The 57,074-nt window shown below is 67.4% G+C and carries 53 protein-coding genes and 1 tRNA gene (2 of these 54 running past the window's edge); 23 read left to right on the top strand and 31 right to left on the bottom strand.

The annotated features are described in order from the left end of the window. The 6 genes from PGN12_07320 to PGN12_07295 form a co-directional block, all read right to left on the bottom strand. Positions 1–138, bottom strand: the start of a protein-coding gene (locus PGN12_07320) for a hypothetical protein (GenBank protein MEH3103701.1). 402 nt of this gene lie to the left of the window's left edge; only the first 138 of its 540 coding nucleotides appear in the window; it begins with the start codon at positions 136–138; the stop codon falls past the left edge of the window. A gap of 12 nt (positions 139–150) precedes the next feature. Beyond that, the gene (locus PGN12_07315; GenBank protein MEH3103700.1) at positions 151–483 is read right to left on the bottom strand and encodes a hypothetical protein; all 333 of its coding nucleotides are present in this window, start codon (positions 481–483) and stop codon (positions 151–153) included. After that, a complete protein-coding gene (locus PGN12_07310) occupies positions 464–1,636 on the bottom strand; it encodes a hypothetical protein (GenBank protein MEH3103699.1) in 1,173 nt (390 codons plus the stop codon). The genes PGN12_07315 and PGN12_07310 overlap by 20 nt, the downstream gene beginning before the upstream one ends. 476 nt (positions 1,637–2,112) lie before the next feature. Continuing rightward, positions 2,113–2,502, bottom strand: coding sequence for a hypothetical protein (locus PGN12_07305; protein ID MEH3103698.1), 390 nt, complete (start codon positions 2,500–2,502; stop codon positions 2,113–2,115). Positions 2,503–2,514: 12 nt separating this feature from the next. Next, entirely contained in the window at positions 2,515–2,751 is a 237-nt protein-coding gene (locus PGN12_07300) for a hypothetical protein (GenBank protein MEH3103697.1), read from the bottom strand. Between the two features lie 192 nt (positions 2,752–2,943). Next, a tRNA-Thr gene (locus tag PGN12_07295) sits at positions 2,944–3,019 on the bottom strand. Between the two features lie 162 nt (positions 3,020–3,181). Here PGN12_07295 and PGN12_07290 point away from each other — a divergent pair. The 4 genes from PGN12_07290 (at position 3,182) to PGN12_07275 (ending at position 10,965) form a co-directional block, all read left to right on the top strand. Next, a complete protein-coding gene (locus PGN12_07290) occupies positions 3,182–4,414 on the top strand; it encodes a hypothetical protein (protein MEH3103696.1) in 1,233 nt (410 codons plus the stop codon). A gap of 73 nt (positions 4,415–4,487) precedes the next feature. Continuing rightward, positions 4,488–9,116, top strand: a complete 4,629-nt coding sequence (locus tag PGN12_07285; GenBank protein ID MEH3103695.1) for an NAD-glutamate dehydrogenase — start codon at positions 4,488–4,490, stop codon at positions 9,114–9,116. A 189-nt stretch (positions 9,117–9,305) separates the two neighbouring features. Next, positions 9,306–10,160, top strand: a complete 855-nt coding sequence (locus tag PGN12_07280; protein MEH3103694.1) for a manganese catalase family protein — start codon at positions 9,306–9,308, stop codon at positions 10,158–10,160. A gap of 109 nt (positions 10,161–10,269) precedes the next feature. Beyond that, on the top strand, positions 10,270–10,965 hold the full coding sequence (locus tag PGN12_07275) for an FkbM family methyltransferase (protein ID MEH3103693.1): 696 nt from the start codon (positions 10,270–10,272) through the stop codon (positions 10,963–10,965). 300 nt (positions 10,966–11,265) lie between these two features. On the opposite strand, the gene PGN12_07270 is transcribed toward PGN12_07275, so the two are convergent. The 9 genes from PGN12_07270 to cobS form a co-directional block, all read right to left on the bottom strand. Then, a complete protein-coding gene (locus tag PGN12_07270) occupies positions 11,266–11,949 on the bottom strand; it encodes a Fe2+-dependent dioxygenase (GenBank protein MEH3103692.1) in 684 nt (227 codons plus the stop codon). A 128-nt stretch (positions 11,950–12,077) separates the two neighbouring features. After that, the gene (locus tag PGN12_07265; GenBank protein MEH3103691.1) at positions 12,078–14,501 is read right to left on the bottom strand and encodes a TonB-dependent receptor; all 2,424 of its coding nucleotides are present in this window, start codon (positions 14,499–14,501) and stop codon (positions 12,078–12,080) included. A 60-nt stretch (positions 14,502–14,561) separates the two neighbouring features. Beyond that, on the bottom strand, positions 14,562–14,873 hold the full coding sequence (locus PGN12_07260; GenBank protein ID MEH3103690.1) for a ribbon-helix-helix domain-containing protein: 312 nt from the start codon (positions 14,871–14,873) through the stop codon (positions 14,562–14,564). Then, positions 14,870–16,693 (bottom strand): cobaltochelatase subunit CobT, encoded by a 1,824-nt coding sequence (gene cobT, locus PGN12_07255; GenBank protein MEH3103689.1) that lies wholly within the window; start codon positions 16,691–16,693, stop codon positions 14,870–14,872. Before cobT ends, PGN12_07260 begins: the two co-directional genes overlap by 4 nt. Further along, positions 16,693–17,079 (bottom strand): type II toxin-antitoxin system VapC family toxin, encoded by a 387-nt coding sequence (locus tag PGN12_07250; GenBank protein MEH3103688.1) that lies wholly within the window; start codon positions 17,077–17,079, stop codon positions 16,693–16,695. The genes cobT and PGN12_07250 overlap by 1 nt, the downstream gene beginning before the upstream one ends. Continuing rightward, positions 17,079–17,363 carry a type II toxin-antitoxin system prevent-host-death family antitoxin gene (locus tag PGN12_07245; protein MEH3103687.1) on the bottom strand — a complete coding sequence of 95 codons (285 nt, stop codon included), beginning with the start codon at positions 17,361–17,363 and terminating at the stop codon, positions 17,079–17,081. Before PGN12_07245 ends, PGN12_07250 begins: the two co-directional genes overlap by 1 nt. 123 nt (positions 17,364–17,486) lie before the next feature. Next, a complete protein-coding gene (locus tag PGN12_07240) occupies positions 17,487–17,795 on the bottom strand; it encodes a DUF86 domain-containing protein (GenBank protein MEH3103686.1) in 309 nt (102 codons plus the stop codon). Between the two features lie 25 nt (positions 17,796–17,820). Next, the gene (locus tag PGN12_07235; GenBank protein ID MEH3103685.1) at positions 17,821–18,114 is read right to left on the bottom strand and encodes a nucleotidyltransferase domain-containing protein; all 294 of its coding nucleotides are present in this window, start codon (positions 18,112–18,114) and stop codon (positions 17,821–17,823) included. After that, on the bottom strand, positions 18,111–19,115 hold the full coding sequence (cobS, locus tag PGN12_07230) for a cobaltochelatase subunit CobS (GenBank protein MEH3103684.1): 1,005 nt from the start codon (positions 19,113–19,115) through the stop codon (positions 18,111–18,113). The genes PGN12_07235 and cobS overlap by 4 nt, the downstream gene beginning before the upstream one ends. Before the next feature lie 201 nt (positions 19,116–19,316). On the opposite strand from cobS, the gene PGN12_07225 reads away from it, so the two are divergent. The 13 genes from PGN12_07225 to mazG all read left to right on the top strand — a co-directional run bounded on the left by PGN12_07225 (position 19,317) and on the right by mazG (position 32,962). Then, on the top strand, positions 19,317–19,733 hold the full coding sequence (locus PGN12_07225) for a VOC family protein (GenBank protein MEH3103683.1): 417 nt from the start codon (positions 19,317–19,319) through the stop codon (positions 19,731–19,733). Then, a complete protein-coding gene (locus PGN12_07220) occupies positions 19,730–20,506 on the top strand; it encodes a VOC family protein (protein ID MEH3103682.1) in 777 nt (258 codons plus the stop codon). Before PGN12_07225 ends, PGN12_07220 begins: the two co-directional genes overlap by 4 nt. Continuing rightward, the gene (locus PGN12_07215) at positions 20,506–20,976 is read left to right on the top strand and encodes a VOC family protein (GenBank protein MEH3103681.1); all 471 of its coding nucleotides are present in this window, start codon (positions 20,506–20,508) and stop codon (positions 20,974–20,976) included. The genes PGN12_07220 and PGN12_07215 overlap by 1 nt, the downstream gene beginning before the upstream one ends. Positions 20,977–21,115: 139 nt before the next feature. Next, entirely contained in the window at positions 21,116–21,898 is a 783-nt protein-coding gene (locus tag PGN12_07210; protein ID MEH3103680.1) for a succinate dehydrogenase iron-sulfur subunit, read from the top strand. A 291-nt stretch (positions 21,899–22,189) separates the two neighbouring features. After that, complete coding sequence (gene zapE / locus PGN12_07205) at positions 22,190–23,284, top strand: cell division protein ZapE (protein ID MEH3103679.1); 1,095 nt, start codon at positions 22,190–22,192, stop codon at positions 23,282–23,284. A gap of 117 nt (positions 23,285–23,401) precedes the next feature. Next, positions 23,402–24,367 carry a malate dehydrogenase gene (gene mdh, locus PGN12_07200; GenBank protein MEH3103678.1) on the top strand — a complete coding sequence of 322 codons (966 nt, stop codon included), beginning with the start codon at positions 23,402–23,404 and terminating at the stop codon, positions 24,365–24,367. A 54-nt stretch (positions 24,368–24,421) separates the two neighbouring features. After that, positions 24,422–24,718: a GIY-YIG nuclease family protein gene (locus PGN12_07195; protein MEH3103677.1), complete on the top strand. Its 297-nt coding sequence runs from the start codon at positions 24,422–24,424 to the stop codon at positions 24,716–24,718. Between the two features lie 66 nt (positions 24,719–24,784). Beyond that, complete coding sequence (gene sucD / locus PGN12_07190) at positions 24,785–25,675, top strand: succinate--CoA ligase subunit alpha (GenBank protein ID MEH3103676.1); 891 nt, start codon at positions 24,785–24,787, stop codon at positions 25,673–25,675. Between the two features lie 129 nt (positions 25,676–25,804). Beyond that, entirely contained in the window at positions 25,805–28,774 is a 2,970-nt protein-coding gene (locus tag PGN12_07185) for a 2-oxoglutarate dehydrogenase E1 component (protein ID MEH3103675.1), read from the top strand. A 74-nt stretch (positions 28,775–28,848) separates the two neighbouring features. Further along, positions 28,849–30,060 (top strand): 2-oxoglutarate dehydrogenase complex dihydrolipoyllysine-residue succinyltransferase, encoded by a 1,212-nt coding sequence (gene odhB, locus PGN12_07180; protein ID MEH3103674.1) that lies wholly within the window; start codon positions 28,849–28,851, stop codon positions 30,058–30,060. 129 nt (positions 30,061–30,189) lie between these two features. Continuing rightward, positions 30,190–31,590, top strand: coding sequence for a dihydrolipoyl dehydrogenase (gene lpdA, locus PGN12_07175; GenBank protein ID MEH3103673.1), 1,401 nt, complete (start codon positions 30,190–30,192; stop codon positions 31,588–31,590). Between the two features lie 103 nt (positions 31,591–31,693). Next, positions 31,694–32,035, top strand: coding sequence for a GCN5-related N-acetyltransferase (locus PGN12_07170; protein ID MEH3103672.1), 342 nt, complete (start codon positions 31,694–31,696; stop codon positions 32,033–32,035). 120 nt (positions 32,036–32,155) lie between these two features. Beyond that, positions 32,156–32,962 carry a nucleoside triphosphate pyrophosphohydrolase gene (gene mazG / locus PGN12_07165; protein ID MEH3103671.1) on the top strand — a complete coding sequence of 269 codons (807 nt, stop codon included), beginning with the start codon at positions 32,156–32,158 and terminating at the stop codon, positions 32,960–32,962. 228 nt (positions 32,963–33,190) lie between these two features. Here the strand turns inward: mazG and hflX are convergent, their stop codons facing one another. The 7 genes from hflX to dusB all read right to left on the bottom strand — a co-directional run bounded on the left by hflX (position 33,191) and on the right by dusB (position 42,651). Then, positions 33,191–34,483 (bottom strand): GTPase HflX, encoded by a 1,293-nt coding sequence (hflX, locus tag PGN12_07160; protein ID MEH3103670.1) that lies wholly within the window; start codon positions 34,481–34,483, stop codon positions 33,191–33,193. Positions 34,484–34,493: 10 nt separating this feature from the next. Next, positions 34,494–35,003: an RNA chaperone Hfq gene (hfq, locus tag PGN12_07155; protein ID MEH3103669.1), complete on the bottom strand. Its 510-nt coding sequence runs from the start codon at positions 35,001–35,003 to the stop codon at positions 34,494–34,496. Between the two features lie 365 nt (positions 35,004–35,368). Next, the gene (locus PGN12_07150; protein ID MEH3103668.1) at positions 35,369–36,739 is read right to left on the bottom strand and encodes a sigma-54 dependent transcriptional regulator; all 1,371 of its coding nucleotides are present in this window, start codon (positions 36,737–36,739) and stop codon (positions 35,369–35,371) included. A gap of 5 nt (positions 36,740–36,744) precedes the next feature. Further along, entirely contained in the window at positions 36,745–38,982 is a 2,238-nt protein-coding gene (locus PGN12_07145) for an ATP-binding protein (protein ID MEH3103667.1), read from the bottom strand. 212 nt (positions 38,983–39,194) lie between these two features. After that, entirely contained in the window at positions 39,195–40,601 is a 1,407-nt protein-coding gene (gene ntrC / locus PGN12_07140; protein MEH3103666.1) for a nitrogen regulation protein NR(I), read from the bottom strand. Then, the gene (locus PGN12_07135) at positions 40,598–41,659 is read right to left on the bottom strand and encodes an ATP-binding protein (protein ID MEH3103665.1); all 1,062 of its coding nucleotides are present in this window, start codon (positions 41,657–41,659) and stop codon (positions 40,598–40,600) included. Before PGN12_07135 ends, ntrC begins: the two co-directional genes overlap by 4 nt. Continuing rightward, positions 41,659–42,651 (bottom strand): tRNA dihydrouridine synthase DusB, encoded by a 993-nt coding sequence (gene dusB, locus PGN12_07130; GenBank protein ID MEH3103664.1) that lies wholly within the window; start codon positions 42,649–42,651, stop codon positions 41,659–41,661. The genes PGN12_07135 and dusB overlap by 1 nt, the downstream gene beginning before the upstream one ends. Before the next feature lie 271 nt (positions 42,652–42,922). Here dusB and PGN12_07125 point away from each other — a divergent pair, with 271 nt between their 5' ends. Genes PGN12_07125 through PGN12_07115 form a run of 3 tightly spaced genes read left to right on the top strand, consistent with a single transcriptional unit; the run spans position 42,923 to position 45,086 of the window. After that, positions 42,923–44,050, top strand: a complete 1,128-nt coding sequence (locus PGN12_07125) for a bifunctional 2-C-methyl-D-erythritol 4-phosphate cytidylyltransferase/2-C-methyl-D-erythritol 2,4-cyclodiphosphate synthase (protein MEH3103663.1) — start codon at positions 42,923–42,925, stop codon at positions 44,048–44,050. Next, a complete protein-coding gene (locus PGN12_07120; protein MEH3103662.1) occupies positions 44,047–44,577 on the top strand; it encodes a hypothetical protein in 531 nt (176 codons plus the stop codon). Before PGN12_07125 ends, PGN12_07120 begins: the two co-directional genes overlap by 4 nt. Beyond that, a complete protein-coding gene (locus tag PGN12_07115; GenBank protein ID MEH3103661.1) occupies positions 44,574–45,086 on the top strand; it encodes a CinA family protein in 513 nt (170 codons plus the stop codon). Before PGN12_07120 ends, PGN12_07115 begins: the two co-directional genes overlap by 4 nt. Here the strand turns inward: PGN12_07115 and PGN12_07110 are convergent. Together PGN12_07110 and lipA are read right to left on the bottom strand one after the other, a co-directional pair. Continuing rightward, entirely contained in the window at positions 45,038–45,508 is a 471-nt protein-coding gene (locus PGN12_07110; GenBank protein ID MEH3103660.1) for a type II toxin-antitoxin system RatA family toxin, read from the bottom strand. The two genes, PGN12_07115 and PGN12_07110, sit on opposite strands and share 49 nt — an antisense overlap. Positions 45,509–45,514: 6 nt before the next feature. Further along, complete coding sequence (gene lipA / locus PGN12_07105) at positions 45,515–46,444, bottom strand: lipoyl synthase (GenBank protein MEH3103659.1); 930 nt, start codon at positions 46,442–46,444, stop codon at positions 45,515–45,517. Between the two features lie 52 nt (positions 46,445–46,496). Here lipA and PGN12_07100 point away from each other — a divergent pair, with 52 nt between their 5' ends. Further along, positions 46,497–47,126 carry a carbonic anhydrase gene (locus PGN12_07100; protein ID MEH3103658.1) on the top strand — a complete coding sequence of 210 codons (630 nt, stop codon included), beginning with the start codon at positions 46,497–46,499 and terminating at the stop codon, positions 47,124–47,126. Positions 47,127–47,467: 341 nt separating this feature from the next. Here PGN12_07100 and aspS read toward each other — a convergent pair whose 3' ends face one another. Then, positions 47,468–49,285: an aspartate--tRNA ligase gene (gene aspS / locus PGN12_07095; protein MEH3103657.1), complete on the bottom strand. Its 1,818-nt coding sequence runs from the start codon at positions 49,283–49,285 to the stop codon at positions 47,468–47,470. Between the two features lie 123 nt (positions 49,286–49,408). Between aspS and rnd the strand changes: the two genes are divergently transcribed. Together rnd and PGN12_07085 are read left to right on the top strand one after the other, a co-directional pair. After that, complete coding sequence (gene rnd / locus PGN12_07090; protein MEH3103656.1) at positions 49,409–50,584, top strand: ribonuclease D; 1,176 nt, start codon at positions 49,409–49,411, stop codon at positions 50,582–50,584. Continuing rightward, positions 50,581–50,871 carry an I78 family peptidase inhibitor gene (locus PGN12_07085; GenBank protein MEH3103655.1) on the top strand — a complete coding sequence of 97 codons (291 nt, stop codon included), beginning with the start codon at positions 50,581–50,583 and terminating at the stop codon, positions 50,869–50,871. Before rnd ends, PGN12_07085 begins: the two co-directional genes overlap by 4 nt. 144 nt (positions 50,872–51,015) lie before the next feature. Here the strand turns inward: PGN12_07085 and PGN12_07080 are convergent, their stop codons facing one another. The 6 genes from PGN12_07080 to PGN12_07055 form a co-directional block, all read right to left on the bottom strand. Beyond that, entirely contained in the window at positions 51,016–52,695 is a 1,680-nt protein-coding gene (locus tag PGN12_07080) for a hypothetical protein (protein ID MEH3103654.1), read from the bottom strand. A gap of 10 nt (positions 52,696–52,705) precedes the next feature. After that, positions 52,706–53,779 (bottom strand): chemotaxis response regulator protein-glutamate methylesterase, encoded by a 1,074-nt coding sequence (locus PGN12_07075; GenBank protein MEH3103653.1) that lies wholly within the window; start codon positions 53,777–53,779, stop codon positions 52,706–52,708. Between the two features lie 6 nt (positions 53,780–53,785). Continuing rightward, positions 53,786–54,637: a protein-glutamate O-methyltransferase CheR gene (locus tag PGN12_07070; GenBank protein MEH3103652.1), complete on the bottom strand. Its 852-nt coding sequence runs from the start codon at positions 54,635–54,637 to the stop codon at positions 53,786–53,788. A gap of 19 nt (positions 54,638–54,656) precedes the next feature. Further along, on the bottom strand, positions 54,657–55,157 hold the full coding sequence (locus tag PGN12_07065; protein MEH3103651.1) for a chemotaxis protein CheW: 501 nt from the start codon (positions 55,155–55,157) through the stop codon (positions 54,657–54,659). Next, positions 55,154–56,830: a methyl-accepting chemotaxis protein gene (locus PGN12_07060; protein ID MEH3103650.1), complete on the bottom strand. Its 1,677-nt coding sequence runs from the start codon at positions 56,828–56,830 to the stop codon at positions 55,154–55,156. The genes PGN12_07065 and PGN12_07060 overlap by 4 nt, the downstream gene beginning before the upstream one ends. Positions 56,831–57,015: 185 nt before the next feature. Further along, on the bottom strand, positions 57,016–57,074 hold the final stretch of the coding sequence (locus PGN12_07055; GenBank protein MEH3103649.1) for a methyl-accepting chemotaxis protein. Its footprint extends 1,738 nt past the window's final position; 59 of the gene's 1,797 nt are visible here — the last part of the coding sequence; the start codon falls outside the window, past its right edge; its stop codon occupies positions 57,016–57,018.

Raw genomic sequence — 57,074 nt, 5'->3', positions numbered from 1 at the left:
CTCGTCCAGGTGAAAGCTATCGCTTCGTGTCTGGCGAGCAACGTTATCGGTGTGGCGCCTATTGGCTATATTCCACACGATGGTCGTGATTAGCGCAGCGGAGGACAGGCCGAGAGAGATGTAATCCTTCGTCTCCACCGGTAAGACGGCTCAGTTAACGTCGCCAAGATTCCGACTGGTAAGAGCAGCCGAGAGCCCCTGTTCGATCTGCTGAAGCACGATCGCGGGTGCGACAAAATGAAAGTGTCGGCGAAACGACGCTTCGCTTTGACCGAATGTTTGAACGCTACGGCCGAACAATCCCTGAAAAAAGGACGGGGTTAGAGAATACACATAATCTGGGACGCGAACTTCGACAGGTGCATCCTCGTGGTCCAGCGCGTCGACTTGAAACAACTCGCGTGCCGCCAAGCCTCTAAGGCGGCCGCTCAGGTTCTGTACGCGGCCCTCGCCGGTCAGCGCCTCAAGATCGATCGTTGGCATGTTCGTCAATCTCCACGGTCGCGGCGAGATATTCCGGATCCAACGTGAACGCCACTGAAACGAGCGTTCCTGCGAAACGCTCCACGAGATCGCATACAACCGCCCGGTCCGGCGGAGATTCGCTCGTGTTGTCCTTGTTGCACCACTGGAGTCGGGGCTGCTTCTCGCCTCTCCTAGCTCCGGGTATATAATCGCTCGTGAGCGCGATGCACGTCTTTCCTGAGACAATGGTCACTCGCGAGTCGGCTGATGCTGGACCATCTCCGGCCAAAGCATGGACGAACGTGAGCACGTCCTGAAGCCCGGTGCCGCCCGACCGCGCTTCACGAGCAGCCGGATCGCACGTAATAGTATCCTGAAGCGCATATACCGTCGCAAGCGAGGCTGGCGACAGGCCGCAACCCGCATGACGGTCGACATATTCCTTCAGCGATTCTCGTACGTCCGAGGCCGCGTCCTCAAGACTGTCAGCGAAGGACCTTCCGACGCTGAGAAAGGCGATGTAGCATTTCAGGACAGCCTTCCCGTCGATCGTCCTACGGACCATAAATGCCGTGGTAGACCAATCCCCGTCGTTCGAACCGGGCTGACTGTGGCGTTCCGCGTTATCCAGCAACTCGCCGATAATGCTGGCAAGCCATCCCTTCCCCTCAAACGTCAGCTGCTGGTCAATCTCGGGCACACCAAGCCAATCGTCCACTGCATCGCAGAACCGGCCGCAGGCGATCTCTCGTGCCTGCGGGTCGAGATGCACCGTTGCTGATCTCGACGATAAGGCCGGACGACGGCGCTGGAGCGGGAATGGCCACACGTCGGCAACTTTCTCTCCTTGCTCCTTCCCATCCCCAGGCACTCCCCGCATGCGCATGCGGTTGTTGCGGCTGACGCCTGTGGCGCTGAGCACGCGCTGAATAGACCGCGCCATGTGTCCGCCAACAAATACCGGAGCCATTCGGGGCCACACCTCCGCTAGAACGAGGAATGATCCCGCGTCGAGGCAGTGTGGGTCACGAAAGTTGATAACAGCTCGGAGTTCTCGTGATTCGAACTCACCAATTTTTTTTAGTGCTGCCAATGTCTCGTTGGGGTGGGTTAGAAAGGAAAAATTATGCACTTCTATCGAGTTCGGATGCAACAATTGGTCGCGGCGCATGATGTCTACCCATCGCTGACGACGCTGAGGAACTAAAGCATCTAGTATCGGAGATGGACGATAGCGTGAGATGAGGACATCCTTCTCAAGCTGTCGCGGCCGCTCCTTGCGGAGTCCGCGGAGGGCGGCTCGAGACTTGGCCCGGGCGAAGCGGTCAGCCGCGATCCGGTTACCGCTAGCGGCACGACGCAACCTAACCCGCATTTGACGAGCGTATTCTCGAACCCAACGTTCCAACGTCGGCTCTGACGATCCATCTGTATAATCGTCGACTATGTTAGCCGTGAGAAGGGAGCGCAGGTATGGCGGCAGCTTGGGCGACACACGGCATCTGTATGATCCAATGCGACTTCCTGTCCATCCATGCCGCTACAGTTTCGTCAGGTTTTGCGCGTGGGCCAATCGGCTCTATAACGAAATGCAATCTGGTGCTTACCCGCTGATCGCTGGCATAACCGCGTTGCTGAAACGAAGCCTCACTTTTCGGTCGCTCCGGCTAAAGCCATGACGCTCGCCACAGTTATCCGCACGCCGCCGTCGATTGCCACCCGCTCCAAACGCCCTTGGTTCATCAGCTCGTTGACCTTCGTCCGGCCGAAACCCAACGCTGCCTCAACCTGCTTCACCGTGGCCAGGAACGCCCCATCTGGGATGGCGCTTGGATCGGGTCGACGCTTCGGCGTTGTGAAAGGTTGTGGTACATCAACATGCTCAACGGTCGCGACGGGCGCCTTCTTGGCCGCGGGCTTGGGAGCGCCTCCCTGCTGGTGCTCTATCAGCCGTTGCAGATCCTTGTCGTTGAACCCAATACCCGTGATAGAAACGGCCGGCTTGCCCCCGATCAGATCGGCACCGGTCAGCCGCACGGTACCACCGATTCATGCTGCATCCTCGACACCATCGCTAACGATCCGCTGCCATAGCCCCGCTGGTACTGCGCCGCCTCGTACGCACGTCCTGCGGCCAGCCGGCTCGATCGTCTCCAGCACCAGCGCGTAGGACTTCACCAACCCGGCTGCGGTGAAGTCGCGGATGAGCTGCGCGGCGTTCGGGACGCCGGCCGCTTCGACAAGCTGGATCGCTTTTGCTGGCGGAACGGGGTGGAAGGCGGTCAACGTCGGTCTCCTGGCTACCCAGACCGACTGCATCAGGAAGCGTGAGAAAGACCTATACAGCGAGTCGCGTAAGCCGCCACTGTTCGCACCTGTTCGGAACAAGCCGCACGGGAATGTGGGAACGCCTGAGGGGAAGCGCATGAGTCGCCTGCCGCTACAGCACTGTAATCTCACGAAATTAGTGAAAGTATGTGGTGCCGCTTACAGGACTCGAACCTGTGACCCCCGCATTACGAATGCGATGCTCTACCAGCTGAGCTAAAGCGGCCCGTGCGTTCCGCGTCGGAACGTCGTGGAGGCGGCGCTTAGCAGCGGCCGGCGGCGTTGACAAGCGCTTCGCGGCTTTACCGGGCCTTTACCATCCACCGGGCACAAGCATGTCCGCGAATCCGGCCGAATGACAGGCCGCTCGCCGGAACGGACGATGAGCATGGACAGCGCGCACGGCTACGACGATCTTCGCCAGGACGACGACCCTACCGAGGGCGGCGTGGGTGAATCGCCGGCGCCGATCGGCCCCGACGAGCGCCGGATGCATGTGCGCGCCTACAATCACTGGGTGTCGCTGCTGCGCGGGCGGTCCTATCCCGCGATCGAGGATCTCGATCCCGACAGCATCGCCGATTTCGGCGCGCACAGCGTGCTGCTCGATTTCTCGCAGGGCGTCGAGGATCCGGCGATCCAGTTCATCGGCCGCGCGCTGCGCGAGGAATGCGCCGTCGACCTGTCGATCGCGCGCATCTCCGACGTGCCGTCGCGCTCGCTCCTGTCGCGGCTGACCGACCATTATCTGCAGATCATCGCCAATCGCGCGCCGATCGGGTTCGAGGCCGAATTCACCGGCATACGCGGGCACAACACGATGTACCGCGGCATCCTGATGCCCTTCTCGTCCGATGCGCAGTCGATCGACTATGTCTACGGCGTCATCAACTGGAAGGAACTGGTCGCGGCCGACGATCAGGCCGGGCTGGACGCCGAACTGGCGGCCGCGATCCGCGCGCCGCGCCACGATCCGCTGCCCGGCGGCGTATGGGCGGACGGTCCGTGCGCCGCCGCGCCGGCGCCGGAACCCGCGGTCGCCGCCACCACGCTCGACGATCTGCTCGCCGCCGCACGCGACAGCGCCGCGGTGGCGCGCGCGGCGCGGCTGCGCAGCCATGCCGCGCTCTATCGCGCGCTCGGCCGCGCGCATGACGTCGCGCTCGCCGCCGCCGCCGATCCGGCGCGGCTGGAGGAATTGCTTGCCGCGGCCGATATCCGCGTCCAGGCGCGCGCACCGATGACCGCGATCGCCAAGCTCGTCTTCGGCGCGGACCACGACAAGACGCGACTGACCGAGGCCGCCACCGTCCTCGCCTGGGCGCAGCGCAGCGGCGTTGCCGCGGGCGCACTCGCACACGCGCTGGAGCGCGCGGAGGGCGGCATCAAAGGTATCGTCGCAAGCGAACGCGCCCAGCGGCAGCCCGACGAAGATCACGCCGCCCCGACACTGCCGCTCGCCGCGCGAGCGCCACTCGCCGAACTCGCCATCGACAGCGGGCTCGACGAAGGTGCGCCGGTCGTGCTGCTCGGCCGCGCCACCGCAACGGGGATCGTCGTCGTCGGCACCGTCGGCGACGATGCGAAGCTTGCGGCACAGGTGCTGCGCCGCCTGCGTTGACGCAATCCGACGCTGCACCAATGCAGTACGGCAACGCTTGAGCTAGACGCATCCGGGGCGCATAGCTTCGCCCATGCCGGAAAAGTCTCTTCAGATACTGTCTGCTGCGCTGGCGGCGCGGCTCACCTATCGCGCGCTGCCGGGCGAGCTTGCCGGCTTCGGCGAGGACAAGCAGGCGGAGGCCGCAGCGTTCCTCGCGCAGACCGCCGCGGTGCGCGCGCCCGGCACGCCGGTGCTGGCGCTGGAACAACTGCCCGGCGATGGCGCGCGGCGGCGGATGCGGCTGGCGATCGTCAACGACGACATGCCGTTCCTGGTCGATTCGGTCGCGGCGGCGATCGGCGACCGCGACATTGCGGTCGATCGCGTCATCCACCCGGTGATCCGCGTCTCGCGCGATGCCGAGGGGCGGCTGACCGATATCGAGGATGCCGACGGTCGGCCCGAATCGATGATCTATATCGAGCTGGAACGCGTCGACGCGCGTGACCGGCGCGCGCTGACCGACGAGATCGAGCGGCTGCTAGCCGACGTCCGCGTCGCGGTGCGCGACTGGCGCGCGATGCAGGGCACGCTGGCGGCGGATGCCGGGGTGATCGACGACGTGGGCGGCGATCCGGAAGGCGCGGCGCTGCTGCGCTGGTTCCTCGACCGGCATTTCACGCTGCTGGGGCATGAGCGCTGGCACGCCGACGGCACGGTCGACGCCGCCGCCCCGCTCGGCATCGTCGTCAACGACCATGCGGTGCCGATCCTCGCCGACCGCTCGCGGCGGCTGGCGGTCGACTATTTCGTCGCCGGCAATGCGGCGCCGCTGCTGCTCAAGTCGAGCCTGATCTCGCCGGTCCACCGCCGCGTCCCGCTCGACCTGCTGGTGGTGCCGCTCCACACCGGCGGGCGCGTCACCGGTCTGTCGATCCACGCCGGGCTGTGGACCTCGGCGGCGCTCAACGCCCCGCCGCGCAGCGTGCCGGTGCTCCGCCAGCGCCTCGCGGCGAGCGAGGCGAAGTTCGGCTTCGACCCCGCCGGTCACACCGGCAAGGCGCTGACCCACGCGATCGCGACGCTGCCGCACGACCTGATGACCGCGATCAGCGCGGCATCGATGGAGGAGCTGGCGCTCACCGCGATGAGCCTCGCCGACCGTCCGCGTCCGAAGCTGGTGCTGGTCCCCTCCCCGCTCGGCCGGCACCTCTATGCGTTCGTATGGCTGCCGCGCGACGAGATGACCACCGCGCGCCGCGTCGCGATCGGCGAGATGCTCGCCGAGGCCGCCAACGGACAGGTGCTCAACTGGTCGACCAGCGTCGAGGACGGGCGCGTCGCGTTGCTCCGCTACACGATCGACCTGCGCGGCGCGGGCGTGCTCCCCGATGCGCTGACGCTCGATGCGCAGCTCGAGAAGATGGTGCGCGGCTGGGCGCCGTCGATCGAAGCCGCGCTGGCGGACGAGGTCGGCCCGGCGCGCGCCGCCCGGCTTGCGCTGCGCCACGCCGCAGCCTTCCCGGTCCGCTATCGCACCGGCGCGACCGCCGACGAGGCGGCGCGCGACATCGTGTCGATTGCCAATCTCGTCGGCGACGCCGATCGCGAGGTGCGCTTCACCGCCGGCGGCGACGGGATGCTCCACCTCAAGGTCTATCGGCAGGGCGGCCCGCTCGCGCTGTCGGACGCGGTGCCGGCGCTCGAACATTTCGGCTTCCGCGTGATCGAGGAAATGCCGACCGCGCTGACCGACGAGGAACGCAGCTCGATCCACGATTTCACGCTCGAGACCAAGGCCGACATCCCCGCGGTGCTCGCCAGCGCCGAAACCTTGCAGGAAGCGCTGGCGCAGGTGCTCGAAGGCCGCGCCGAGGATGACGGTTTCAACCGGCTGATGCTGGAGGCCGGGCTGTCGCCGTCCGAGGTGGTGCTGTTCCGCGCCTGGTATCGCTATTTGCGGCAGGCCGGGATGAGCTACGGCCCCGCCAATGTCGTCGACACGCTGACCCGCGTGAAGGACGTGACCAAGGCACTGGTCGCGCGCTTCGTCGCGGTCCACGATCCCGCCGCGACCGCCGACGCCGACGCGGCGCAAAGCGTGATCGACGCCGGGCTCGACGCGGTCACCGGGATCGACGACGACCGCATCCTGCGCGCCTTCCGCGCGGTGATCGACGCGACGCTGCGCACCAACGCCTTCACCGAAGCCGCGAACGAGGCGCTCGCCTTCAAGCTCGACAGCGCCAAGATTCCCGGCCTCCCCGCTCCGCTGCCGTGGCGCGAAGTGTGGGTCTACAGCCCTCGCGTCGAGGGCATCCATCTGCGCGCCGGCCCGGTCGCACGCGGCGGGCTGCGCTGGTCCGACCGTCGCGACGATTTCCGCACCGAGATCCTCGGGCTGATGAAGGCACAGCGCGTCAAGAACGCGGTGATCGTGCCGACCGGCGCGAAGGGCGGCTTCTACGCCAAGCAACTCCCCGCCCCCTCCAACCGCGACGCCTGGCTCGCGGAGGGGACCGAGGCGTATCGCATCTTCATCCGCACGCTTTTGTCGATCACCGACAACATCGAGAACGGCACGGTCGTTCACCCGCAGGGCGTGACGATCCTCGACGGCGAGGACCCCTATTTCGTCGTCGCCGCCGACAAGGGCACCGCGACGTTCAGCGACGTCGCGAACAAGATTGCGCTCGACCGCGACTTCTGGCTCGGCGACGCCTTCGCCAGCGGCGGGTCGCAGGGTTATGACCACAAGGCGATGGGCATCACCGCCAAGGGCGCGTGGGTGTCGGTCCAGCGCCATTTCGCCGAGCGCGGCGTCGACGTGCAGACGCAGCCGATCCGCGTTGTCGGCTGCGGCGACATGTCGGGCGACGTGTTCGGCAACGGAATGCTGCTGTCGAAGGCGATCAAGCTGGTCGCCGCCTTCGACCACCGCCACATCTTCCTCGACCCCGATCCCGATCCGGCGGCAAGCTGGGACGAACGCGCCCGCATGTTCGCGCTCCCCCGATCGAGCTGGGCCGATTACGATCCGGCGCTGATCTCCGCGGGCGGCGGCGTGTTCGCGCGCGACATGAAGTCGATCCCCCTGACGCCACAGGTGCAGGCCGCACTCGGCATCACCGCCGACCGGATGGAGCCGACCGCGCTGATCTCGGCGATCCTCAAGAGCCCGGCCGATCTGATCTGGTTCGGCGGCATCGGCACCTATGTGAAGGCCGCGGCCGAGAACAACGCCACCGTCGGCGATCCCGCCAACGACCGGCTGCGCGTCGATGCCGAGGAACTCCGCGCGATCGCGATCGGCGAGGGCGCGAACCTCGGCGTCACGCAGGCGGCGCGGATCGCCTTCGCCAGCCACGGCGGGCGGATCAACACCGACTTCATCGACAATTCGGCCGGCGTCGATTGCTCGGATAACGAGGTCAACATCAAGATCGCGCTCAACCGCGAGATGATCGCGGGCCGGCTGTCGTTCGAGGACCGCAACGTCCTGCTCGGCAGCATGACCGACGATGTCGCGCGGCTGGTGCTGGAGGACAACCGCCTCCAGACGCTCGGCCTGTCGATCGCCGAGCGCGGCGGCGCGCAGGCGCTGCCCAGCTACGTCCGGCTGATCGAGGTGTTCGAGGAATCGGGCCGGCTCGACCGGCAGGTCGAGGGGCTGGCGAGCAACACCGACCTGCTGCGCCGCACCGGCGAGGGTCGCGGGCTGACCCGCCCCGAGCTGGCGGTGCTGCTGGCGACCGCCAAACTGTCGTTGCAGGACGCGATCGAACATTCGTCGCTCGGCGAGGACGCGGCGCTGCTCCCCGACCTACACGCCGCCTTCCCGCGCGCGATGCAGGAGCGGTTCGCGGAGGCGATCGACGCGCACCGCCTGCGCGACGAAATCGTCGCGACCAAGCTCGCCAATCGCATCGTCAACCGCATCGGCATCCTCCACCCGTTCGAGCTGGCCGAAGAGGAAGGCGCGACGCTCGCCGACATCGCCGCGATGTTCGTCGTCGCCGAGCGGCAATTCGGGCTCGCCACGCTGTGGCAGGCGATCGAAACCACGCCGATGCCCGAGGCCGGGCGGCTGGCGCTGTTCGACGAGGTCGCGGTCGCGGTCCGCTCGCAGATCGCCGACCTGCTCCGCGCCACCGCGCCCGGCACCGCCCCCTCCGCCGTGCTCGCGCGGCTGTCGGGCGGGATCGACCGGCTCGCGGCCGCCACCGACGACCTGCTGCTCGACGAGGCGCGCGCGCATTCGCGGCGCATCGCTGACACGCTCGAGGCGGCGGGCGCGCCGCACGATCTGGCGCTCAGCGTCGTGCGGCTGTTCGAGCTGGACGGCGCGGTCGGGCTCGCCGACCTCGGCGAGCGCGCCGCGATCGACGAGACGCAGCTCGCGCGCGCCTTCACCCGGCTCGGCGAAGGGCTCGGGCTCGACTGGGCACAGGGCACCGCGACGCGCATCAACCCCAGCGACCCGTGGGAGCGGCTGTTGATCGCCGGTCTCGCGCGCGACTTCCAGCAATTGCGGCTCGATTTCCTCGGTCGCGGCGGCACGGGCGATCCGGTCGCTTTGGTCGACGCCTGGCTGGCGAAGAACGCCGCGCGCGTCGGGCAATTCCGCGCGGTGATCGACCGCGCCCGCAACGCACAGGCCCCGAATGCCGCGATGCTCGCGCAGATCGCCGGACAGGCGCGCGTCCTGCTCGGGCGCTGACCGCTTGAAGCCCCTCCCCCTTCGGGGGAGGGGAAGGCCGGCGCTCGTCTCACCGGCACCGACTTTCCTCCTGACATGGAACAATATTTGATCTAGGTCATTGAGAAACAAGCGCTTTCATATCGCGCGCCGAACGACTAATCGCGCCCCCATGCATTGCCGCTCCGTACCCACAAGCGGAGAAGCAGCATGTATTATCACGACAGGCGCCTTCAGTACCCCGTCACGGTCGACAAGCCCGATCCCGCCTTCGCGCGGATGCTGCAACAGGCGATCGGCGGCGTGGAGGGCGAGATCCGCGTCTGCATGCAATATTTCTTCCAGGCCTGGGGCAATCGCGCGCCGACTCCAAAGTACCGCGACATGCTGCTCCACACCGCCACCGAGGAGATCGGCCATATCGAGATGCTCGCCACCGCGGTGGCGCTCAATCTCGACAAGGCCCCGGCCTCTTTGCAGGAGGAAGGCGCCGCGGACGGGATCGTCGGCGCGGTGATGGGCGGTGGCAACGGCCGGCAGGAGATCGAAGGGCTGATCCACAAGAACCTGCTGTCCGGCGGGCTCGCGGCGATGCCGATCGATTCCGACGGCGTGCCGTTCAACATGAGCCACATCTATGCGAGCGGCAACGTCGCCGCCGACATGTATTGCAACGTCGCCGCCGAGAGCACCGGGCGCGTGCTGGCCGTCCGGCTGTTCAACGCCGCACATGACGAGGGCATGAAGAAGATGCTCCATTACATGATCGCGCGCGACACGATGCACCAGCAGCAATGGTTGGCGGTGATCGAGGAACTCGGTGGCGCGGCGGCCAATCTCCCGATCCCGAACAGCTTCCTGCAGGAGCAGGAGGATCAGGAGAACAACTACAATTTCTACGCCACCGCGGCGGACGGCAGCTACCCCGAAGGTCGCTGGACCAGCGGCCCGTCGATCGACGGTCGCGGCGAATTTACCGTCTTCCCCAACAAGCCGCTCGGCGAGGAGCCGATCCTCGGCCCGGCGCGCCCCGACAGCGGCGCGCAGGACAAGCAGATCGGCTGACCCGCGGCATCGCCGGACGGCCGAAAGGGCGTCCGGCGCTCGTCAGGGAAATTCGGCTGGCATCGCCGCACCGGGTCTGACATCATCCTCGGACGACCGGGGGGTGGTGATGCTGAACGTGGTGGCCAAGAAGGTCCTGAATCATTTCGGTGTTGAGGCGGTGCGCGCCGCGACCTTCAAGAATTTCATCGCCACCCGCCCGATCGATCTGGTCGTCGACGTCGGCGGCAACCTCGGCCAGTTCGCCGGGCAGGTGCGTGAGTGCGGTTATGCCGGGCGCATCCATTCGTTCGAGCCGGTGTCGAACGTCTTCGCCGCGCTGGAACAGCGTGCCGCGCGCGATCCGAACTGGCAGGTGTCGCGCGCCGCCCTCGGCGCAGCGCCCGGCGAGGTGCAGATCAACCTGTACGACAATCACACGCTCAACTCGCTCCACGCGCTCGACCACGGCGTTGCGCAGCGGCTGGCGGTGGACCCGCGCGTGATCGGGACCGAGACGGTGCCGATTGCAACCCTCGACGACATGCTTGCCGATGATCCGGCGAGGTCGATCTTTCTCAAGATCGACACGCAGGGGCACGAGCGCGCGGTGCTGGACGGTGCATCGGCGACGCTCGCGCGGGCGACCGCGCTGTTGCTCGAGCTGCCGGTCGTCGCGCTCTATGAGGGGCTCTGGTCGTTCAGCGAGGCGCTGGCGCATATCGACGCGCTTGGCTTCGTCCCTGCGCAGTTCCGCACCGTCAACACGATGGTGGACGATCCCGCCTCGGCGGTCGAATTCGACTGCCTGTTCCGCCGCAAATAGCCGATCTGGGGCGTGCCGGCTCTTTGTCTTCCTCTGCCCTGGACAGGAGAGATTCATGCTTGCCTTCCCTGCCCTCGCCCCTCGCAGAGGGGAGAGGGTTGCGCAGACTTAGGCTTTGCGCAGCAAAGTCTTAGTCGAAGCTGGGTGAGGGGTGGCGCTCGCGAAAGCGAGCGCACGAGCCTTCGGCTCGCTCAACCCCTCACCCAAGCTGCGCTAGCCAGCAAGCTGGCAAGCTCCGCTATCCCTCTCCCCTGTCCAGGGGCGAGGGCAGCAGGACACCAATAAGAACGTCACTCCGCGCTACACCTCCGCCCAGCGGCGCAGCAGGTTGTGGTACACCCCCGTCAGTTGCACCGTCGCCGCCGCGCCCTGCCCCTGCGCTGCGGCCACCGACTGCACGCCGCGATCCAGCTCGAACAGGATGCGCCGCGCGCCATCGTCGCGCACCATCGACTGGATCCAGAAGAAGCTCGCCAGCCGCACCCCGCGCGTCACCGGCGCGACGCGGTGCAGGCTGGACGCCGGGTAGAGCACCATATGGCCGGCCGGCAGCTTGACCGCCTGCGTGCCGAACTGCTCCTCGATCACCAGCTCGCCGCCGTCGTAACTGTCCGGATCGGCAAGGAAGAGCGTCGCGGACAGGTCGCTGCGGATGCGGAAGTCGCTGCCACGCTTCATCCGGATCGCATTGTCGACATGGACGCCGAAATCCTGCCCGCCCTCATATCGGTTGAACAACGGCGGGAAGACCTTGGCCGGCAATGCCGCCGCGACGAACAGCGGCGTCCGGCCAAGCGCGTCGAGGATCACGCCCCCCGCCGCGCGCGCCGCCGCGCCGTCCTCGGGCAACTGCCGGTTGCGCTTGGCGAGCGCCGCCTGCGGCCCGGACGTTTCGTTGCCGTCGACCCAGTCCGCCCCATCGATCGTCGCGCGCACCTGCGCCAGCGTCACGGCGTCGAGCACATCGGGGATCGCGATCAGCATGGTGGCCCTCCTTCCGTCACTTCAATGCACGTCCGTTCGCCCTGAGCTTGTCGAAGGGCGTGTTTCGGGCACGCGCTTCGACAGGCTCAGCACGAACGGTCGGGAGAGCTACCCAAATAGCCATCAATCTAGAAGCTGTAGAACACACTCAGCGTCGCCTGCCGCCGCTCGCCCGGCATCGCCCAGCCGCCGGTGACCACGCCGGTCGTCGCATTGACGTTGTTGCGCACGTTGGTCAGATACTTCTCGTCGGTGACGTTCTGCACGTTGAGCTGCATCGTCAGCCCGTCGCGGAAGCTGTACGCCAGATAGGCCCGGTGGATCAGATAATCGTCGGTCCGCAGCAGCGCAGCATTGGCGAGCGTCGGCACATAGGTGGTGAACGCCCCCTGATAGGTCAGGCCATAGCCGACCTCGAGCCCGAACGGCAGCCTGTAGGTGGTGAACAGGCTCCCCGAATGCGGCGGCGTCTGCACCAGTTCGAAGCCTTTTTGCGGATCGGGCACGGCAACCGAATTGCCGCAACCCGACGCACCGGCATGTCTGAGGCAATAATCCGATACCGACTGAAGGACCTTACTGTCGAGATAGGTGTAATTGGCGAAGATCGTCCAGTCGCGGGTGATGTTGCCAGACGCGCCCAGCGCGATCCCGTCGACCCGGCTGCGCCCGTCGAGCACCTGCACCGTCGGCAGCGCCGGATCGTTCGAGGGGATGCGATAGTTCGTCCGCTCGTTGCGGAACGCCGCCGCGGTCAGCTCCAGTCGACGGCCGAACAGCCCGGCCTTGACGCCGACCTCGTAATTGCGCGCGGTCTCCGGCGCGACGCCGCAGGTGTTGGTGACCACCGCGTTCGAGACGCTGACGCAACCGAGCCGCACCGTCGCCGATGACGGCGTCTTGGCGTTGCCGTAGCTGGCGTAGAGGCTGACGTCCTGAACCGGGTGATAGACCAGCCCCGCGCGATACGAGAACAGCCGTTCGCGGTTCAGCTGGCGCGCTTGTGCCGCGACCGGCTGCGTCACCCCCGGTGCTGCGCCGACCGGCAATTGATCGAACTCGGCATGTTGCTGCTCCCAGCGGACCCCGGCGTTCACTTCGACGTGCCGCCCAAGCTCCAGCGTGTCGAACGCATAGACCGCCACGTTGCGCGTCGAGGATTTGGAATGCGCGGTGGAGACATAGTTGATCGGACCGCGATAATGGGTGTCGGGGTTGCTGATCGCCAGCAGCGGCAATGGCGCGGTCGCCGAGCCATCGGCGTTGCGCAGCAGCGAGCCGGTGACGATCCGGTAATCCTCGACCATCCACGACACGCCGACGTTCGCGACGTTGCGGATGCCACCCTTGTCGCCATGTTCCAGCCGGATATCGGTCTGGTTGGCGAAGAGCTGGTTGACCTGATCGCGCACCAGCCCGCGTGGCCCGGACGGCAGCCATTGGCCTGCGGGAATGGTGATGGTCGCGCCGTTGACCGTGGTGGTGCACGCCGCGCCGGTCCTGCCGCCCGTCACCTGCACCGGCTGCGTGCCGCTCGACAGGCAGAACGTCCCCTGCGGCGCGCTGGTCACGCTATACTGCCCGACGCGCTGCCAGCGGGTCAGATTGCGCACCGACAGATGATCGTCGACCTGATGGCGCAATGTCGCGGTCAGCCGGTCGACGTCCACGTCCTGCCGGTCGAGATTGCGATAGCCGTAATAGTCGCTGCGATCCGCCCCCGGAATTAGGCCGCCGACCAGATCGTTGTTGAAGTACGGAATGCCGTACAGCGGCGTGTTGCGGTCCTGCTGGTGGACATAGGCGAGCGTCAGGCTGGTCGGCCCGTCCATCCCGATCGTCACCGCCGGCGCGACGCCCCAGCGCTCGTATTTCTCGACGTCACGCCCCGGCACGTCGTTGTGGTGATAGGCCGCGTTCAGGCGAACCCCGACCAGCTCGTTCACCCGCTCGTTGGCGTCGATCGCAGCGCGATAGTAATCGTCGGTGCCGATCGCCGCCTGCGCGATCGTCAGGTCCTCCGGGCGCGGCTCCTTGCTGACGAGGTTGATCGTCCCGCCCACCGATCCCGATCCGTTGAAGACCGAATTGGCGCCGTTATAGACTTCGATCTGCTGCAGGTTGAACGGATCGGTGCGGCTGTATTGCGCGCTGTCGCGGATCCCGTCGATCGTGATGTCGTTGTTCGCCGAATAGCCGCGCAGGTTGATGCTGTCGCCATAGCCGCCGCCGCCTTCGCCCGCGCCGAAGGTGATGCCCGGCAGCGTCTGGAGCGCGTCGCGCAGCGTCAGCAAATTCTGCTTGCGCAGCACCTGATCGGAAATGACCGTCACCGTCTGCGGCGTGTCGAGCAGCGCGGCGGTCGCCTTCGGGCTTTCGAGCTGGTCGGGTGCGCGCTCGCGCGCGCCGGTCACGACCACGTCGTCACGGTCGATGCGCGTGCGGCCGTCCTGTTCCGATGCGGGCTGCCGCGCAGGATCGGCAGTGGCCGGCGCCGAAGCGATGAAGCCGATGCACGACAGCGCCAGAAACGAAGCCGAGGACGAAGACATTTTGAAGAACCCCCATTGTTATGGAGGCCCGACTATTGCGAGTGACTTTCAGTGTCAATGCTAATGAGATTGGATCGCATCATTGTCGCTGAACGTGGCCAATCGGCTGACCAGCCAGGATCGCAACGCGCTGGCGAGGTTGGGCGGATCGTCCTGCGCGATGCGCAATGCATCGATGCGCGCGACCAGCGCCGACAGCGGGAGGGCGTGCGCCGATGCCGCCTGTTCCAGCGCGGTCCAGAACACCGGCTCGAGACTGACCGAGGTCGCGTGGCCGGCAATCGTCACCGAGCGCTTGACCGGTCCGACGAAGCCGCCCGGCGGTGGCGCGATCACGATCGTGTCACGCGCCGGTCCGGCAACCGACGTCACTCCGCATCGAACAACGCCGCGAGCTGCTCGATGATCGTGCCGCCCAGCTGCTCGGCATCCATGATCGTCACCGCGCGGCTGTAATAGCGCGTCACGTCATGCCCGATCCCGATCGCGACCAGCTCGACCGGCGAACGCTTCTCGATCCACGCGATCACCTGCCGCAGATGCCGCTCCAGATATGACCCCGAATTGACGCTCAGCGTCGAATCGTCGACCGGCGCGCCGTCCGAAATCACCATCAGGATGCGCCGCTCTTCCGGCCGCGCCATCATCCGCGCATGCGCCCACAACAGCGCCTCGCCGTCGATATTCTCCTTGAGCAGCCCCTCGCGCATCATCAGTCCCAGCGCGGGACGCGCGCGCCGCCACGGCTCGTCGGCGCGCTTGTAGACGATGTGGCGGACGTCGTTGAGCCGCCCCGGCTGCGGCGGGCGTCCGGCGGCCAGCCACGTCTCGCGGCTCTGCCCGCCCTTCCACGCGCGCGTCGTGAAGCCGAGGATCTCGGTCTTCACCCCGCACCGCTCCAGCGTCCGCGCAAGGATATCGGCGCTGATCGCCGCGATCGAGATCGGCCGACCGCGCATCGATCCCGAATTGTCGATCAGCAGCGTCACCACCGTGTCGCGGAAGTCGGTATCGCGCTCGATCTTGTAGCTCAGCGACTGCGTCGGATTGACCACCACCCGCGCCAGCCGCGCCGCGTCGAGCAATCCCTCTTCCTGATCGAAGTCCCACGACCGCGATTGCTGCGCCATCAACCGCCGCTGGAGGCGATTGGCGAGCTTCGACACCGCCGATTGCAGATGGACGAGCTGTTGGTCGAGATAGCCGCGCAGCCGCGCCAGTTCCTCGGCGTCGCACAATTCGGTCGCCGCGACGACCTCGTCGAACCGCTCGGTCCAGACCTTATAGTCGAACTGCGCGGACAGGTCGGCGGGCGGGCGGTTGGGGCGCACCGGCTGCATCCCCTCCTCGCCATCGTCGCCCGGCTCGCCCTCGGCGTCGTCGATATCGTCGCCTTCGAGCTGTTCGCTCTCGCCTTCCTGCGACTGATCGTCACGCTGCTGGCCGCGCGCCTCGACCTCGGACTCGCCCTCCGACCCTTCCGCCTCGCCCTCGTCGGCCTCGTCGGTGTCCTGCCCGTCCTCGCCTTCCTCGTCCTCGCCGCCCTCGTCGCTGTCCTGCGGCTCCTGCTCGCCCTCGACGAGTTCGAGCTGTTCGAGCAACTTGCGCGTCAGCCCTTGAAAGGCGCGCTGGTCGTCGAGCGCCAGCGCGAGCGCGGACAGGTCGACCTTCCCGTCGATCCACTCGCGCACCAACGCCAGCCCCGGCTCGGCTTCGACCGGCGGCAGCCGCCCGGTCAGCGCCTCGCGCACCATCAGCCCCAGCGCCGAGGCGAGCGGCACCTCGCTCTTGGTCCGCGCGCGCGTGATCGGGTCGCTCCGCAACCGCACGTCGAGCGCGCGGGCGAGATTGTCGGCGATCCCGTCATAGCCGCGGCTGCCCAGCGCCTCGACGCGCGCCGTCTCGATCGCATCATAGACCGAGCGCGCATTCGCCTCCGCCGGCGCGCCGCGTGCGTGGAGCGCGTCGTCGTGGTGCCGCAACCGCAGTGCGAAGCCATCGGCGAACCCGCGCGCCTCCGCCACCTGCTCGGCCGGCAAGGTCCGCGCCGGCATCGGCACGCGCAGATGCTTGCCGGACTGCACCGGCGCATCGGCGGTATAGGCGAGTTCCACCTCCGCTTCGTCGGACAGCGCACGCGCCGTTCCGCCGAGCACGGCCTTGAACAGATCGAGGGGGGTGTCGGTGGTCATTACCAGAACGTCTCACAGCCGAAATTCGCCATAACCTTATCGCACGTCATCAGCGTCAGGTTCTCCATCAGGGCCTGAGCGGCCAACATGCGGTCGAAAGGGTCTTTATGAGCGCCCGGCAGCGCACCGCTGCGCACGCCATGCGCCATCGTGATCGACAACGCGCGAAACCCGTCATCGGCCAGATAGCGTTCGAAATTCGCCATGTGGTCGGCGAGCCCGAGCAAATGCCCCTTGCGCATCTTGGTCGCGATCTCCCAGCCCGACGCAGCACTGACGTAGACTTCATTGGCGCGATCGCCGATGGCCGCCCCTGCCCGTTCCGGCAGCATCGCGTCGTCGAACCACCACCAAAGCAGCGCATGGGTATCCAGCAACAGCCGCATCAATCCTCCGGTGGGAAGAGGCTGCGGTTCTCGATCTCGTCCAGTTCCGCGTCGGTGAAGCAGGAGGCGACCGCCTCTTCCGGCGACATGTCCATCAACCCTCGGAACCGTCCCGGCACCCGCCGCGCTGGCACCGGCGGATCGATAGGCACCAGCTTGGCATAAGGAACGCCCGCCTTGGCCAGCACGATCTCCTCGCCCGCATGGGCGCGCTCGATCAGCCGCGACAATTGCGTCTTCGCCTCGTGAACGTTGAAGGTCTTCTGCGGATCGGCCTCGGCCATCGCTCGTCTCCTCCGGTGGACTAACTACCTTAGCCCACCCCTGACATCAACCCTTTGCCACCACGCGACCGGGTAGATCCTTGCCGAACACACGCTGGCAAGCAAACGAGGAGGTATCGGTGCTCATCGGCGCTCCAGTGCCCGTTCGGCGGCCGCACGGATCAGGGGCACCTCGACGCGGGCCAGGTCGAAGATTACGTCGCGGGCGATCTCGCGATATTCGTGACGCAGGCGATTGCCGAAGCCCCTCATCTTCGCGACGGGAATATCGGGGCCGAGCTGCGCCGCTTCCGCAGGAGCGATCTGCACGGCCGCTTCGGTGATCCGTTGAAGCAACCGCTCGACCGCGAAGACCGTGCGTTCGTCGGCGACGAACATCGCAAGGGTCAGTCCGTCCACGAAATGCAGGATGCGATCGGCATCGTCGATCATGTCGCGCAATCGTGATCGCGTGCGGTCAGAAAGCGTCGATGCGGTCACGGTCGATCTCGGCTTGCAGTCGGGGCCGCGAAACGGGCTCGGTAACGATATCGACCGGCACGCCCAGCAGCGCGGCGACGCGTTCGTCGAGCGTGAAGAAATCCCACCCCAATCGCATGTCGTCCCGAAGTCGCACTGCCAGGTCCAGGTCCGACTGCGCACCGGCGCTACCGCGCGCCGTCGACCCAAAGATCGCGACATGCTCGATCCCCATCGCTCGCAGATCGTCGCGATGCGCACGGAGCCGTTGCAATGCCTCGGCGCGGGTCATCCGCGAGCCACCACGCTCTCGGGTAAATCCTTCCCGAACACGCGCTGATAATATTCCGCCACCAGCGCGCGCTCCGCCTCGTCGCACTTGTTGAGGAACGACAGCCGGAACGCGAACCCGACGTCACCGAAGATCAACGCATTCTGCGCCCAGGTAATGACGGTACGCGGGCTCATCACCGTCGAGATATCGCCGTTGACGAAGCCCTTGCGCGTCAGGTCGGCGACGCGGACCATGTTCTCGACCAGCTTCTTGCCCTCGGGCTTGTCATACTCGCCCGACTTGGCCAGCACGATCCGCGCCTCGGTCACCGCCGGCAGATAGTTGAGCGTGACGACCACGTTCCAACGGTCCATCTGCCCCTGGTTGATCTGCTGCGTGCCGTGATACAGCCCGCTGGTGTCGCCCAGCCCGACCGTATTCGCGGTCGCGAACAGCCGGAAATACGGATTGGGGCGGATCACGCGATTCTGGTCGAGCAGCGTCAGCTTGCCCTCGGTTTCCAGCACGCGCTGGATCACGAACATCACGTCGGGTCGCCCCGCGTCATACTCGTCGAACACCAAAGCGGTCGGGGTCTGGAGCGCCCACGGCAACAACCCCTCGCGGAACTCCGTCACCTGCTGTCCGTCGCGCAGCACGATCGCGTCGCGCCCGACCAGATCGATGCGGCTGATATGCGCGTCGAGGTTGATGCGGATGCACGGCCATTTCAGCCGCGCCGCCACCTGCTCGATATGGCTCGACTTGCCGGTGCCGTGATAGCCCTGCACCATCACGCGGCGGTTGTGCGCGAAGCCGGCGACGATCGCCAGCGTGGTGTCGGGATCGAAGACATAGGCGGGGTCGAGATCGGGGACGCGCTCGTCCGCCTCGGAGAAGGCCGGCACCTCCATGTCCGAATCGATCCCGAACAGGTCGCGCACGCGCACCATCTTGTCGGGCGCGTCGAGGATCGTGGTGTCGCGGCTGTCGGGCTGCGTGTTCGGGATATCGGTCATGCGTTAACGCCGTTTCGCTGGAGTTTTCCGACCACTGCGAAGCCGGCGCGCCCGCGTCAACCCGCCGCACGCCTCGCCCGGCCGGGTCGGGGCTGGGGAATGCGGGGTGAACGCGCGCGTTTGACACCGGTTTCCCGCCACTTGCCGCGCGCAGGCGTTCGCGCATGATGGCGCGACAACGATTCGGAGAGGACGAGCGCGATGCGGATGATCTTCATCAACCTGCCGGTCGGCGACGTGGCGCGTGCCACCGCCTTTTACGAGGCGATCGGTTTCGAAAAGAACCCGGACTTCTCGAACGACGTCGCCGCCGCGATGCGCTGGTCGGACGCGATCAGCGTCATGCTGCTCGATCACGGCTTCTACGCGACCTTCACCGACAAGCCGATCGCCGACACGCATCAGGTCAGCGCGGCCTTGTTGTGCCTGTCGTTCGACGATCGCGCGGCGGTCGATGCGATCCATGCCGCCGCGCGCGACGCAGGTGGAAAGGAAACCCGCCCGATCGTCGACCAGCAGTTCATGTACGGCGGCGCGTTCGAGGATCCCGATGGTCACACATGGGAAACCGTCCACATGGACATGGGCGACTCCGCCCCGACCGGAGACGCAGCATGAGGAATCCGCACGGCACCCCGATCTGGTACGAATATCACGCCGTCGACGCCGACCGCGCACAGGCGTTCTACGAACATGTGTTCGGCTGGCAGGTCGCGCCATCGGGCGACGTGGCGGGCATGGACTATCGGATCGTCAGCACGGCGGGCGGCGAAGGCGTCGCGGGGCTGATGCCGCGTCCGCAGCCCGACGCGACACCGGGCTGGCTGTTCTACGTCGGTGTCGACGACGTCGATGCCGCGATCGCGACCGCGCAGGAGGCTGGCGGCACGTTGCTGATGCCGCCGGTCGATATGGACGGAGTCGGACGCATGGCGCTGCTCGCCGATGCGGAAGGACATCCCTTCTACGTGATGCGCGGCGCGATGGACGAACCGTCGCGCGCGTTCGCGGTCCCGCCGGAGACGGCGCCCGGGCAGATGGTGTGGAACGAGCTGACCACCGCCGATCAGGACCGCGCGCTGGCATTCTACGCCCGACTGTTCGGCTGGAGCCAGGAACGGGGCATGTCGATGGGGCCGCTCGGCGACTATCGCTTCCTCGACGCCGGGCCGGCGTGCGTCGGCGCGACGATGCCGATGGTGCCGAACGGCGCACCCGGCTGGCTCTTCTATGCCGAGGTCGAGGATATCGATGCCGCGATCGCGCGGGTCACTGCGATGGGTGGCATTGTGTTGCAAGGCCCGGATCCGATCCCCGGTGACGCCTTCTCGGTCGTCGCCGCCGATCCGGACGGCGCGCGGATCGGCTTCGTCGGGCCGCGGAGGGCGTGATGGACAAGGTCACGACGTGGATCTGGTGCAACGGCACCGCCGAGGAACAGGCGCGCTTCTATACCGCGCTGATCCCGAACAGCGCGATCGACCGGGTCATGCGCGCACCGCTCGATTATCCCGGCGGTTCGGCCGGCAAGGTGCTGACGGTCGAGTTCACGCTCGCCGGCCGCCACTTCGCGCTGCTCGACGGCGGCCCGGGTCCACAGCATAGCGAGGCGATGTCGCTGTCGGTCGACTGCGCCGATCAGGCGGAGGTCGACCGTTACTGGGATGCCTTCCTCGCCGATGGCGGCACGGAGATGCAATGCGGCTGGCTCAGGGATCGCTGGGGCGTGGCGTGGCAGATCGTGCCGCGTCGCCTGACCGAGTTGATGAACGACCCGCAGCACGCGGCCAAGGCGATGGCGGCGATGATGGAGATGGTGCGGATCGACGTCGCGGCGCTGGACCGTGCGATCGCCTCTTGAGCCGCGGGGCATAATGGCTAACTAGGCGGGCGACGGGCATGTTTGCGGCCAGCCTCGCGATCGTGTACCCGCCGCCCGAGTAACGGCGCCGGTGCGCCCCCTGTGCGCCGACGATCCCTGACGAAGACGAGACGCGCGCATGGCCGAGTTCACGCTCCCGAAGAACAGCAAGATCAAGGGCGGGCAGAAGCATCCCTCGCCGCAACCGGGCGGCACGATGCGCAACTTCAAAGTGTATCGCTACGATCCCGACTCGGGCGAGAACCCGCGCTACGACACGTTCGAGGTCAATCTCGACGAATGCGGTCCGATGGTGCTGGACGCTCTCATCAAGATCAAGTCGGAGCAGGATCCGTCGCTGACCTTCCGCCGCTCGTGCCGTGAGGGCATTTGCGGGTCGTGCTCGATGAACATCGACGGGCGCAACGGCCTCGCCTGCACCACCGCGATCGAGGACGTGAAGGGCGAGATCAAGATCACGCCGCTGCCCGCGATGGACGTCATCAAGGATCTGGTCCCCGATTTCACGCGCTTCTACGCGCAATATGCGTCGATCACGCCGTGGCTGCAGACCGTCACCCCGCCGCCCGCCGGCAAGGAACGGCTCCAGTCGCCGGAGGAGCGCGCCAAGCTCGACGGGCTGTACGAATGCATCCTGTGCGCGTGCTGCTCGACGTCGTGCCCCAGCTATTGGTGGAACAGCGACAAGTTCCTCGGCCCGGCGATCCTGCTCCAGGCGTATCGCTGGCTCGCCGACAGCCGCGACGAGATGACCGGCGAGCGGCTCGATGCGCTGGAGGATCCGTTCCGTCTCTATCGCTGCCACACGATCATGAATTGCGCGAACACCTGCCCCAAGGGGCTGTCGCCCGCCAAGGCGATCGCGGAGATCAAGAAGATGGAAGTCGAGCGGCTGGTCTGACGCCGGGCGCTCGCCGCCGTCATCGCGAGCGACGCAACACGAACCAGCGCCCCGTCCGGGGCGCTGGTTTTTTTGTGTTCCCGTTTGCGACCGGGCTTGTCGATCGCCGCCCCGATCGCGCGGATCGCGCCACCGTTCGCGGCCGAAGGGGGGTATTTTCGGGCACGTTCCGGCACCCGCCGCGACGAAGGCGTCACCACGCGTCACCGCACCCCGACTTGATCCGCCGCGCCGGCTCGCCCAAAGCAGCCCTTTATTGTGCACAGCAACATCGACGCTGGAAGGAACGACATGGGCAAGGTGCTCGCCGCCTATGAAACGCTGATCGCCGCCGACGAACTGCGTCCCGACGCCGAGCAAGCCGCCGGCGCCGCCCGCCTCGATGCGCTGGCCGCCGAGCTGGAGAAGCCGCGCACCGCCGGCCTGTTCCGGCGCCGCTCGATCCCTGCGCGCGGTATCTACATGTGGGGCGGCGTTGGTCGCGGCAAGTCCATGTTAATGGACCTCTTTTTTCATCACGTCGACATTGCCAAGAAGCGCCGCGTCCACTTCGCCGAGTTCATGCTTGAGGTCCACGCCCGCATCGCCGCCGAGCGCCGCAAGGAACAGGGCGACCCGATCCTCCCCGTCGCCGAGGCGCTCGCCGACGAAGCACGGCTGCTCGCCTTCGACGAGATGATGGTGACGAACTCGCCCGACGCCATGATCCTGTCGCGACTCTTCACCGCGCTGATCGAAGCCGGGGTCACGGTGGTGACGACCAGCAACCGCGCACCGGCCGACCTCTACAAGAACGGCCTGAATCGCGAGCATTTCCTTGGATTTATCGCCTTGGTCGAGGAGCGGCTGGACGTGATCGCCCTCAACGGTCCGGTCGATTACCGTCGCGACCGGCTCGGCGCGCAGAAGACATGGTGCGTCCCCAACGGCGAGCAGGCGACCGCCGACCTCTCCGCCGCCTTCTTCCGCCTCACCGACTACCCGCCCGAGGATCGCCAGCACGTGCCCTCCGAGGAGTTGCTCGTGCAGGGTCGCACGTTGCGCATACCCAAGACATTGAAAGGCGTGGCGGTTTTCGCGTTCAAGAAATTGTGCGGCGAAGCGCGCGGCGCCGCCGACTATCTCGCGATCGCACGCCGTTTTCACACCGTGATCCTCGTCGGCATCCCGGTGCTCGGGCCGGACAACCGCAACGAGGCCGCACGCTTCGTCCAGCTCATCGACGCGCTCTACGAGCACAAGGTCAAGTTGCTGGCCTCCGCCGACGCCGAACCCGACCAGCTCTACCCACGCGGTGACGGCGCGTTCGAGTTCCAGCGGACGGTCAGCCGGCTGGAGGAAATGCGCTCCGAAAGCTATCTTGCCGAAGGGCATGGCACAGCTTAATGCTCCTGCGAACCATTTGCGATTAAACTTTTTCGAAGCGCGCTTTACGGGTTGCCCCCTGCCCCCGAAGGGCGTAGGCGGCATGACCATTCACACGTCAACGACGGAAGGGATGGGATGGCCCGCAAGAAGATCGCGCTGATCGGCGCCGGCAATATCGGCGGCACGCTCGCGCACCTCGCAGCACTCAAGGGGCTGGGCGACATCGTCCTGTTCGACGTCGTCGAAGGCGTGCCGCAGGGCAAGGCGCTCGACCTGTCGCAGTGCGGCCCGGTCGAAGGCTTTGACGCCTCGATCAAGGGCTCGAACGATTACGCCGACATCGCGGGCGCGGACGTCATCATCGTCACCGCCGGTGTCGCGCGCAAGCCCGGCATGAGCCGCGACGACCTGCTCGGCATCAACCTGAAGGTGATGAAGGCGGTCGGCGAAGGCATCCGCGACAACGCCCCCGACGCGTTCGTGATCTGCATCACCAACCCGCTCGACGCGATGGTCTGGGCGCTGCGCGAATTCTCGGGCCTGCCGCACAACAAGGTCGTCGGGATGGCGGGCGTGCTCGATTCGGCGCGCTTCTCGCACTTCCTCGCCGAGGAATTCGGCGTGTCGGTCAAGGACGTGAACACCTTCGTGCTCGGCGGCCATGGCGACACGATGGTCCCGGTGCTCGAATATTCGACCGTCAGCGGCATCCCGGTCGCCGACCTGATCGAGATGGGCTTCTCCACCAAGGAGAAGGTCGACGAGATCATCAAGCGCACGCGTGGTGGCGGCGGCGAGATCGTCGCGCTGCTCAAGACCGGCTCGGCCTATTATGCGCCCGCCACCAGCGGCATCGCGATGGCCGAAGCGTATCTCTATGACCAGAAGCGCATCCTCCCCGCCGCGGCGCACTTGACCGGTCAATACGGCATCGACGACCTGTACGTCGGCGTGCCGGTGGTGATCGGCGCGGGCGGCGTCGAGAAGGTCGTCGAGGTCAAGCTGTCGGACGAGGCGAAGGGTAACCTCCAGGTCTCGGTCGACGCGGTCAAGGAACTGCTGGTCGCCTGCAAGGGGATCGACGGTTCGTTGGAGAAGTAAGACTTTCCTTCGTGCCCCGGCGGAGGCCGGGGCCCAGTTGGGAGAAGCCCTGAAGTGGAAAAGGCCGGGTTCGTCTATATCATGGCGAGCAGACGCAACGGCACGATCTACCTTGGCGTGACCAGCGACCTTCCCAAGCGAGTATGGGAACATCGCAACGGCGTCATCGGTGGCTTCACACGGCAGTACGGCTGTCATCTTCTCGTTTGGTACGAGGCGTATGACAGCATTGACGCGGCACGGCAGCGCGAGCTGCAGATGAAGGAGTGGAAGCGAGCCTGGAAGGTGCGCGAGATCGAAGGGTTCAATCCCGATTGGGAAGACCTGTACGATCGCATCGCCCTGCCATGACCGCCTTCCCGACTGGACCCCGGCCTTCGCCGGGGCACAATCCTTCCCGAATTTAGGGAGACGACATTGAGCATCCTCGTCGACAAGAACACCAAGGTCATCACGCAAGGGATGACCGGCAAGACCGGCACCTTCCACACCAAGGCGGCGCTGGATTACGGCACGCAGATGGTCGGCGGCGTCACGCCGGGCAAGGGCGGCACCACCCATGAGGAACTGGGGCTGCCGAACTTCGACACCGTCGCGGAGGCGGTCGCCAAGACCGGCGCGAACGCCAGCGTCATCTATGTGCCGCCGCCCTTCGCCGCGGATTCGATCCTCGAGGCGATCGATGCCGAGGTGCCGCTGATCGTCGCGATCACCGAGGGTATTCCGGTGCTCGACATGGTCCGCGTCAAGCGCGCGCTGTCGGGCAGCAAGTCGCGGCTGATCGGCCCGAACTGCCCGGGCGTGCTGACCCCGGGCGAGTGCAAGATCGGCATCATGCCGGGCAACATCTTCAAGAAGGGCTCGGTCGGCGTCGTGTCGCGCTCGGGCACGCTCACCTATGAGGCGGTGTTCCAGACCTCGAACGCCGGGCTCGGCCAGACCACCGCGGTCGGGATCGGCGGCGATCCGGTCAACGGCACCAACTTCATCGACGTGCTCGAGCTGTTCCTCGCCGACGAGGAAACGCAGTCGATCATCATGATCGGCGAGATCGGCGGCGACGCCGAGGAGCAGGCGGCGCAGTTCCTGATCGACGAGGCCAAGCGTGGCCGCAAGAAGCCGATGGCTGGCTTCATCGCGGGCCGCACCGCGCCTCCGGGGCGTCGCATGGGCCATGCCGGCGCGATCGTGTCGGGCGGCAAGGGCGATGCCGAGAGCAAGATCGCGGCGATGGAAGACGCCGGGATCAAGGTCGCGGCGAGCCCTTCGGAGCTCGGCTCGACGCTGCTGAGCGTGCTCAACAAGTAAGACGACCCGACGTCATCCCGGCGCACAGGCCGGGATCCAGAGCGGCAGGCGGGCCGCTCGCGGCTCTGGACCCCGGCCTTCGCCGGGGTGACGCACAGGAGAGAAGCCGAGCGGCCGGGGAAGCGTGACATGGGCTACGAAGGCCAGGATTTCAGCGACATCGCCGGAGGCGTCAGCCCCCAGTTCATCGACGCGCTCTATGCGCGCTTCAAGGAATCGCCCGATTCGGTCGACACCGGCTGGCGCAATTTCTTCGAAGGGCTCGAAGGCTCGATGAGCGCGCCGTCCTGGACCAACAAGCGCTGGCCACTGACCACCACCGACGACCTGACCGCCGGGCTCGACCCGACGCAGATGGAGCCGGCGCCCAAGCCCGCAAAAGGCGGGAAGCCCGCCGCAGCCCCGGCCGCCGCAGCGCCGTCGCAGGACGCGATCGTCAAGGCGGCGGCGGACTCGATCCGCGCGCAGCTGCTGATCCGCACCTATCGCGTCCGCGGGCATCTCGCCGCCAACCTCGACCCGCTCGGCCTGTCGGGCCTGCGCGAGCTGCCGGCCGATCTGACCACCGAATATCACGGCTTCTCCGACAGCGACATCGACCGCCCGGTCTATCTCGGCGGCTCGCTGGGGCTGCAATGGGCGACGATCCGCGAACTGGTCGACACGCTGCGCGCCAATTACTGCGGCAACGTCGGGCTCGAGTTCATGCACATCGCCGATGTCGAGGAGCGCAAGTTCCTCCAGGAGCGCATGGAGGGCAAGGACAAGCAGGTCGAGTTCACCGCGCAAGGCAAGAAGGCGATCCTCAACAAGGTGATCGAGGCCGAGCAGTGGGAGAAGTTCCTCGGCCGCAAATATGTCGGCACGAAGCGCTTCGGGCTCGACGGCGGCGAGAGCATGATCCCCGCGCTGGAAAGCGTCATCAAGTACGGCGGCGCGGCGGGCGTCAACGAGATCGTGTTCGGCATGGCGCACCGCGGCCGCCTGAACGTGCTCGCCAACGTCATGGGCAAGCCGCTGCGCGTGATCTTCCATGAGTTCGCCGGCGGCTCGGCCAACCCCGACGACATCGGCGGCTCGGGCGACGTGAAGTATCACCTCGGCACCTCCACTGACCGCGAGTTCGACGGGCACAAGGTCCATATGTCGCTGGTCGCCAACCCGTCGCACCTCGAGGCGGCCGATCCGGTCGTGCTCGGCAAGACGCGCGCGATCCAGCAGATCGCGGGCGATCTGGAGACGCATTCGCGCTCGCTGCCGGTGCTGATCCACGGCGACGCGGCCTTCGCGGGCCAGGGCATCGTCTGGGAGTGCCTCGGCTTCTCGGGCATTCGCGGCTACAACACCGGCGGCTGCGTCCACTTCGTCATCAACAACCAGATCGGCTTCACGACCAGCCCGCAGTTCGCGCGCTCGTCGCCCTACCCGTCCGACGTCGCGAAGGGCGTGCAGGCACCGATCTTCCACGTCAACGGCGACGATCCCGAGGCGGTCACGTTCGCGACCAAGATGGCGATCGAATATCGCCAGAAGTTCCACCGCGACGTCGTGATCGACATGTGGTGCTATCGCCGCTTCGGCCACAACGAGGGCGACGAACCGGGCTTCACCCAGCCATTGATGTACAAGGCGATCCGCGAGCATCCGCCGGTCAGCGACATCTACAGCAAGCGGCTGGTCGCCGAGGGCGTGGTGGATCAGGCGTGGGTCGACGACAACGTCAAGCAGTACGTGACCTTGCTCGAGGGCGAATTCGAGGCTGGGGCGAGCTACAAGCCGAACAAGGCCGACTGGTTCGCGGGCCGCTGGTCGGGGCTCCACGCGCCTGCCGACGCCGAAAGCGCGCGGCGCAGCGTCGAGACCGGGATCGAGCAAAAGCTGTTCGACTCGATCGGTCGCACGCTGACCACGGTCCCGGAGACGATCGCGATCCACAAGACGCTGTCGCGCGTGCTCGACGCCAAGCGGCAGATGTTCGAAACCGGCAGCAACTTCGACTGGGCGACCGGCGAGGCGCTGGCGTTCGGCTCGCTGCTTCACGAGGGTTACGGCGTCCGCCTGTCCGGTCAGGATTCGGGCCGCGGCACCTTCTCGCAGCGTCATGCGGTGTGGGTCGATCAGACCGACGAGCACAAGTTCGTGCCGCTGTGGACGATCCCGCACGGCAGCTTTGAGGTGCTCGACAGCCCGCTGTCCGAATATGGCGTGCTCGGGTTCGAGTACGGCTATGCGCTCGCAGACCCGAAGACTCTGGTGATGTGGGAGGCGCAGTTCGGGGACTTCGTCAACGGCGCGCAGATCATGATCGACCAGTTCATCGCGTCGGGCGAAGCCAAGTGGCTGCGCGCCAACGGGCTGGTGATGCTGTTGCCGCACGGCTACGAAGGTCAGGGTCCGGAGCATAGCTCGGCGCGCCCGGAGCGTTTCCTGCAGCTGTGCGCCGGCGACAATATTCAGGTCGCGAATTGCACCACGCCGGCGAACTACTTCCACCTGCTGCGCCGGCAGATGCACCGCAACTTCCGCAAGCCTTTGGTGGTGTTCACGCCCAAGTCGCTGCTGCGTCACAAGCTGGCGGTGAGCAGCGCGGCGGACTTCCTCGGCGACTCGCACTTCCGCCGCATCCTCTCCGACCCGTCGGCACCGGCGGATACCGAGACGAAGCGGCTGGTGCTGTGCACCGGCAAGGTCTCCTACGACCTGATGGAAGCGCGCGACGCAGCGGGCGACAAGAACACGCAGATCGTCCGCGTCGAGCAGCTCTATCCGTTCCCGACCGAGGCGCTCGCCGCGCGGATCGCGCGGATGCCTAACCTCGAGGAGGTGATCTGGGCGCAGGAAGAGCCGCGCAACAACGGTTACTGGTTCTTCGTCGAGCCGTTCATCGAGGAGGCGCTGGGCATCGCCAAGGCGCGCGTCGCCCGGCCGCGCTATGCCGGCCGCACCGCGGCGGCCTCGCCCGCCACCGGCCTGATGAAGCGTCACCAGGCGGAACAGGGCGCGCTGATCGCCGACGCTTTGGGGCATAACGTGCGCGACGAAATCCGCCGCACGCGCGAGGCCGAGACGACGAAGAAGGCAGCGGCGCCAACCGCCTGACGATCACGGTCCCGGCATGCGCCGGGATCTGCTAACGACACTTAACGGCCACGGCCGCGACGACGAGGTTTGAGATGGCAACCGAAGTTCTGGTCCCCACGCTGGGCGAATCGATCACCGAAGCGACGGTCGGCGAATGGCTGAAGCAGCCCGGCGATGCGGTCGCCGCCGACGAGCCCATTGCGAGCCTCGAGACCGACAAGGTCTCGGTCGAAGTCCCCTCACCCGTTGCAGGCGTAATGGGGCAGCATGCGGTCAAGGTCGGCGACACGGTCGAGGTCGGCGCACTGATCGCCACGATCGAGAGCGGTGATGGCGCGCCGGCGAAGAGCGCCGCGCCGCAGCCGGCGGTGACCGAAAGCCCGACCCCGGCCGCCTCGTCCGCGCCCTCGGGTGATGCCGCGGCGGCGCTGTCGCCGTCGGTGCGTCGCGCGGTGCTCGAACACGGCGTCGATCCCTCGACGGTCAAGGGCACCGGCAAGGACGGTCGCCTGACCAAGGAAGATGTCGCCGCCGCGGCGTCGACCAAGCCGACGAGCGCGCCGGAAGCGCAGGCCGCACCGGCTGCGGCACCGACGTCGGGTGGCCGCAAGGAGGAGCGCGTCAAGATGACGCGCCTGCGCCAGACGATCGCCAAGCGCCTGAAGGAAGCGCAGAACACCGCCGCGATGCTGACGACGTTCAACGACGTCGACATGACCGCGGTGATCGAGGCGCGCGCCAAGTACAAGGATCTGTTCGAGAAGAAGCACGGCGTCCGGCTGGGCTTCATGGGCTTCTTCGTGAAGGCCGCGACGATGGCGCTGAAGGACATCCCGTCGGTCAACGCCTCGGTCGAGGGCGACGAGATCGTCTACCACGATTATGCCGACATCTCGGTCGCGGTCAGCGCGCCGAACGGCCTGGTCGTGCCGGTGATCCGCGACGCGCAGGACCTGTCGGTCGCGGGCATCGAGAGGACGATCGGCGACTTCGGCAAGCGCGCCAAGGACGGCACGCTCAAGATGGACGAGATGAAGGGCGGCACCTTCACAATCTCGAACGGCGGCGTGTTCGGCTCGCTGATGTCGACCCCGATCATCAACCCGCCGCAGTCGGCGGTGCTCGGCCTGCACCGCATCGAGGAGCGTCCGGTGGTGCGTGACGGTCAGGTCGTGGTGCGGCCGATGATGTATCTGGCGCTCAGCTACGACCACCGCCTGATCGACGGCCGCGAGGCGGTGACCTTCCTCGTCGCGCTGAAGAACGCGATCGAGGATCCGACGCGCATCCTGATCGACCTGTAAGACCTAGCCCAACGCACCACCCCGGCGAACGCCGGGGTCCAGTTGGGAAAGCAGATGTAACCGGGCGCGGCGGTCCCTATCTCCGGCCCGTAACTGGCCCCCGGCGTGCGCCGGGGTGGAGACATGGAAATGGCTGACGAACAGCAGTACGACTATGACGTCCTCGTGATCGGTGCCGGCCCCGGCGGCTATGTCGCGGCGATCCGCGCTGCGCAGCTCGGGCTCAAGACCGCGTGCGCCGAGAGCCGCGAGACGCTGGGCGGCACCTGCCTGAACGTCGGCTGCATTCCGTCGAAGGCGCTGCTCCACGCGTCGGAGCTGTACGACCATGCCGCCAATGGCGCGATGGCGAAGCTGGGGATCAAGACGACGGTCGAACTCGATCTCGACACGATGCACGGCCAGCGCCGCGACGCGGTGAAGCAGCTGACCGGCGGCATCGAATATCTGTTCAAGAAGAACAAGGTGACGTGGCTGAAGGGCCGCGCCGCGTTCAAGGACGCGCATAGCGTCGATGTCGCCGGGCAGACCGTGACCGCGAAGAACATCGTGATCGCGACCGGCTCCAGCGTCACGCCGCTGCCGGGCGTCGAGATCGACCAGAAGATTATCGTGGATTCGACCGGCGCGCTCGACCTGCCGACCGTTCCGGAGCATCTGGTCGTGATCGGCGGCGGGGTGATCGGGCTTGAGCTGGGCAGCGTGTGGCGCCGCCTCGGCGCAAAGGTGACGTGCGTCGAATATCTCGACCAGATCCTGCCAGGGTTCGACGGCGACATCCGTAAGGAATCGAACAAGATCTTCAAGAAGCAGGGCATCGACTTCCAGCTGTCGACCAAGGTCACCGCGATCAAGGTCGAGGGCGACAAGGCGATCCTGACCGTCGAGCCCGCCGCGGGTGGCGACGCGACGACGATCGAGGCGAGCCATGTGCTGGTGTCGATCGGGCGTCGTCCGAATACCGACGGGCTCAACCTTGAGGCCGCCGGCCTGTCGACCAACCAGCGCGGCCAGATCGAGATCGACCACGATTTCCGCACCAAGGCGGACGGCGTGTGGGCGATCGGCGACGTCGTCCCCGGCCCGATGCTCGCGCACAAGGCCGAGGACGAAGGCATTGCGGTGGCGGAGAACATCGCCGGTCAGCACGGCATCGTGAACCATGCGATCATCCCGTCGGTCGTCTATACCTGGCCCGAGATCGCTGGCGTCGGGCTGACCGAGGAAGCCGCGCGCGAGCAGGGCCAGATCAAGGTCGGCAAGTTCCCGATGATGGCGAACAGCCGCGCCAAGACCAACCACGAGCCGGACGGGCTGGTGAAGGTGATTGCCGACGCCAAGACCGACCGCGTGCTGGGCGTGTGGTGCATCGCGAGCGTCGCGGGCACGATGATCGCGCAGGCGGCGCAGGCGATGGAGTTCGGCGCGACCAGCGAGGACATCGCCTACACCTGCCACGCGCACCCGACGCATTCGGAAGCCGTCAAGGAAGCCGCGATGGCGGTACAGGGCAAGCCGATCCACATCTGACGCGGGCGCCGTGGTGCTTCGCTGACGCCTGATCCGCGACGAAGCGGGGGCTGCCGATGGCAACCCCCGCTTTTTGTTCGCCTGTACGCAAGCGCCGGCGCGGATGCGGCGTTATACGGCGATGGCGGACCTTCCTCACTTCCGCGCCGGGCGTGACGCGCGCGAACGGCGCTGGCTCACCCTGACGCGCGAGACGCTGCCGCACCTCGCGCGCTCGCGCGACTGGCCGGTGCTCGCGGATCATTGCTTCCAGCGGATCCTGCTTGACCATGCCTGTGGCGGGCGCTGGTACGATCACATTTCCCGCCGCCCCGCCTATGCGCACGCACCGGACGCGGTGCTGGACGCCGCGATCGCGCTGGGAGAGGCGGTGGCGAATGATGCGGTCGATCTCCATGCGCTCAACGCCCGGTCCTTGCGGTGGCGCGGAAAGACCCCGCGCTAGCGTCATTCTCGGGGAGAGGTCCCACGATGCCGTGACGACAGTTGCGTGATCGCGCCGCGCGCGCCACCAGCGTGCACAGGTGGCGCGCGGATCGCGCGCCCGTCGACGAGGAAAGCGGAGATGATCGAACGGCTGATCGCCATCATGGCGCGGCTTCGTGGGCCGGACGGTTGCGAATGGGACCGCGCACAGACCTTCGCGACGATCGCGCCCTATACGATCGAAGAAGCCTATGAGGTCGCCGACGCGATTGAGCGCGGTGATCTGGCCGAGTTGAAGGAGGAATTGGGTGACCTGCTGCTGCAGGTCGTGTTCCACAGCCGCATCGCCGAAGAGGCGGGCGCATTCGCGTTCGACGACGTGGCGGCGGCGATCAGCGACAAGATGGAGCGCCGGCACCCGCATATCTTCCGCGGCGAGGCCGAGGGCGGGCATCATCGCTGGGAAGAGGTCAAGGCCGCCGAGCGCGCCGCCAAGGGCGCGGCAAGCCCGCTGGACGGCGTGGCGCGAGGGTTGCCGGCGCTGCTGCGCGCCGAGAAGATCCAGAACCGTGCGGCGCGGATCGGATTCGACTGGCCGGATACCGAGGGCCCGCGGGCCAAGATCGACGAGGAGCTGGCCGAGGTCGCGGCGGCGACGACGCCGGCCGAGGTGGCGGACGAAGTCGGCGACGTGCTGTTCGCGGTGGTGAACTGGGCGCGGCATCTGGGCGTCGAACCGGAGGCGGCGTTGCGTGCGGCGACGGGGAAGTTCGAGCGACGCTTCCGGGCGATGGAGGCGGCGGCCGGGGCAGCGTTCGCCGGGATGCCGCTGGCTGAGAAAGAGGCGCTGTGGGTGAGGGTCAAGGCAGAGGCGGAGGCGGAAGCAGGGGCGACGACCTCAGAGGCGTTCGTCGTCCCCGCGCGGGCGGGGATCCAGAACCTCTGACGTCCCGAATCTCACGGACACCGGCACGTCTGAATCCCCGCATGCGCGAGACCTCTGCGAAGGTCCGGAAATCGTCCCCGGTACTCCGTCACCCCGGACTTGTTTCGGGGTCCACTGTTCCTCGACATCATTGGCTGGCGGGTTCGCGGATCGGTGGATGCCGGAACAAGTCCGGCATGACGGATGACGTTCGCAGAAGTCTCGCCTGCGCGGGGATGACGGGAAGGATCACTCCCCGCGCGTGAGGAAGCGTTCATGGTCGGCTGGCGACATGCGGACCTCGTAGACCATGCGCTCGTCCTCGACATAACTGTCGAGCACCTCGCCGTGCGCGTGGAGCCACGCCGCCCCTGCCCCGTCCGCCGCATCCAGCGCCAGCGTGTAGCGGACGTGCCCCTGCGTCAGCAGGTCGCCGATGTGACGGACCAGCGCGTCGACACCCTCGCCGGTTAGCGCGGAGAGCGGCACCACGTCGTCGCGCCGCGCCGCTTCAGCGAGCAGATCATCGCGTGCGTCGCCATCCAGCAGGTCGAGCTTGTTCCACGCCTCGATCACCGGAGTCGTCTCGGTCACCCCGACCTCGGCGAGCACGCTCTCGACATCGGCCTTTTGCGCCGCGCTGTCCGGGTGGGCGACGTCGCGGACGTGGACGAGCAGGTCGGCGGACACGACCTCCTCCAGCGTCGCCTTGAACGCCGCGACCAATTGCGTCGGCAGTTCCGAGACGAACCCCACCGTATCGGACAGGATCGCCTTGTCGATGCCGGGCAGCGACACCTGCCGCAACGTCGGGTCGAGCGTCGCGAACAGCAGGTCCTCCGCCATGACGTGCGCGCCGGTCAGGCGGTTGAAGAGCGTCGACTTGCCGGCGTTGGTGTAGCCGACCAGCGCGATCACCGGCCATGGCGCGCGCTGCCGGCGCTCGCGGTGAAGTCCGCGGGTGCGGGTGACCTGATCCAGCTCGCGCCGCAGCCGCGCCATGCGGTCGCGGATCAGCCGGCGGTCGGCCTCGATTTGCGTTTCGCCCGGACCGCCGAGGAAGCCGAAGCCGCCGCGCTGGCGTTCGAGATGGGTCCAGCTGCGCACCAGCCGACCCGATTGATAATCGAGGTGCGCCAGCTCGACCTGCAACCGCCCCTCGGCGGTCGCGGCGCGCTCGCCGAAGATTTCGAGGATCAGCCCGGTGCGGTCGATCACCTTCGCTTCGAGCGCGGTTTCGAGGTTGCGCTGCTGGATCGGGGTCAAGCTGCCGTCGACGACGATCAGCCCGGCCTCCTCCATCCGCGCGCGCGCGGCGAGTTCCTCGATCTGCCCAGACCCGAGCAGGGTCGCGGCGCGCGGGGTGCGGATGCGGAGTGCGACCCGGTCGACGACGAGCACGCCGATCGCCTCGGCGAGCCCGGCGGTTTCCTCAAGCCGCGCCTCGGCGTCGCGGCTCGATCCGCCGAGGTCGGGGTAGACGACGATCGCGCGGGCGCCGCGGGTGAATTCGTCGCGGTCGCGCTCAAAGCCGGAAGTCACGGACAGTGGATCAATCCTCCGCGTCGTCGTCGGAATCGTCGTCATCCTCGCCGGTGTCGGAGAGGTTGAGCGGGCGCGACGGCTGGATGGTCGACACCGCATGCTTGTAGACGAGCTGCGCCATGCCGTCGCGCTGGAGCAACATGCAGAACAGGTCGAAGCCGGCGATCGCGCCCTGCAGCATCACGCCATTGACGAGGAACATCGTCACCGGGTCCTCGGACTTGCGGACCGCGTTGAGGAAGATGTCCTGGAGCAGCGGCTGCTTGCGCGGATTGTCATTCATCTGGCCGACGATCCCGGCGACGTCGACCGGGCCGGCGGGCATGATCGTCGAGATCGCGTGCTTGTAGATCAGCTGCGACTGGCCATCGCGGCGCAGCAACACCGAGAAATTGTCGAACCAGGTGACGATGCCCTGAAGCTTGACCCCCTTGACGAGGAACATGGTGACGGGCGTCTTGGACTTGCGCAGCGCGTTGAGGAACAGGTCCTGAAGCGACGTCGGCTTGTCGGCCATGAAGAGAATGTCCTTGTTCTTGGCGGGAGGTTCCCCGCGAGATGCGCCGTTGCCGGCGTCGGTGGCATCGCATCGGAATACGACAGGCGTAAGTTAGGGTTCCGGTCGGCGAACGTCCAGATGCGGGCGGCGCGCGCGGCGGAAGTTTGCGAAGGTGGCGCCAAACGGGGTTGGCGCGCGGTTTCGGTGGCGGGCGAGCGGCGGGACCGCGTCGATCGTAGCGGATGTTGGACGGTGTAGGACAGCTCTTACGTCACCCCGGCGAAGGCCGGGGTCCAGCTGCAGAACGATTGTGACGACGCGCAGCGCTTCCTTACGACGGCCTTCCCAACTGGACCCCGGCCTTCGCCGGGGTGACGGCGGGATCAGTCTTCGCGTGTCTCGGTGATGCCGAGCAGCTTGAGCTTCCGATGGAGTGCCGAGCGTTCCATGCCGATGAAGCTGGCAGTGCGCGAGATGTTGCCCGAGAAGCGGCGGATCTGGACACGAAGGTATTCGCGCTCGAACGTCTCGCGCGCCTCGCGCAAGGGTGCGCCCATGATCGCGCTCGCGCCGGTGCCGGCGTCCTGCGTGCCGAGCACCTCGGCGGGGAGCAGGTCGAGGTCGATGCGGCCGATGCGGTCGCCGGGCGCGAGGATGATCGTCCGCTCGACGACGTTGCGCAGCTCGCGGACGTTGCCCGGCCACTCGTAGGATTGCAGCGCGACCAGCGCGTCGGTGGCGATCTCCGGCGGGGGCACGCGGCGGTCGGCGGCGTAATGCGCGGCGAAATGCTCGACCAGCGCGGGAATGTCCTCGCGGCGCTCGGCGAGCGGCGGGATCGTCACCGGCACGACGTTGAGCCGGTAATAGAGGTCCTCGCGGAACCGGCCCTCGGCGATCTCGACGCTCAGGTCGCGCGCGGTGGCGGAGACGACGCGGACGTCGACCTTGACGACGCGCGTCCCCCCGACGCGGGTGAAGCTTTGGTCGGTCAGCACACGCAGGATGCGCGCCTGCGTCGCGGCGGGCATGTCGGCGATCTCGTCAAGGAACAAGGTCCCGCCATGCGCCTGTTCGAGCAGCCCGGTGCGAACGAGGTCGCCGCTCTCCTCGACCCCGAACAACTCTTCCTCGATCCGCTCCGGATTCATCCCCGCGGTGCTGGCGATCACGAAATTGGCGTGCGCGCGCTGGCTCCAGCCGTGGAGCAGACGGGCCGCGACTTCCTTGCCGACGCCGGCCGGGCCCATGATGAGCACGCGGCTGCCGGTCGCCGCCACGCGCTTGAGGGTCGCGCGGACCGCGTTGATAGCGGTAGAGCTGCCGGTCAGATCGGTGCCGCGCCCCGTCGCGGCACGCAGCGACGCGACTTCGGCGCGCAGCCGCTCGGTCTCGGTCGCGCGCTCGACCATCAGCAGGAGGCGTTCGGCCTGGAACGGCTTCTCGATGAAATCGGCGGCTCCTTTACGGATCGCGGCGACCGCGGTGTCGAGCGTGCCGTGCCCCGAGATCACCAGCACCGGAATCGATGGATCGCGGCGCTTGATCTCCTCGAGAAGGTCGAGCCCGTCGAGCCGCGAGCCCTGCAGCCACACGTCGAGCAGCACGAGACTGGGGCGGCGCGTCGCGATCGCCTCCAGCGCGGCGTCGCTATCGCCGGCCATGCGCGTGTCATAGCCTTCGTCCTCGAGCACGCCGGCTACGAGTTCGCGAATGTCGAGTTCGTCGTCGACGACGAGGATGTCGATCGCCATGGGGCTCAGATCCGATTTCTGGTCAACGCCGCGATCGTGCGATCGTCGTCGTGGGAAGGAAGATGCTCGTCGCTGGCCAGCGCGGCGAGCGGGGCGGTGTCGAAGGACAAAGTGACGATCGTCCCGCCGCCGGGGCGATCCGCGAAGCTGATCGTCCCGAAATGTTCCTCGACGATCTTCTTGACGATCGCGAGGCCCAGCCCGGTGCCGCGCGCGCGGGTGGTCATATAGGGCTCGACGATTCGGTCGCGCTCCAGCGGCAGGCCGACCCCGGTATCGGCGACCGCGATCGTTACGCGGCCGTCCGCTTCGGCCAGCGTCATGGTGATGCTCGCCTCGCTCGCGTCGGCCTCCTCGACCGCCTCGACCGCATTCTTGACGATATTGGTCAGTGCCTGTCCGAGCTGGCGGCGGTCGCAGACCAATGACGGCGCGGGGTCGGCGTGGTCGAGCACGAAGCGGATGCCGGGGTGCGCGACTTCGTGGAGGAACATCGTCTGGCGCGCGATATCCACCAGCGACTCGTCGCGAAACATCGGCTTGGGCATCCGCGCGAACGACGAGAATTCGTCGACCATCCGCCGAAGGTCGCCGACCTGTCGCACGATCGTGTCCGTAAGGCGCGCGAAGGTGGTGTCAGCGGGATCGATCTTGCCGCCATAACGACGCTGGAGCCGTTCGGCGGCAAGCTGGATCGGAGTGAGCGGGTTCTTGATCTCATGCGCGATACGGCGTGCAACGTCCGCCCAGGCAGCGCGGCGCTGATCGGTAAGTTGCTGCGTGATGTCGTCGAAGGTGATGATCGGGCCGCTGCCGTCGCGCGCGATCCGCGCCGCGAAGGTGCGCATCTCGCCCGCGACGTTGAGCTGCACCGCCGCCTCGCGCCCCGGCTGGTCGAGCAGCGCGTCGAGTTCTGGTGCAACGTCAAACAGCTTGCGCCCGACCGGCGGCTCGGCGAGCCCCATCAACGTCTGCGCCGAGCTGTTGATGAGCCGGATCGTGCGATCGCGCGCGTCGATCGAGATCACCCCCGCCGACACGCCCGACATCACCGCCTCGATCAGCGCGCGGCGGCTGTCGAGCTGTGCGTTGGCGGTGACGAGCGCGGTGTTCTGCGCGACCAGCCGCGCGGTCATGCTGTTGAAGGCATTGGACAGCGTGCCGATCTCGTCGCGTTCCAGCGTCTCGGGGACGCGCGCCGACAGATCGCCGCCCTCGACGCGGCGCGCGGCGTCGACCAATTCGCCGACCGGGCGGACGAGCCGGTCGGCGACGGTGAGCGCGATCCACACCGCCACGCCGACGATCAGCAGCGAGACGATCAGTAGCGCGGCGTTGAACTGCAGTTGCAGCGAACGCGCGCGGGCGATGAGCTGCCGGTAATCGGCGAGCACTGCCGCGCCGCGGTTGGTCTGCGTCTCGAACTGCTTTTCGAGAACGCGGGCCGTGTAAAGGTAGGTGTTCGGCTGATATTCGAGCTTGGTCAGCGCCCCGACGCGATCGGCCCGCCGGACGACAACGCTGCTGGCGCCGCCCTCAAGCTGCCGGATCATGTCCGGTTTGACGACACCTTCCAGCCCGCCTTTGTAGGGAGTGGCAAAGGCGAGCGTCCGGATCTCGCCATCGTCGCCGCGCTGGACGACGAGCGCCTCGGACAGGTTGCGCAAATAGAGCTGGTAGAACAATCCTTCCTGGAAGCGCTTGCTGTCGATCGGCATTTCGCGGAGGTAATTGGCAAGGTCGCCCGCCATCGTGCCACCTTCGCGCGACACCCGCTCGATCTCCCGGCTATAGCTGTCCTGCGCGATCGAGGCGGCGTTCTCGAACATGCCGCGCGCGCGATCCGAATACCAGAATTGCACGCCGTACTGGAACAGCAGCGAGGCGAAGATCGTCACCAGCAGCGCCGGCACTGCCGCGACCAGCGAAAAGAGCAGCACCAGCCGGACGTGCAGCCGGCCGCCCGCGCCGACCGGCGACCGCTCTGCGCGGCGCAGCGCGACGCGCCGGCCGAACAGCATCATCAGCGCGATTCCGCAGACGAGATTGGCGACGAGCAGCGAGGCGACCAAAGGCGGCGCGAGCAACCGGCCGGGATCGCCCTCCCCGCGTAGTGCGAAATAGCTGACGAGCGCCACCGCCACCGCGGCGGCGAGCACCATCAGCTCGATCGCCGGTGTCACGCCTACACGGCGCAGCGCGCCGGGCGGGGAAGCGGAGGAGGATGTCACTCCTGCGAACATTCCCCCCTCGCTACAGCATCAGTGTTGCATGGAAAACACATAATTGCCGATGAGTGATGCAGATCAGGAAGCGGGTGGAGCCGGTATGCCCATCCCTCGTCACCCCGGACGTGATCCGGGGCCCCGCGTTCAAGCGTTACGGGCGTGGCCAGGAAGCGGGACCCCGGATCACGTCCGGGGGGACGGAGAATCGGGACGATCCCAGACCAACCTCAAACGTCGATGCCGAGCATGTCCAGTCGCTTGCGCAGCGTGTTGCGGTTGAGGCCGATCGCGCGGGCGGCGCGGAGCTGGTTGCCGCCGTGGCGCGCCAGCATCGCCTCGATCAACGGGCGTTCGACCTCGCCGATGATCCGCGCATAGAGCGAGCCGTCGTCGAGCGCGCGCGGTTCCTGCCGCGCCAGCCGCTCGATCATCGCGCGCACCGCCGCCTCGATCCCCGGATCGGCCGCGGCCTCGACCGGCGCACCGCCGCCGATCGTCGCGCCCAGCTCGGTTGCACCGATCCGGTCGTCACGCGACAAGGCCGCGAGCCGGCGCATCAGATTTTCCAGTTCGCGGACGTTGCCGGGCCAGTCATGCGCCTCCAGCACCGCGACGGCGGCCTCGTCCAGCGTCTTGCGGGGCAGCCCCTCGGCGGCAGCGCGATCGAGGAAATGCCGGGCAAGCTCCGCAACGTCGCCGCGGCGTTCACGCAAGGGCGGGAGCGCGACGGGCACGACGTTGAGGCGATAATAGAGATCTTCGCGGAACTGCCCGCTCGCCACCGCCTGTTGCAGGTCGCGGTTGGTGGCGGCGACGATGCGGACGTCGGCGCGGATCGTGCGCGCGCCGCCGACGGTGGTGAACTCGCCCGATTGCAGCACGCGCAGCAGCCGGGTCTGCGCCTCGATCGGCATGTCGCCGATCTCGTCGAGGAACAGGGTGCCGCCCGCCGCCTGCTCGAAGCGGCCGGCGTTGCGCTGCGCCGCGCCGGTGAACGCGCCGCGTTCGTGGCCGAACAATTCCGCCTCGATGAGCTCGCGCGGGATCGCGGCCATGTTGATCGGCACGAACGGCGCAGCGCGGCGCGCGCCGAGATCGTGGATCGCGCGCGCGACCAGCTCCTTGCCGGTGCCCGATTCGCCGGACACCAGCACGGTGAGGTCGTTCGAGACGACGCGCGCGATCACGCGGTACACGTCCTGCATCGCCGGCGAGCGCCCGATCAGCGGCAATGAGGGATCGTCGTCGCTCGCCAGCGTCTCGCCGCTGCGCCCGCCGCGCGCGAGCGCCGCGGCGACGGTGCGGGTCAGCGTGTCGAGGTCAAAGGGCTTGGGGAGATAGTCATAAGCGCCGGCCTCGGTAGCGCGGACCGCGGTGGTCAGCGTGTTGCGCGCCGACAGCACGATCACCGGCAGATCGGGGCGCGCCGCCAGCACCTGCGCGACATGGTCGATCCCGTCGCCGTCGGGCAGCACGACGTCGCTGAGCAGTACGTCGGGCGGATGGCCGGCCAGCTCGCGCTCCAGCTCGGCAAGCGTCGCTGCGGTGCGCACCTCGTGCCCGGCACGACGCAGCGCGTGCGCGACGACGGTGCGGATCGCGTCGTCGTCGTCGACCAGCAGAACGCGCGTCATGCGCTCGCCCTCGGAAGCAGGATGCGGAACACGGTCTGATGCGGCGTGCCCTCGCGCGAATATTGCACGATCCCGCCCATGTCGCGGACCAGCTTGTCGACCAAAGCGAGCCCCAGCCCCTTGCCCTCCGGCCGGCCCGACACGAAGGGGTCGAATAAATGATCCGCGATGTCGGGGGGCGCGCCCGGCCCGCTGTCGATCACGCAGATCTCGATCGGCAGCGGCGTGCGGCCGCGTCCCTTCCCCGCCGCGACCGTGACGCCGTGGCGATACGCGGTGGCGAGCGTGATGCGGCGCTCGCCACGCTCGCCAAGCGCGGCGGCGGCGTTCTTGAGCAGGTTGAGGATCACCTGCAGCAGCGAGTCGCTGTTGCCCATCGCCGGCGGCAAAGAGGGATCGTAGCGTTCCTCGATCGCCACGCCGCGCGCGAAGCCGGCCAGCGCGACGCCGCGTGCGTGCGCGAGCAGCGGATAGATGTTCATCGACGACACCTCGCGCGGGCGGGTGTCGGTAAAGTCCTCCATATGGTCGATCAGCGCGGTGATCCGGTCGACCTCGGCGATCATCAATTGCGTCAGCTCGGCGGTGTCGACGCCGTCCGCGATCAGCTGTGCCGCGCCGCGGATGCTCGACAGCGGGTTCTTGATCTCGTGCGCGAGCATCGCCGCCGCGCCGACCGCCGAGCGCGCAGCCGCAGCGCGATCGGTCGAGACGCCGAGCCGCCGCGACGCGCCGGCATGGTGGAGCGTGATCGTGCGCCAGCCGGGATGATCGACCACCGCCGCCTCGATCAGGTCGACGCGCAGCCGAAGCCCGCGGGCCGTCTCCACATCGGCGTCGAAGATCGCGAAGGCGTGCGCGTCGCGGCGCGCCTCGGCATCGGGAAAGGACAGGATCGCGGCCAGCGGCTGGCCGATCATCGCGCGTTCCGACAGGTTCAACAGCGTCTCGCACTCGGCATTGACGCGCGCGATCCGGTCCGCGGCGTCGACCACCAGCACCGCGACCGGCAGCGCGGCGAGCAGCTCCGCCGCCTCCGGCCCGCGCGTCTCGAGCATCACGCCGCAGCGCTCAGCCGATAGGGCGCGTAGAAGTCGGCAAGCATCGCCTTGACGCGATCGGCGTCGGGCTCCTGGTTGACGCGGTTGCGGAACTCCGCCGAGCCGTTCAGCCCCTTGGTGTACCAGCCGATGTGCTTACGCGCCATGTTGACGCCCGTGAAGGTGCCGTAATGCTCCAGCATCGCGTCATAATGTTCGGCAATGACTCGATATTGCTCGTCAAGCGACGGGTCGGGCAGCCGCTCGCCGGTGCGCAGCCAGTGCATGACCTGCGCGAGCAGCCACGGACGACCATAGGCGCCGCGCCCGATCATGATCCCGTCGGCACCCGATTGCTCCAGCGCCGCGCCCGCATCCTCGATCGAGCAGATGTCGCCATTGGCGATCACCGGGATCGCCACCGCATCCTTGACCGAACGGATGAAGCGCCAGTCGGCGCTGCCCTTGTACATCTGGTTGCGGGTGCGGCCGTGGACGGTGACCATCTGCACGCCGAGATCCTCGGCGATCCGCGCGAGTTCGGGAGCGTTGAGGCTGTCGTGGCACCAGCCCATCCGCATCTTGAGCGTCACCGGCGCGTCGACCGCCGCGACGATCGCCGCGATCAGCTGCGTCGCGAGCTTCAGGTCGCGCATCAGCGCCGAGCCGGCGTCGCCGTTGGTCACCTTGCGGACCGGGCAGCCCATGTTGATGTCGATGATCGCCGCGCCCTTGTCGCGCGCCAGCTTGGCGGCCTCGGCCATCTCATAGGGGGTGCAGCCGACGAGCTGCATCGACACCGGTTCCTCGGACAGGTGCCACGCCGCCTTCTGGATCGACTGGCGCGTCTCGCGAATCGCGGCCTGGCTGGCGATCATCTCGGTGACGTTGAGCCCCGAGCCGTAGCGGCGGACGAGCGTGCGGAACGGCTGATCGGTCACGCCGGTCATCGGCGCGAGGACGACGGGTTCGTCGATGCGGACGTCGCCGATCTGAATGGGTCGGAGCATAGGATTTCGGAAGCTGCCTGAAAAATGGGCAGATAGGCGATTCCGGCGATTCGGGCAAGGTTGGGAGCGAGGCCTCGCACGGGGCGGCTACCCCCCTCCCCGTTCGTGCTGAGCCTGTCGAAGCACGTGCGTCCGGGGCACGCCCTTCGACAAGCTCAGGGCGAACGGGGAGGGGGCCCGGCTTCCCTCCGCAAACTCTACATGCCAGCAGCGTCACAGACAGGAGGGAGGGCCATTCCCTCGCGCTCGATCCTCCTTTAGGGGCGCGCACATGACCACGGTCGCCCTTATCGTCGCCGCCGGCACCGGCTCCCGCAGCGGCAGCACGCTTCCCAAGCAATTCGCGCCCATCGCGGGTCGCGCGATGCTGGCGTGGAGTTACGACGCGCTCGCCGCGCACCCTGCGATCGAGCGCGTGCTGGTCGTCGTCTCGCCCGGACAGGAGCCGCTGCTGCGCGCCGCGCTGCCCGATGCCGCGTGGGTGACGGGCGGTGCGGAGCGGCGCGACAGCGTCGCCGCCGGCCTTGCCGCGCTGGGCGACGCAACGCGCGTACTGGTCCATGACGCGGCGCGGCCGTTCGTGCCCGCGGCGGTAATCGACCGGCTGCTCGCCGCGCTCGATCAGGCGGAGGGCGCGATCCCGGTGCTGCCGGTCGCCGACACGCTGGTGTCGACCGACAACGCGACCATCGCGCGCGAGACGCTGCGCCGCGTCCAGACCCCGCAGGCGTTCCGCGTTGACACACTCGCCGCCGCGCATGCCGCATGGGACGGACCGGTTGCCACTGACGATGCGCAGATGGTGCGCGCGCTGGGCAAAAGCGTTACGATGGTCGAAGGCGACACGATGCTGGACAAGATTACCTATCCCGCCGATTTCGCGGTCGCCGAGGCGCGCGTCGCGACCGAGACGCGCTCGGCGAGCGGCTTCGACGTCCACCGGCTGGAGGATGGCGAGGAATTGTGGCTCGGCGGCGTGCTGATCCCGCATCATCAGGGCCTGTCGGGGCATAGCGACGCCGATGTCGCGCTCCACGCGATCACCGACGCGGTGCTCGGCACGATCGCGGCGGGCGATATCGGCACGCACTTCCCGCCGAGCGATCCGCAATGGCGTGGTGCCGAATCGGGGCAGTTCCTCTCGCACGCGCGCTCGCTGGTCGAGGGGCGCGGCGGCCGGATCACGTTCGTCGACCTGACGCTGATGTGCGAGGCGCCCAAGATCGGACCGCATCGCGCGGCGATGCAGGCGCGGATCGCGGAACTTCTGGGCCTCTCGACCGATCGGGTCAGCGTGAAGGCGACCACCACCGAGCGACTAGGGTTCACGGGCCGTGGCGAGGGCATCGCGGCACAGGCCGTCGCGACCATCGAGCTGCCGCGTGGGAGTCGGGCATGAAGCGCGTCGCGGGGTTGTGCGCACTGGTCGCGATGCTGGCGGCACCGGCCGCCGCAGCGCAGACGCCGTGCCTGAGCACCACCGACGCCGAGTCGATCGCGCTGGTGGCGATGCCCGAGATCATCCGCGATGCCGGGCGGGTCTGCGCGGCGCTGCCCGCGACCAGCCTGCTCAAGCGACAGAGCGGCGAGTTCCTCGCCAAATACGACCGCGAGGCCGATCGCGCCTGGCCGGCGGCGCGCACCGCGATCGCGAAGCTCAGCGATCCGGCGGTGGAACTGCTGCTGCTCAGCGACTATGCGCGCCCGATGCTCACCTCGCTTTTCGCGCCGCAGATTACCGGGCGCATCCAGGCCGGCGATTGCCCGACGCTCGACCGGCTGGTCACGCTGCTCGAGCCGCTGCCGGCGCGCAACACCGCCGGAATCGTGGTCGCGACGCTGCAATATCTGAAGTCCGAGAAGAACAAGGGGAAGCGTACCGACATCCCCGATCTGCCGGTGTGCCCGGCGGGGGCCGCACGATGAACGACATCACCTTGCCACAGGAATTGGTCGACGCCGCGCGCCGCGTGGTCGAGGCGAACCGCGCCGCCGGACGCCGTGTCGCGGTCGCCGAAAGCTGCACCGGCGGCTTGGTCGCGGCGGCGCTGACCGAAATCCCCGGCTCGTCCGACGTGGTCGAGGCCGGGTTCGTGACCTATTCCAACTCCGCCAAGCAGAAGCTGCTCAACGTCAGCGGCGACGTGCTCGACACGTTCGGCGCGGTGTCGATCGCGGTGGCGTGGAGCATGGCGCAGGGCGCGCTCGCCAAGTCGGACGCCGATGTCGCGGTCGCGATCACCGGCGTCGCCGGGCCGGGCGGCGGCAGCGAGAAGAAGCCGGTTGGCACCGTGGTGTTCGCGCGCGCCGAGCGCGGCGGCGATCCCGCGGACGTGATCGCCGACAAGCGCTTCTTCGGCGATCTCGGCCGCGGCGGGGTGCGGCTTCAGGCGGCGCTGTGCGCGCTGGAGCTGCTGCTGCCCGACGCGCCGTAGAGCTTCGCCGCGCGTTCCTCGAACGCGCCGATCATCCGGCGCAGCGCGACGCCGAACACCTGCCCGGCGAGCATCTCGAACATCCGGTTCTTGAACGCGAAATCGACCGAGAAATCGACGAGGCACCCGCCCTCTCCGTCCGCGCGAAATCGCCAGTCGTTGTTCAGGTACTTGAGCGGCCCCTCGATATATTCGACGCGGATCGTCTCGGGGTGCTGCTTCGTCACCTTCGAGGTGAAGGTCTCGCGCAGCCCCTTGAAGCCGACGATCATGTCGGCGAGCGTTTCCTCAGGCGTGTCCTTGCGGACGCGCATCGCGCTGACCCACGGCAGGAATTCCGGGTAGCGCCGCACATCCGCGACCAGGTCGAACATCTGCTCCGGCGTGTAGGGCAGCCGCCGCGTCTCGCTATGCTTGGGCATTCCGGATCAGGCGGAGACGCGCGCGGCCAGCTTCGCGTCGCGCGCTGCCTTCATCTTCGCGAAATCGTCACCGGCGTGATAGCTCGACCGCGTCAGCGGCGACGAGGCGACCAGCAGGAAACCCTTGGCGCGCCCGATCGCGGCATAAGCGTCGAACGCCGCCGGGGTGACGAAAGCGGCGACCTTGGCGTGGCGCGGCGTCGGCTGGAGATACTGACCCATCGTCAGGAAATCGATGTCGGCGGAGCGCATGTCGTCCATCACCTGATGAACTTCCAGCCGTTCCTCGCCCAGACCGAGCATGATCCCGGACTTGGTGAAGATCGATGGATCAAGTTTCTTGACGCTTTCAAGCAATCGCAGCGATGCATAATAACGCGCACCGGGCCGGATGGTCGGATACAGCCGGGGCACGGTTTCCAGATTGTGATTATATACGTCCGGACGTGCGGCAACGATTGCCTCGACCGCCGCCTCATGCTTGTTGCGGAAATCGGGGGTCAGAATTTCGATCGTGGTATTTGGATTGGTGCGACGGATGGCCTCGATGACCCTCACGAACTGCTTCGCACCGCCATCGGGCAGATCGTCGCGATCCACCGAGGTCACGACGATATGCGCCAACCCCATCTGCGCCGCCGCATCGGCGACGTTCTGCGGTTCCATCGGATCGACCGCGCGCGGCATCCCCGTCTTCACGTTGCAGAAGGCGCAGGCGCGCGTACACGTGTCGCCGAGGATCATGACGGTGGCATGCTTCTTGGTCCAGCACTCCCCGATGTTCGGGCAGGCGGCCTCTTCACACACCGTCGTCAGGCTCTTCGAGCGCATCAGCGCGCGAGTTGCGGCGAAGCCCTCGCTGGTCGGGGCTTTTACCCGAATCCAGTCGGGCTTGCGTTGCCGCTGGGGAGCCGGGAGCGGGGTCATGTCGTTCATGGGCAGCAGATAGCGTTTACTTCCACCCGAAACAACGAAGGGCTTTTACCGCATGAGAAAGTTCCACGACCTGATCGAGGGCTATTACCGCTTCCGCGGCAACGAATGGATCGAGGAGCGCGAGAGCTGGAGCAAGCTGGCCGAGGGTCAGGCGCCCAAGGTGATGGTGATCGCCTGCTCCGACAGCCGCGTCGATCCGGCGACGATCTTCGGCACGGTGCCGGGCGAGGTGTTCGTGGTGCGCAACGTCGCCAACCTCGTGCCGCCGTTCGATCCGTCGGGCGGTCTGCATGGCGTCTCGGCGGCGGTCGAGTTCGCGGTGACGGTGCTGAAGGTCGACGAGATCCTGGTGCTGGGCCACGGCCAGTGCGGTGGCGTCAAGGCGTCGCTCTCGGGCGCGCTGCGCGACGCCAAGCCGGGTGAAGGCGGGTTCGTCGCCGAATGGATCAAGCTGCTCGACGAAGCGCGCGAGAAGGTGATCGCCGAACATGGCGACGGCCCCGAGGGGCAGACCGCACTGGAGCGCGAGGGCGTGAAGGTGTCGATCAAGAACCTCAAGACCTTCCCGTTCGTCCAGCAGCGGCTGGAGGACGGCTCGCTGAAGATCCACGGCGCGGTGTTCGCGATCAAGGACGGCAAGCTGAACGTGCTGCAGGAAGACGGGCATTACGAAGCCGCGTAAGCGCGTGTGATGTGAAGGCGGCCGCCTCGTTCCCTTGCGGGAGCGGGGCGGCCGTTTGTTTGTGGGGTTGGCCTTGCCGCAAAAGCCGTCGCCCCTGCGCAGGCAGGGGCCTATGGCTGTGGATTGGAAGTGTGCGGGCGCGGACACACGGGCCGGACATGCGTCCACACGGTTCCGCGCCACGCGACAGACATGGGCCCCTGCCTGCGCAGGGGCGACGGCGAGACACCGTCATTCCCGCGAAGGCGGGAATCCAGAACCGCTGACGACAGCGGCTCCAACGATGACCTGCGCGTCTGGATTCCCGCCTTCGCGGGAATGACGGGACTGGCCACTAAAGCTCACCCCGCGTGCGGACTGACCGTCGCGGCGGCGTCCTTCTTCAGCGCGTCTGCCGTGACACGGACACTCAGTTCGCGGAGCTGCTTCGTCGAGGCGGGCGACGGTGCGCCCATCAGCAGGTCCTCGGCGCGCTGGTTCATCGGGAACAGCGACACCTCGCGCAGGTTCTGCGCGTCGCACACCAGCATGACGATGCGGTCGACGCCCGCTGCCATCCCGCCGTGTGGCGGCGCGCCGTACTGGAAGGCGCGATAGAGGCCGCCGAACCGCTCCTCGACATCCGCCTTGGACAGCCCGACCAGCTCGAACGCCTTGACCATCAGCTCGGGCGACTGATTGCGGATCGAGCCCGAGGCGATCTCGTAACCGTTGCAGACCAGATCGTACTGATACGCCTTGATCGTCAGCGGGTCCTGCCCGTTGAGCGCGTCCATCCCGCCCTGCGGCATCGAGAAGGGGTTGTGCGCGAACTCGACCTTCTTCTCGTCCTCGTCATATTCGTAGAAGGGGAAGTCGACGATCCAGCACAGCCGGAACGCGCCCTGCTCGATCAGCCCGAGCTGGTCGGCGACGCGGGTGCGCGCCAGACCCGCCAGCTTCGCGGCCTGTTCCGGCTTGCCCGCGGCGAAGAACAATCCGTCGTCGGGACCAAGACCGAGCGCGGAATAGAGCGCCTCCATGCCCTCGGTGCCATGATTCTTGGCGATCGGCCCCCCGAACTCGCCGTTTTTGCGGGTGACGTAACCAAGCCCGGCGTGGCCCTCGCTGCGCGCCCAGTCGTTCATCTCGTCGAAGAACTTGCGGCTCTTCTCGGCGGTGCCCGGCGCCGGGATCGCGCGGACGACGCCGCCCGAGCCGACGATCTTCTCGAACAGCCCGAAACCCGAGGTCGTGAAATGCGACGACACGTCGGTAATCAGCAGCGGGTTACGCAGATCGGGCTTGTCGCTGCCGTATTTCAGCATCGCCTCGTCATAGGGGATGCGCGGGAATTCGCCGATCGGGGTGACGGTGCGGCCGTCGGCGAATTTCTCGAAGATGCCGCCGATCACCGGCTCCATCGTCTCCCACACCTCTTCCTGCGTGACGAAGCTCATCTCGAGATCGAGCTGGTAGAATTCGCCCGGCAGCCGGTCGGCGCGCGGGTCTTCGTCGCGGAAGCACGGCGCGATCTGGAAATAGCGGTCGAAGCCCGCGACCATCAGCAATTGCTTGTATTGCTGCGGCGCCTGCGGAAGCGCGTAGAATTTGCCCGGATGAATGCGGCTCGGCACCAGGAAGTCGCGCGCGCCCTCCGGCGACGAGGCGGTGAGGATCGGGGTCGAATATTCGGTGAAGCCGGCATCCTCCATGCGGCGGCGCATGTCGGAGATCACCTTGGTCCGACGCACGATATTGGCGTGGAGCGTCTCGCGGCGCAGGTCGAGGAACCGATAGCGGAGGCGGATGTCCTCGGGATAGTCCTGCTCGCCCGCGACCGGCATCGGCAGTTCCTCGGCCGCCGACAGCACGGTCGCGGCGCGCGCATAGACCTCGATCTCGCCGGTGGCGAGGTTCGGGTTCACGGTGCCTTCGGAGCGGCGCTTCACATTGCCGTCGATCGTCACCACCGACTCGACGCGCACCGCATCGAGGATCGCCAGCGCCGGCGAGTCGCTGTCGGCGACGATCTGCGTGATGCCGTAATGGTCGCGCAGGTCGACGAACAGCACGCCGCCGTGGTCGCGCTTGCGATGCACCCAGCCGGAGAGGCGGACGGTGTCGCCGGCCTGATCGGCGGACAGCGCGGCGCAATGGTGGGTGCGATAGGCGTGCATGGATGATCTCTGACTGATGTCGCCGCGCCCAGCGCGACGATGAAGCGTTTTTGACAGCCCCCGCCCTCCCCCGTCGCAACCCACTTTGTCAAGGCGCGTGCACGGGTCTATGGACGAGCGTCTATGCACGTCCATCCGCTCATCACCGACAGCGCAACGCTCGCCAATCTCTGTGCCCGCCTTGCCGATGCCCCGTTCGTCACCGTCGACACCGAGTTCATGCGCGAGAGCACCTATTATCCGGAGCTCTGCCTGATCCAGATCGCCGATACCGAGGAGGCCGCCGCGATCGACCCGATGGCCCCGGGGCTCGACCTGGGGCCGCTGCTCGACCTGCTGGTCGACAATGAGGGCGTGCTCAAGGTCTTCCACGCCGGCGGGCAGGATATCGAGATCATCTACAATCTCACCGGGCGCACCCCGCACCCGCTGTTCGACACGCAGATCGCGGCGATGGCGCTGGGTCAGGGCGAGCAGATCGGTTACTCGAACCTCGTCGACAGCTGGCTGGGCGTGCAGATCGACAAGGGCGCGCGCTTCACCGACTGGGCGCGCCGCCCGCTCGACGCGCGGCAGATCGAATATGCGATCGGCGACGTGACGCATCTGTCGAAGATCTTCCCCAAGATGCTGGAACGACTGCGCAAGACCGGGCGCGGCGCATGGCTGGATCAGGAAATGGAGCGGCTGGCCGATCCGGCCAATTACGCCAACGACCCCGATGTCGCGTGGAAGCGCGTGCGCGTGTCGAGCCGCAAGCCCGAGGTGCTCGGCCGGCTGAAGGCGATCGCCAAGTGGCGCGAGCTGGAGGCGCAGGCCAAGGACCTGCCGCGCGGTCGGATCGTCAAGGACGAGACGATCGCCGATCTCGCCGGCCATGCGCCGCGCAAGCAGGCCGATCTCGCCAAGGTGCGTGGGCTGTCGCAGACCTGGGCGGGCAACGACATCGGTGCGCGGCTGATGGCGGCGATCGAGGGCGCACAGCCGCTGCCCGACGACGAGATGCCGCCCCGCGAGGATCGCAAGCCGGGGCTGGGCAAGGAAGGTGCGCTGGTCGCCGATCTGCTCAAGCTGCTGCTCAAGATCCGCGCCCGCGACATCGACGTCGCGCCGCGGCTGCTCGCGCGCGGCGACGAGCTGGAATTGCTCGCGGCGGGGCAGCGGCAGGGTTTGCAGATCCTGCAGGGCTGGCGGTTCGACCAGTTCGGGCAGGATGCGCTCGATCTGGTCGAGGGACGGCTGGGGTTTGCGGTGCAGGACGGGCGGCTGAAGATGACGCGGACGGAGGCGGCGGCATGATGCGGGCGGTCGGGGTGGTCGCGGCGCTGGCGCTGGGCGCGTGTGCGAAGCCGGCGGTCCCGGTCGCGGACGCCGCCGCGCCGGGCGTGCAGTGCGACGCCAATGCGGTGCAGGCGCTGGTCGGGCGTGCGGCGGCGGAGGCGACCGCCGAGGCCCAGCGGCTGAGCGGGGCGCGATCGGTGCGCAGCTATCGCAGCGGCGACATGATAACGGAGGACTTCCGCCCCGACCGGCTGAACGTCGAGCGCGATCCGGCGGGCAAGGTGGTGAAGTTCAGCTGCGGGTGAGTGCCGCTGCGTCGCGACCGATCTGACGCCATGCACCAGAACCGCCATTCGCCCTGAGCCTGTCGAAGGGCGTGCCCGGCACCCCGTACTTCGACAAGCTCAGCACGAACGGATGGGAGAAGTCACTGATCCCGCCTGCATGCGTCAGAACAGTCCGTCGTCATCCTCGTCGAACGCCGCCGCAGGTGCGGCGGCGGGTTCCATGCCGGGCAGCAGGAACGCCGCGTGGATCGCGCGTTCCGAAGCCATGGTGTAGAGCGCGCCCGCCCATGGCAGCAGCCTCTGCAACGCCGCCTCGTCGGCGGGGGTCAGCGCGGTTTCGATCGCCTGCCGGTTGAGCACCACCGCACCGACATCGAGCTGGTCGGCGAACGCCTGTTCGTGCTGCAACGCGCCGACATCTTCCTGCAGCGTGGCGATGATCCGCCGCGCCTCGTCGCCGCCATTCGCCATGGCGTGGTCGGAGGTTTCACAGGCACTACGCACCACTGCCAACGCGTCGTCGAGCGCGCCGGTCGAGCCGCCCGCGCCATTGCTGCCGTCGGGATGCAGGTCGAGCAGTCCCAGCGACTGCACGACGCGCTCGATATCGCTGCTCAGCCGCGTCAGGCGGGTCGCGCACGGGTTCACCTCGGTCGCGATCACCGCCACCGCACGCCCGATGATACCATGCCGGCGACACAGCAGCCGGGTGTTGGTGGAGATATCCTGCACGTCCATCGCGATCCGCTGGATCCGCCCCAGCCCACGCGACAGGTCGGCGATCGTGTTCGCGACATAAGCGGTCAGCCCTTCGAGCTGGCGATCCGCCTCGCTCAGCCGGCCGGTGACATGGCCGAGTCCGGCGATTCCGCTTTGCAGCTTGCCGAGCGCCTCGCTCTCCTCGCCCTGCGCCTGCGCGGCGATGATCTTCATCAGCCCCTCGGCAAGCGGCCCGAGTTGCGCAAGCGAGCCGACCAATGCGCTCATTTCGCGCCGAAAATCGTCCGCGATCCCCGCCATCTGTGCTGCGACCAGCCGCGACAGATGCGCGCTCGCACCCGGGGCGTCGACCTCTGCCTGCGCCGCGCGCAGGATCGCCGCGCAATGTTCGACGCGCTGCCGCACGCTGTCGCCGACCTGAATCGCGCCGAGAATGTTCGCAACCGCGCCCTGCACCTGCTGCATGATCGTGCGCACGTCGCGCGCCATCCGTGCGGTCGACTCGAGATGGCGTTCGAGGACGTCGGCATTGCCGGACAATTCGGCCGGCACGGTCGCGGGCACCTTGCGGCATTCGTCGGCGAGCAGGTCGTCGGCTTCCTTCACGTCGCGCACGACGGTGCCGAAGCTGGCCAATTCCTGCTCGAACTGCTTCAGCTCGCGCCGGCCGCTGTCGAGCTTGCCCTCCATGCCGGTCGCGAATTGCACGAACGACATCTCGCCTGACGAGGCGATCTTGATGTTCATGCCGTAGATGCTGAGCGTCCGCAGCAGCTCCGCCACGTCGGACAGCAACTCGCGCAGCTCGCGCGTGCGCAGCGTCAGCGCACCGATCTGGCCCGCGCGTTGCCGGCGCTGCTCGGGCAAGGTGCCGAGCCGGTGTGCGGCCTGCCGCAGCTTGTCGACCGCCGCCCCCGCCACCTCGGGCGAGAGCGCGCGCTGCACCTCGTCCAATCCGGTCGCCATCCGGTCGACGGTGTCGATCGTCGAGGCCAGCGTCTCACCGACCGCGCGGAACCGCGACTCGAGATCGCCGATCAACAGGTCGAGATCGTCGGCAAGGCCGCCAAGCGGCAGCGCGGTGGCGGTCGCCGGATCGATCGTGCTCAGCAGCATCCCCATTCCCTTTCGTTCAGCGCGCGGTCGCGGTCAGCAATTCGCGCGCGATCCGGCCGAGCGGCACGACCTTGTCCGCTGCGCCGCGGGCGATCGCTTCCTTCGGCATCCCGAACACGATCGACGTTTCCTCGTCCTGCGCGAAGGTGCGCGCACCGGCGGTCTTCATCTCCAGCAACCCGCGTGCGCCATCGTCGCCCATCCCGGTCATGATGATCCCGACCGCGTTCGCGCCGGCGTTGCGGGCGGCGGAACGGAACAGCACGTCGACCGACGGGCGATGCCGCGACACGAGCGGGCCTTCCTTGACCGAGACGACATAGCGCGCGCCCTGCCGCTCCAGCATCGTGTGGCGCAAGCCGCCCGGCGCGATCAGCGCGCGGCCGCGCATCACCGTATCGCCGTCCTCGGCCTCCTTGACGTCGATCTGGCACAGCCCGTCGAGCCGCCGCGCGAAGGCGCGCGTGAAGCTTTCCGGCATATGCTGGACGATGACGATGCCGGGCGAGTTGGCGGGCAACGCCTCCAGCACCTCGCGCAGCGCCTCGGTCCCGCCCGTCGACGCGCCGATGCACACCACCATTTCGGTGGTCTTGCTCATCGCGCGCCCGCTCGGCGGCGGCAGGACGGCGTCGGCGGACAGCTTCTGCTGCGGCGCCCGCGACGGCGTGGCGCGACGGGCGCTCAGCTGTGCGCGCGCCGCGCCCTTGACCGTCTCGCGGATCAGCAGATGCGCCTCGGCGAGATGATCGGCGACCCCGACCCGCGGCTTCAGGATCACGTCGACCGCGCCGGCTTCCAGCGCCTGCAACAGGGTCTCCGACCCTTCCTCGACCAGTGACGAGCACATCACCACCGGCACCGGGCATTGCGCCATCAAGCGGCGCAGGAAGGTGATCCCGTCCATGCGCGGCATCTCGACGTCGAGCGTGATGACGTCGGGCACCTCGGCCTGCATGTAGCGCGCAGCGGCGAACGGGTCGGCGGCGGCGGCGATCACCTCGATCTGCGGATCGGCGGAAAGGATCGCGGTCATCGCCTGACGCACGCTGGCGCTATCGTCGATGATCAGAACGCGGGTCTTCTTCATGGCCGATCAGATCTTCTTGAACACGGTGTTGGCGACCGCGGTGAGAGGAAGGGTAAAGCCCGCCACCGACTCCGAATGGCCGAGGAACAGCAGCCCGCCCGGCCGCAGACATGCCGCCAGCCGACGCACGACCTGTTCCTGGGTCGGCTTGTCGAAGTAGATCAGGACGTTGCGACAGAAGATCATGTCCATCGGCTCGCCGACCGGATAATGATCGCTCATCAGGTTGAGCTGCGCGAAACCGACCGCGCTGCGCAATTCGGGAACGATCCGCACCTCGTCGCGATCGCGGTCGCGCGGGCGCAGCACGTAGCGCTGGCGCAAGGCGGCGGGCACCGGCTCGACCTGCGCGGCCGGGTAGATGCCGCGCTTCGCGGTCGCCAGCACCTCGGTATCGAGATCGGTGGCGAGGATGCCGTAATCCGGCCCGCGCCGCTCACGCGCGAAGGCGTCGAGGATCATCGCGATCGTATAGGGCTCCGCGCCCGTCGAGCAGGCCGCGCTCCACACCCGCAGCCGCCGCAGCCCCTCCTCCTGCATCTGCGGCAATGCGACGCCTTGCAGATAGTCGAAATGCTTGGGTTCGCGGAAGAAGTCGGTCTTGTTCGTGGTGACCGCGTTCAGCAGATGCTGCCGTTCGTCGTCGAGATTGTCGTCCTCGAACAGCCATGCACAATATTCGCCGAGCGACGCGCGGTGCGTGGCGCGGACGCGCCGCCGCAGCCGGCCTTCGATCATCGTCAGCTTGGCGGGCGGCAGCCGGATGCCGGCCTGCGCGTAGATGTAGCGCGCGATCCGATCGAAATCGCGCTTCGACAGCACGTCCGCGCCCGGCGCGACGATCGCCGCCGCGCTCATGCCCGCTCCCCCGCGCGCATCATGCCGCCAGCGCGCCGGTCGCCGGGACGCCGCCGAGCAGATCGGCATCGTCGCTCGCGAAGATGCGCGGCAGGTCCAGCAGCGCGACGAACCCGTCGTCGCGGCGCAGGATCGCCTCGACATGCCCCGAGCGCCAGCGGCCGCCGAGATCGGGCGACGGCTCGATCGCGTCGGCGCCGAAACGGCTGACGTCGAGCACGCGATCGACGACCAGCCCGAGCACCAGCGGCGCGGCCCCGGCGACAGGGGCCTCCACCACCAGCACGCGCGTCGCGAGGGTCGTCTCGCCCGCCGCCATGCCGAGCCGCACGCGCAGATCGATCATCGGCACCGAGGTGCCGCGCACGTCGGTGAGGCCGACCAGCCACGCCGGAGCGTCCGGCATCCGGAACGCCGGTCGATGGTCGAGGATCTCGCGGACCTCGGCGACCGGCAGCGCGAAGCGCTCCGCCCCGAGGCCGAAGACCACGACCTGTAGTTCCTGCTTCGTCATGCTCATGCTGCACGTCCAAACTCGGCGTCTTCGCCGTCAGGGCCACCATTGGTGAGATCGAGCGCGAAGCCGCGGACGCGGGCCTGTTGCTCGGCGATCGAGGCACCGCGCGGTGCCTGCGTCTTTTTCGCGGCCGGCGCGGCGCTGCGCGCGACGCTGCGGGGCGCATGGCGCGCGGGCCGCTTGCCGTCCTCGACACGGAAGAAGGCGATGCTTTCCTGCAGTTCGTCGGCCTGGCTGGCCAGTTCCTCGGAGGTCGAGGAGATCTGCTCGGAAGCCGAGGCGTTCTGCTGCGTGACCTTGTCGAGCTGCTGGATCGCTTCGTTGATCTGGCTGGCACCGATGTCCTGTTCGCGACAGGCCGCGCTGATCTCGGCGACCAGTTCGGCGGTACGGCGGATGTCAGGCACCAGCCGCGTCAGCATCTCGCCGGCCTGCACGGCGGCGGCGACGGTCTCCGCCGACATGCCGCTGATCTCGCCCGCGGCGGTCTGGCTGCGTTCGGCCAGCTTGCGAACTTCGGCGGCGACCACCGCGAAGCCGCGGCCATGTTCGCCCGCCCGCGCCGCCTCGACTGCGGCGTTGAGCGCCAGCAGATCGGTCTGGCGCGCGATCTCCTGTACGATGCCGATCTTCTCGGCGATCGTGCGCATCGCGCCGACCGCCTTCTCGACCGCCTGACCGCTCAGTTCCGCATCCTGCGACGACTGGCGCGCGATCTTCTCGGTCTGGGTCGCGTTGTCGGCGTTCTGCTTGATGTTGGCGGCCATCTGCTCCATCGACGCCGACGCTTCCTCGGCCGCCGCGGCCTGCTCGGTCGCGCCCTGGCTCACCTGCTCGGACGACGACGACAGCTGCTGGCTCCCCGCCGCGACGTTGTGCGCCGCCAGCGTGGTCTGACCGATCGTCTCGCGCAGCCGCAGCGTCATGCGGTTGACCGTGTCGACCAGATCCTTGATCTCGTCGTTGCTGCGCACCGCGACCTCGACCGACAGATCGCCGTCGGCGACCGCGGATACCGCCTCGTTGACCTGCCGCAACCCCTTCGACACCAACCGCGCGATCCACAAGGCACCGGCGGTCGCCAACAACAGCGCGATCACCGCGGTCGTCAGCAACGTCGTGCGCGCGCCGGAATAGAGCGTGGCGGCATCGGCATTGGCCTGCGTCAGCTGCGCCTGGGTGATCGCGGTGAGCTGCGCCAGCGTCTCGCCGAGGCGGGTGACGACCGCGCGCCCCTCGGTCATCGACAGCCGTGCCGCCTCGTCATGGCGACCGGCCATCGCCATCTGGCGGCCGCGGTCGCTGATCTGGCGATAGGCGTTCCACTGTTCGAGGCTCTTCTTCCAGACCGGACGACCTTGTTCGGTCGCGATCTTCAGCCCGCCTTCGAGACTCTCGCGGATCTTGCGGTCATAGTCGAGGAACTTGGCTTCGAACTCGCGCTGCATCGCTGCATCGTCGGTCATCATGATATTCTTTTCGTTGCGGATCGCGCGTCCGACGTCGCCATCGGCGGTCAGCGCCAGCTGGATGCGTTGCGTCGGACCATCGACGATCTCGCCGATCATGCCGTTGAGCACGCCGATCTTCGAAACACCGACCCCGACGACGAGGCAAAGCAGAAGAATGACGGCGGTAAAGGTTCCGGCCAGTTTCGTCTTGATGGTGGCGCGCATGGAGAATCCTTATTCTTACACCCGGGTGCGTTCGACGCGACCGCTGCTGCGGTTTACCTTCTTCGATTAACCGAACAGGGATGAAGGAAAGGTTCAGGCACGATCCGGAACCGTGGTCCGTCAGGTAGTTACCGCGCTACCCGACGGTTCGGCGTGGCGGGGCGGACGGCCGCCCCGCCATCGTCTCAGGCCGCGCGGCCGAAATCGGCATCCTCCCCGTCCGGACCGCCGTTGCTGAGATCGA

The sequence above is a fragment of the Sphingomonas phyllosphaerae genome, from assembly GCA_036946405.1.
GTDB lineage: Bacteria > Pseudomonadota > Alphaproteobacteria > Sphingomonadales > Sphingomonadaceae > Sphingomonas > Sphingomonas phyllosphaerae_D.
The sequence above is the reverse complement of the archived record's forward strand: the minus strand, read 5'-3'. Positions and strand labels throughout refer to the sequence as shown.

Coding starts and splice junctions, on each gene's coding strand:
- PGN12_07315 (MEH3103700.1), bottom strand. CDS start 483: ATGCCAACGATCGATCTTGAGGCGCTGACCGGCGAGGGCCGCGTACAG.
- PGN12_07310 (MEH3103699.1), bottom strand. CDS start 1,636: ATGCGCCGCGACCAATTGTTGCATCCGAACTCGATAGAAGTGCATAAT.
- PGN12_07290 (MEH3103696.1), top strand. CDS start 3,182: ATGGACAGCGCGCACGGCTACGACGATCTTCGCCAGGACGACGACCCT.
- PGN12_07285 (MEH3103695.1), top strand. CDS start 4,488: ATGCCGGAAAAGTCTCTTCAGATACTGTCTGCTGCGCTGGCGGCGCGG.
- PGN12_07280 (MEH3103694.1), top strand. CDS start 9,306: ATGTATTATCACGACAGGCGCCTTCAGTACCCCGTCACGGTCGACAAG.
- PGN12_07275 (MEH3103693.1), top strand. CDS start 10,270: ATGCTGAACGTGGTGGCCAAGAAGGTCCTGAATCATTTCGGTGTTGAG.
- PGN12_07270 (MEH3103692.1), bottom strand. CDS start 11,949: ATGCTGATCGCGATCCCCGATGTGCTCGACGCCGTGACGCTGGCGCAG.
- PGN12_07265 (MEH3103691.1), bottom strand. CDS start 14,501: ATGTCTTCGTCCTCGGCTTCGTTTCTGGCGCTGTCGTGCATCGGCTTC.
- cobT (MEH3103689.1), bottom strand. CDS start 16,693: ATGACCACCGACACCCCCCTCGATCTGTTCAAGGCCGTGCTCGGCGGA.
- PGN12_07250 (MEH3103688.1), bottom strand. CDS start 17,079: ATGCGGCTGTTGCTGGATACCCATGCGCTGCTTTGGTGGTGGTTCGAC.
- PGN12_07245 (MEH3103687.1), bottom strand. CDS start 17,363: ATGGCCGAGGCCGATCCGCAGAAGACCTTCAACGTTCACGAGGCGAAG.
- PGN12_07240 (MEH3103686.1), bottom strand. CDS start 17,795: ATGATCGACGATGCCGATCGCATCCTGCATTTCGTGGACGGACTGACC.
- PGN12_07235 (MEH3103685.1), bottom strand. CDS start 18,114: ATGACCCGCGCCGAGGCATTGCAACGGCTCCGTGCGCATCGCGACGAT.
- cobS (MEH3103684.1), bottom strand. CDS start 19,115: ATGACCGATATCCCGAACACGCAGCCCGACAGCCGCGACACCACGATC.
- PGN12_07225 (MEH3103683.1), top strand. CDS start 19,317: ATGCGGATGATCTTCATCAACCTGCCGGTCGGCGACGTGGCGCGTGCC.
- PGN12_07220 (MEH3103682.1), top strand. CDS start 19,730: ATGAGGAATCCGCACGGCACCCCGATCTGGTACGAATATCACGCCGTC.
- PGN12_07215 (MEH3103681.1), top strand. CDS start 20,506: ATGGACAAGGTCACGACGTGGATCTGGTGCAACGGCACCGCCGAGGAA.
- PGN12_07210 (MEH3103680.1), top strand. CDS start 21,116: ATGGCCGAGTTCACGCTCCCGAAGAACAGCAAGATCAAGGGCGGGCAG.
- zapE (MEH3103679.1), top strand. CDS start 22,190: ATGGGCAAGGTGCTCGCCGCCTATGAAACGCTGATCGCCGCCGACGAA.
- mdh (MEH3103678.1), top strand. CDS start 23,402: ATGGCCCGCAAGAAGATCGCGCTGATCGGCGCCGGCAATATCGGCGGC.
- PGN12_07185 (MEH3103675.1), top strand. CDS start 25,805: ATGGGCTACGAAGGCCAGGATTTCAGCGACATCGCCGGAGGCGTCAGC.
- odhB (MEH3103674.1), top strand. CDS start 28,849: ATGGCAACCGAAGTTCTGGTCCCCACGCTGGGCGAATCGATCACCGAA.
- lpdA (MEH3103673.1), top strand. CDS start 30,190: ATGGCTGACGAACAGCAGTACGACTATGACGTCCTCGTGATCGGTGCC.
- PGN12_07170 (MEH3103672.1), top strand. CDS start 31,694: ATGCGGCGTTATACGGCGATGGCGGACCTTCCTCACTTCCGCGCCGGG.
- mazG (MEH3103671.1), top strand. CDS start 32,156: ATGATCGAACGGCTGATCGCCATCATGGCGCGGCTTCGTGGGCCGGAC.
- hfq (MEH3103669.1), bottom strand. CDS start 35,003: ATGGCCGACAAGCCGACGTCGCTTCAGGACCTGTTCCTCAACGCGCTG.
- PGN12_07150 (MEH3103668.1), bottom strand. CDS start 36,739: ATGGCGATCGACATCCTCGTCGTCGACGACGAACTCGACATTCGCGAA.
- PGN12_07145 (MEH3103667.1), bottom strand. CDS start 38,982: ATGTTCGCAGGAGTGACATCCTCCTCCGCTTCCCCGCCCGGCGCGCTG.
- ntrC (MEH3103666.1), bottom strand. CDS start 40,601: ATGACGCGCGTTCTGCTGGTCGACGACGACGACGCGATCCGCACCGTC.
- PGN12_07135 (MEH3103665.1), bottom strand. CDS start 41,659: ATGCTCGAGACGCGCGGGCCGGAGGCGGCGGAGCTGCTCGCCGCGCTG.
- dusB (MEH3103664.1), bottom strand. CDS start 42,651: ATGCTCCGACCCATTCAGATCGGCGACGTCCGCATCGACGAACCCGTC.
- PGN12_07125 (MEH3103663.1), top strand. CDS start 42,923: ATGACCACGGTCGCCCTTATCGTCGCCGCCGGCACCGGCTCCCGCAGC.
- PGN12_07120 (MEH3103662.1), top strand. CDS start 44,047: ATGAAGCGCGTCGCGGGGTTGTGCGCACTGGTCGCGATGCTGGCGGCA.
- PGN12_07115 (MEH3103661.1), top strand. CDS start 44,574: ATGAACGACATCACCTTGCCACAGGAATTGGTCGACGCCGCGCGCCGC.
- PGN12_07110 (MEH3103660.1), bottom strand. CDS start 45,508: ATGCCCAAGCATAGCGAGACGCGGCGGCTGCCCTACACGCCGGAGCAG.
- lipA (MEH3103659.1), bottom strand. CDS start 46,444: ATGAACGACATGACCCCGCTCCCGGCTCCCCAGCGGCAACGCAAGCCC.
- PGN12_07100 (MEH3103658.1), top strand. CDS start 46,497: ATGAGAAAGTTCCACGACCTGATCGAGGGCTATTACCGCTTCCGCGGC.
- aspS (MEH3103657.1), bottom strand. CDS start 49,285: ATGCACGCCTATCGCACCCACCATTGCGCCGCGCTGTCCGCCGATCAG.
- rnd (MEH3103656.1), top strand. CDS start 49,409: ATGCACGTCCATCCGCTCATCACCGACAGCGCAACGCTCGCCAATCTC.
- PGN12_07085 (MEH3103655.1), top strand. CDS start 50,581: ATGATGCGGGCGGTCGGGGTGGTCGCGGCGCTGGCGCTGGGCGCGTGT.
- PGN12_07080 (MEH3103654.1), bottom strand. CDS start 52,695: ATGGGGATGCTGCTGAGCACGATCGATCCGGCGACCGCCACCGCGCTG.
- PGN12_07075 (MEH3103653.1), bottom strand. CDS start 53,779: ATGAAGAAGACCCGCGTTCTGATCATCGACGATAGCGCCAGCGTGCGT.
- PGN12_07070 (MEH3103652.1), bottom strand. CDS start 54,637: ATGAGCGCGGCGGCGATCGTCGCGCCGGGCGCGGACGTGCTGTCGAAG.
- PGN12_07065 (MEH3103651.1), bottom strand. CDS start 55,157: ATGAGCATGACGAAGCAGGAACTACAGGTCGTGGTCTTCGGCCTCGGG.
- PGN12_07060 (MEH3103650.1), bottom strand. CDS start 56,830: ATGCGCGCCACCATCAAGACGAAACTGGCCGGAACCTTTACCGCCGTC.